This is a genomic window from Rhizobacter sp. Root1221, from assembly GCF_001425785.1.
In the GTDB taxonomy this organism is placed as follows: domain Bacteria; phylum Pseudomonadota; class Gammaproteobacteria; order Burkholderiales; family Burkholderiaceae_C; genus Rhizobacter.
In genome coordinates this window covers 1-56473 of sequence record NZ_LMDI01000028.1, presented here as the reverse complement: position 1 = coordinate 56473, position 56473 = coordinate 1, and the positions used below count along the sequence as shown (strand labels likewise).

At 68.6% G+C, this 56473-nt stretch carries 54 protein-coding genes (1 of these 54 cut by a window edge); 21 read left to right on the top strand and 33 right to left on the bottom strand.

All coding sequences use genetic code 11. The features are described 5' to 3' along the window. From coxB to ASC87_RS19570, 3 genes are all read right to left on the bottom strand, one after another. Positions 1-562 carry the 5' portion of a cytochrome c oxidase subunit II gene (gene coxB / locus ASC87_RS19580; protein ID WP_082568778.1) on the bottom strand. It extends 617 nt beyond the left edge of the window, so only the first 562 of its 1179 coding nucleotides appear in the window; its start codon is at positions 560-562; the stop codon falls past the left edge of the window. A gap of 23 nt (positions 563-585) precedes the next feature. Then, positions 586-1182: a DUF2244 domain-containing protein gene (locus ASC87_RS19575; RefSeq protein WP_235582219.1), complete on the bottom strand. Its 597-nt coding sequence runs from the start codon at positions 1180-1182 to the stop codon at positions 586-588. Between the two features lie 104 nt (positions 1183-1286). Then, positions 1287-2192, bottom strand: a complete 906-nt coding sequence (locus tag ASC87_RS19570) for a trans-aconitate 2-methyltransferase (RefSeq protein WP_235582218.1) — start codon at positions 2190-2192, stop codon at positions 1287-1289. A 32-nt stretch (positions 2193-2224) separates the two neighbouring features. Here ASC87_RS19570 and ASC87_RS19565 point away from each other — a divergent pair, with 32 nt between their 5' ends. Then, positions 2225-2908, top strand: coding sequence for a ComF family protein (locus tag ASC87_RS19565; protein ID WP_056665998.1), 684 nt, complete (start codon positions 2225-2227; stop codon positions 2906-2908). A 29-nt stretch (positions 2909-2937) separates the two neighbouring features. After that, on the top strand, positions 2938-3408 hold the full coding sequence (gene trmL / locus ASC87_RS19560) for a tRNA (uridine(34)/cytosine(34)/5-carboxymethylaminomethyluridine(34)-2'-O)-methyltransferase TrmL (RefSeq protein WP_056665995.1): 471 nt from the start codon (positions 2938-2940) through the stop codon (positions 3406-3408). 18 nt (positions 3409-3426) lie between these two features. Here trmL and ASC87_RS19555 read toward each other — a convergent pair whose 3' ends face one another. The 5 genes from ASC87_RS19555 to ASC87_RS19535 all read right to left on the bottom strand — a co-directional run bounded on the left by ASC87_RS19555 (position 3427) and on the right by ASC87_RS19535 (position 6645). Then, the gene (locus tag ASC87_RS19555) at positions 3427-4398 is read right to left on the bottom strand and encodes a tripartite tricarboxylate transporter substrate binding protein (RefSeq protein ID WP_056665992.1); all 972 of its coding nucleotides are present in this window, start codon (positions 4396-4398) and stop codon (positions 3427-3429) included. Continuing rightward, positions 4395-5381, bottom strand: coding sequence for an NAD(P)H-dependent glycerol-3-phosphate dehydrogenase (locus ASC87_RS19550; RefSeq protein ID WP_056665989.1), 987 nt, complete (start codon positions 5379-5381; stop codon positions 4395-4397). The genes ASC87_RS19555 and ASC87_RS19550 overlap by 4 nt, the downstream gene beginning before the upstream one ends. Before the next feature lie 7 nt (positions 5382-5388). Continuing rightward, positions 5389-5844, bottom strand: a complete 456-nt coding sequence (secB, locus tag ASC87_RS19545; protein WP_056665986.1) for a protein-export chaperone SecB — start codon at positions 5842-5844, stop codon at positions 5389-5391. A 112-nt stretch (positions 5845-5956) separates the two neighbouring features. After that, entirely contained in the window at positions 5957-6214 is a 258-nt protein-coding gene (grxC, locus tag ASC87_RS19540; protein WP_056665982.1) for a glutaredoxin 3, read from the bottom strand. A 20-nt stretch (positions 6215-6234) separates the two neighbouring features. Further along, positions 6235-6645 carry a rhodanese-like domain-containing protein gene (locus ASC87_RS19535; protein ID WP_056665980.1) on the bottom strand — a complete coding sequence of 137 codons (411 nt, stop codon included), beginning with the start codon at positions 6643-6645 and terminating at the stop codon, positions 6235-6237. Between the two features lie 75 nt (positions 6646-6720). Between ASC87_RS19535 and gpmA the strand changes: the two genes are divergently transcribed. After that, on the top strand, positions 6721-7467 hold the full coding sequence (gpmA, locus tag ASC87_RS19530; protein WP_056665976.1) for a 2,3-diphosphoglycerate-dependent phosphoglycerate mutase: 747 nt from the start codon (positions 6721-6723) through the stop codon (positions 7465-7467). Between the two features lie 52 nt (positions 7468-7519). On the opposite strand, the gene ASC87_RS19525 is transcribed toward gpmA, so the two are convergent. The 15 genes from ASC87_RS19525 to ASC87_RS19460 all read right to left on the bottom strand — a co-directional run bounded on the left by ASC87_RS19525 (position 7520) and on the right by ASC87_RS19460 (position 22507). Continuing rightward, positions 7520-9910, bottom strand: a complete 2391-nt coding sequence (locus tag ASC87_RS19525) for a TonB-dependent siderophore receptor (RefSeq protein WP_056665973.1) — start codon at positions 9908-9910, stop codon at positions 7520-7522. 110 nt (positions 9911-10020) lie between these two features. Further along, positions 10021-10881: a FecR family protein gene (locus tag ASC87_RS19520; RefSeq protein ID WP_200954426.1), complete on the bottom strand. Its 861-nt coding sequence runs from the start codon at positions 10879-10881 to the stop codon at positions 10021-10023. Further along, complete coding sequence (locus ASC87_RS19515) at positions 10881-11405, bottom strand: RNA polymerase sigma factor (protein WP_056665970.1); 525 nt, start codon at positions 11403-11405, stop codon at positions 10881-10883. Before ASC87_RS19515 ends, ASC87_RS19520 begins: the two co-directional genes overlap by 1 nt. A gap of 829 nt (positions 11406-12234) precedes the next feature. Then, positions 12235-12447 carry a hypothetical protein gene (locus ASC87_RS32000; RefSeq protein ID WP_157604146.1) on the bottom strand — a complete coding sequence of 71 codons (213 nt, stop codon included), beginning with the start codon at positions 12445-12447 and terminating at the stop codon, positions 12235-12237. Between the two features lie 377 nt (positions 12448-12824). Beyond that, positions 12825-13298 carry a hypothetical protein gene (locus ASC87_RS19510; protein WP_056665967.1) on the bottom strand — a complete coding sequence of 158 codons (474 nt, stop codon included), beginning with the start codon at positions 13296-13298 and terminating at the stop codon, positions 12825-12827. A 106-nt stretch (positions 13299-13404) separates the two neighbouring features. Next, on the bottom strand, positions 13405-14403 hold the full coding sequence (locus tag ASC87_RS19505) for an AraC family transcriptional regulator (RefSeq protein ID WP_235582221.1): 999 nt from the start codon (positions 14401-14403) through the stop codon (positions 13405-13407). Positions 14404-14473: 70 nt separating this feature from the next. Then, entirely contained in the window at positions 14474-15532 is a 1059-nt protein-coding gene (locus ASC87_RS19500) for a lipase secretion chaperone (protein WP_056665962.1), read from the bottom strand. Between the two features lie 33 nt (positions 15533-15565). Further along, positions 15566-16483 (bottom strand): triacylglycerol lipase, encoded by a 918-nt coding sequence (locus tag ASC87_RS19495; RefSeq protein ID WP_056665959.1) that lies wholly within the window; start codon positions 16481-16483, stop codon positions 15566-15568. Positions 16484-16687: 204 nt separating this feature from the next. Further along, positions 16688-17551, bottom strand: coding sequence for an amino acid ABC transporter substrate-binding protein (locus ASC87_RS19490; RefSeq protein WP_235582217.1), 864 nt, complete (start codon positions 17549-17551; stop codon positions 16688-16690). A gap of 431 nt (positions 17552-17982) precedes the next feature. After that, a complete protein-coding gene (locus ASC87_RS19485) occupies positions 17983-18744 on the bottom strand; it encodes a 1-acyl-sn-glycerol-3-phosphate acyltransferase (RefSeq protein WP_235582216.1) in 762 nt (253 codons plus the stop codon). Then, on the bottom strand, positions 18741-20036 hold the full coding sequence (locus ASC87_RS19480; protein WP_056665956.1) for a dihydroorotase: 1296 nt from the start codon (positions 20034-20036) through the stop codon (positions 18741-18743). The genes ASC87_RS19485 and ASC87_RS19480 overlap by 4 nt, the downstream gene beginning before the upstream one ends. An 11-nt stretch (positions 20037-20047) precedes the next feature. Then, positions 20048-21010, bottom strand: a complete 963-nt coding sequence (locus tag ASC87_RS19475; RefSeq protein ID WP_056665953.1) for an aspartate carbamoyltransferase catalytic subunit — start codon at positions 21008-21010, stop codon at positions 20048-20050. 5 nt (positions 21011-21015) lie between these two features. Beyond that, complete coding sequence (pyrR, locus tag ASC87_RS19470; RefSeq protein ID WP_056665950.1) at positions 21016-21516, bottom strand: bifunctional pyr operon transcriptional regulator/uracil phosphoribosyltransferase PyrR; 501 nt, start codon at positions 21514-21516, stop codon at positions 21016-21018. Further along, positions 21513-21929: a Holliday junction resolvase RuvX gene (gene ruvX / locus ASC87_RS19465; RefSeq protein WP_056665947.1), complete on the bottom strand. Its 417-nt coding sequence runs from the start codon at positions 21927-21929 to the stop codon at positions 21513-21515. Before ruvX ends, pyrR begins: the two co-directional genes overlap by 4 nt. After that, positions 21926-22507 (bottom strand): YqgE/AlgH family protein, encoded by a 582-nt coding sequence (locus ASC87_RS19460; RefSeq protein ID WP_056665944.1) that lies wholly within the window; start codon positions 22505-22507, stop codon positions 21926-21928. Before ASC87_RS19460 ends, ruvX begins: the two co-directional genes overlap by 4 nt. Positions 22508-22562: 55 nt before the next feature. Between ASC87_RS19460 and ASC87_RS19455 the strand changes: the two genes are divergently transcribed. Next, positions 22563-24017, top strand: a complete 1455-nt coding sequence (locus ASC87_RS19455) for a deoxyribodipyrimidine photo-lyase (protein WP_056665940.1) — start codon at positions 22563-22565, stop codon at positions 24015-24017. A 510-nt stretch (positions 24018-24527) separates the two neighbouring features. On the opposite strand, the gene ASC87_RS19450 is transcribed toward ASC87_RS19455, so the two are convergent. The 7 genes from ASC87_RS19450 to ASC87_RS19420 form a co-directional block, all read right to left on the bottom strand. Then, positions 24528-25571, bottom strand: a complete 1044-nt coding sequence (locus ASC87_RS19450) for a GGDEF domain-containing protein (protein ID WP_056665938.1) — start codon at positions 25569-25571, stop codon at positions 24528-24530. 36 nt (positions 25572-25607) lie between these two features. Next, positions 25608-32087, bottom strand: coding sequence for an Hpt domain-containing protein (locus tag ASC87_RS19445; RefSeq protein ID WP_056665935.1), 6480 nt, complete (start codon positions 32085-32087; stop codon positions 25608-25610). Between the two features lie 85 nt (positions 32088-32172). Further along, entirely contained in the window at positions 32173-34467 is a 2295-nt protein-coding gene (locus ASC87_RS19440) for a methyl-accepting chemotaxis protein (RefSeq protein WP_056665932.1), read from the bottom strand. A gap of 66 nt (positions 34468-34533) precedes the next feature. Next, a complete protein-coding gene (locus ASC87_RS19435; protein ID WP_056665929.1) occupies positions 34534-35052 on the bottom strand; it encodes a chemotaxis protein CheW in 519 nt (172 codons plus the stop codon). 47 nt (positions 35053-35099) lie between these two features. Next, a complete protein-coding gene (locus ASC87_RS19430; protein ID WP_056665926.1) occupies positions 35100-35465 on the bottom strand; it encodes a response regulator transcription factor in 366 nt (121 codons plus the stop codon). 77 nt (positions 35466-35542) lie between these two features. Next, positions 35543-35932 (bottom strand): PleD family two-component system response regulator, encoded by a 390-nt coding sequence (locus tag ASC87_RS19425; protein ID WP_056665923.1) that lies wholly within the window; start codon positions 35930-35932, stop codon positions 35543-35545. Between the two features lie 75 nt (positions 35933-36007). Then, positions 36008-36172 (bottom strand): rubredoxin, encoded by a 165-nt coding sequence (locus tag ASC87_RS19420; protein ID WP_082568773.1) that lies wholly within the window; start codon positions 36170-36172, stop codon positions 36008-36010. Positions 36173-36354: 182 nt separating this feature from the next. Here ASC87_RS19420 and ASC87_RS19415 point away from each other — a divergent pair, with 182 nt between their 5' ends. From ASC87_RS19415 to mpl, 3 genes are read left to right on the top strand one after another with little or no spacing between them, the layout of a single operon-like run. Then, positions 36355-37296 carry a bifunctional hydroxymethylpyrimidine kinase/phosphomethylpyrimidine kinase gene (locus tag ASC87_RS19415; protein ID WP_056665918.1) on the top strand — a complete coding sequence of 314 codons (942 nt, stop codon included), beginning with the start codon at positions 36355-36357 and terminating at the stop codon, positions 37294-37296. Further along, positions 37286-38602, top strand: coding sequence for a glutamate-1-semialdehyde 2,1-aminomutase (gene hemL / locus ASC87_RS19410; RefSeq protein ID WP_056665915.1), 1317 nt, complete (start codon positions 37286-37288; stop codon positions 38600-38602). Before ASC87_RS19415 ends, hemL begins: the two co-directional genes overlap by 11 nt. A 52-nt stretch (positions 38603-38654) precedes the next feature. Further along, entirely contained in the window at positions 38655-40016 is a 1362-nt protein-coding gene (gene mpl / locus ASC87_RS19405) for a UDP-N-acetylmuramate:L-alanyl-gamma-D-glutamyl-meso-diaminopimelate ligase (RefSeq protein ID WP_056665912.1), read from the top strand. A 38-nt stretch (positions 40017-40054) separates the two neighbouring features. Here mpl and ASC87_RS19400 read toward each other — a convergent pair whose 3' ends face one another. Further along, a complete protein-coding gene (locus ASC87_RS19400) occupies positions 40055-42757 on the bottom strand; it encodes a zinc-dependent metalloprotease (protein WP_162255183.1) in 2703 nt (900 codons plus the stop codon). A gap of 87 nt (positions 42758-42844) precedes the next feature. Between ASC87_RS19400 and ASC87_RS19395 the strand changes: the two genes are divergently transcribed. The 13 genes from ASC87_RS19395 to ASC87_RS19335 all read left to right on the top strand — a co-directional run bounded on the left by ASC87_RS19395 (position 42845) and on the right by ASC87_RS19335 (position 54501). Further along, a complete protein-coding gene (locus ASC87_RS19395; protein WP_056665907.1) occupies positions 42845-43432 on the top strand; it encodes a YqiA/YcfP family alpha/beta fold hydrolase in 588 nt (195 codons plus the stop codon). Between the two features lie 35 nt (positions 43433-43467). Then, complete coding sequence (locus ASC87_RS19390) at positions 43468-45516, top strand: ribonuclease catalytic domain-containing protein (RefSeq protein ID WP_056665904.1); 2049 nt, start codon at positions 43468-43470, stop codon at positions 45514-45516. A 3-nt stretch (positions 45517-45519) separates the two neighbouring features. After that, positions 45520-46377, top strand: coding sequence for an energy transducer TonB (locus tag ASC87_RS19385; protein WP_082568772.1), 858 nt, complete (start codon positions 45520-45522; stop codon positions 46375-46377). Between the two features lie 22 nt (positions 46378-46399). Further along, a complete protein-coding gene (aroE, locus tag ASC87_RS19380) occupies positions 46400-47239 on the top strand; it encodes a shikimate dehydrogenase (RefSeq protein ID WP_056665902.1) in 840 nt (279 codons plus the stop codon). Beyond that, positions 47236-48006, top strand: coding sequence for a transglycosylase domain-containing protein (locus ASC87_RS19375; RefSeq protein WP_056665899.1), 771 nt, complete (start codon positions 47236-47238; stop codon positions 48004-48006). The genes aroE and ASC87_RS19375 overlap by 4 nt, the downstream gene beginning before the upstream one ends. A 23-nt stretch (positions 48007-48029) precedes the next feature. Then, positions 48030-48632, top strand: a complete 603-nt coding sequence (locus ASC87_RS19370) for a hypothetical protein (RefSeq protein ID WP_056665896.1) — start codon at positions 48030-48032, stop codon at positions 48630-48632. Further along, a complete protein-coding gene (locus ASC87_RS19365; protein ID WP_056665893.1) occupies positions 48629-49153 on the top strand; it encodes a TlpA disulfide reductase family protein in 525 nt (174 codons plus the stop codon). The genes ASC87_RS19370 and ASC87_RS19365 overlap by 4 nt, the downstream gene beginning before the upstream one ends. Before the next feature lie 114 nt (positions 49154-49267). Beyond that, positions 49268-49717 (top strand): type II 3-dehydroquinate dehydratase, encoded by a 450-nt coding sequence (aroQ, locus tag ASC87_RS19360; protein ID WP_056665889.1) that lies wholly within the window; start codon positions 49268-49270, stop codon positions 49715-49717. A gap of 78 nt (positions 49718-49795) precedes the next feature. Then, on the top strand, positions 49796-50251 hold the full coding sequence (accB, locus tag ASC87_RS19355; RefSeq protein ID WP_056665886.1) for an acetyl-CoA carboxylase biotin carboxyl carrier protein: 456 nt from the start codon (positions 49796-49798) through the stop codon (positions 50249-50251). An 8-nt stretch (positions 50252-50259) separates the two neighbouring features. Continuing rightward, on the top strand, positions 50260-51609 hold the full coding sequence (gene accC / locus ASC87_RS19350) for an acetyl-CoA carboxylase biotin carboxylase subunit (protein ID WP_056665883.1): 1350 nt from the start codon (positions 50260-50262) through the stop codon (positions 51607-51609). A gap of 8 nt (positions 51610-51617) precedes the next feature. After that, on the top strand, positions 51618-52523 hold the full coding sequence (gene prmA, locus ASC87_RS19345) for a 50S ribosomal protein L11 methyltransferase (RefSeq protein ID WP_056665880.1): 906 nt from the start codon (positions 51618-51620) through the stop codon (positions 52521-52523). A gap of 22 nt (positions 52524-52545) precedes the next feature. After that, positions 52546-53559: a zinc-ribbon and DUF3426 domain-containing protein gene (locus ASC87_RS19340; protein WP_056665877.1), complete on the top strand. Its 1014-nt coding sequence runs from the start codon at positions 52546-52548 to the stop codon at positions 53557-53559. Positions 53560-53610: 51 nt separating this feature from the next. Next, complete coding sequence (locus tag ASC87_RS19335; RefSeq protein ID WP_056665873.1) at positions 53611-54501, top strand: carbohydrate kinase family protein; 891 nt, start codon at positions 53611-53613, stop codon at positions 54499-54501. Between the two features lie 41 nt (positions 54502-54542). Here ASC87_RS19335 and ASC87_RS19330 read toward each other — a convergent pair whose 3' ends face one another. Further along, positions 54543-55430, bottom strand: a complete 888-nt coding sequence (locus tag ASC87_RS19330) for an EamA family transporter (RefSeq protein ID WP_056665870.1) — start codon at positions 55428-55430, stop codon at positions 54543-54545. Positions 55431-55502: 72 nt separating this feature from the next. Between ASC87_RS19330 and ASC87_RS19325 the strand changes: the two genes are divergently transcribed. After that, the gene (locus ASC87_RS19325) at positions 55503-56006 is read left to right on the top strand and encodes a MarR family winged helix-turn-helix transcriptional regulator (protein WP_056665867.1); all 504 of its coding nucleotides are present in this window, start codon (positions 55503-55505) and stop codon (positions 56004-56006) included. On the opposite strand, the gene ASC87_RS19320 is transcribed toward ASC87_RS19325, so the two are convergent. Further along, positions 56007-56333 (bottom strand): DUF167 domain-containing protein, encoded by a 327-nt coding sequence (locus ASC87_RS19320; protein ID WP_056665864.1) that lies wholly within the window; start codon positions 56331-56333, stop codon positions 56007-56009. Positions 56334-56473: the final 140 nt, after the last annotated feature.

The following is a 56473-nucleotide window of genomic DNA, read 5'->3' as shown; positions in this document are numbered from 1 at the left end:
GCAGGTAGTCGTCCACCGGGGCGGGCTTGCCGCTGTCGGAGGCTTCGCGCTGGGCGGTGTCGAGCGTGGAGATGAAGCCGAGGCCTTCGCCTTCACCCTTCAGGTAGTCGTAGCCCCACTTCCACTGGTAGCCGGTGGCCTTGATGGTGAGGTCGGCCGCGCTCGTGTCCTTCATGGCCACCACGACCTTGGTGGCCGGCAGGGCCATCGCGATCACGATGAAGAAGGGCACGATGGTCCAGATGATCTCGACCGTGGTGCTTTCGTGGAAGTTGGCCGACTTCGCACCCTTGGAACGGCGGTGCTTGAAGATCGAATAGAACATGACCCCGAACACCGCGAGGAAGATCGCCAGGCACGTGAACATCATGCCGTAGTGAAGCGTGCGCTGGTCCATGGCGATCTGCGTCACTGGCGGGTGCAGATCGATCTGGTTCACCGCGGGGCCGCCCTTGAGGTCGTTCACCGCCATGGCCGCGGTGCTGCCGAGCGTGACACACAGAGCCAGACAAAGCTGGCCGGCCTTGTGCCACACGGGCCGCAGTGAGTTCATCGTCTTCATCATGGTCGTTCTAGTTTCCAAATTCACATCGATGCCGGCTCTCGCGTGCCCTGGTGCCAGCGGCGCAACGCCAAGCGCAACTCCTCGGCCAGCTGGCGGCGCTGTTCGGGGGCCACGAACCGCCCCACCGCAATCCGCCGCCCCTGGCCCGACAACTCGATCAGGGACCGGTCGCCGTGTTCGGGTTCCACCCGGACCCACGCCGGCTGGAACTCGACCCGCTCCACGTGCGACCCACACGCACGCTCGACCGTCAAGCGATCCCCTCGCAACACAATGCATTCCCGGTCGGATGCGTGACGGGCCAGGGCCCACACGGTTCCGCCGACCAGCATCAATTCCAACCAGGCCAACGGCATCACCACCTGCGCGCCATGCGCCCAGAACGTGGATGCCACCGCCAACGACACAGCACACAGCACCGCGTAGAACGGCACCATCTGGCGGGCACTCCAGGCGAGCGGACCGGTGCCCGCGCGTTCGAGCACCCAGTCCACCGACCAACCCGCCTCGCCCAGCGACCGCACGCCGGACCGTTCTTCATACGTCTCGCGGCCGAAGCGGAAACCCGACCGGTCTCCCCCCGAAGGCCAAACGATGGACGATGTGGAAACGGTCATGAAGCTACTGCAGTCGGGGCCGTCGATCGCCCATGCGCGCACGCGCGCCGAACGGACCTGTGTCATTCAAGCCCGCCAGTTTACCGCAGGCGGACCATGGGCTTTCAAGATCCACTGTCACGCTTGCGTACCAGACTGCGCATTTCTTCGAGCGAAACCGTCGTTTCCGTGCTGGCTGGACGGCGTGGCAGCGCCTTGAATGCGTGCCCGTAGGCCACCTCGAAACGCAGGTGCAGGCGGCCGTCGTTTCCACGCAACCGTTCCAGCGCCGCGACGAGGCGGGCCCGCCAGCGCGGGGTGCGCAGGCCGCGGAAACGATCGGGCGAGGCGTTGCCGCCCAGGCCTCGCAGCTCGGCGAGCAGTTCATCAGGACCGGCCCAGCTCAGGTGCAGCGTTTCCTGGTCCATCACCGGGTCCGCGAACCCGGCAAACACGAGCATGTCGCCCAGGTCGTGCATGTCGATGAACTCGGCCATCGGCGGGGGCCAGCCGAGGTCGGCGTACAGGTCGCGCAACTCGCGCAGGGTGTCGGGTCCGAGGCACGAGAACATGACGAACCCGTCCACCGCCAGCGCACGGTGCCAGCGCGACAGCACGGCAGGAGGATCGGCCACGCCATGCAGCATCATGTTCGCCCAGATGAGTTGGGCGCCTTCGGGCGCGAGGTCGTCGGCCGCCACCACCTCGGGCACGGCACGCCGCCACGGCCACCAGCCGCCGCGGTGCGCCTGGCGGCTGCGTTCGCGCAGGGCCTCGGTGGGTTCCACGATGACACGGCGGGCGTCCGGATACGCCTTGGCCAGCAGCTCGCCACCCATGCCGGCGTAACCCCACCAGTCCACGAGCACCGAAGGTTTCAGGCGGATGATGTCGAGGCGCTCGGCCATGCGGCGGGCCACTTCGCCGTGCAGCCATGGGGGAGACCCGGCCGCCGCCAGGCGGTTCAGGACCATCAGCACCCGCCCGAGGTCGAGGGGTCTTATCGCAGGGGAACTCGGGGGTGCACTCATCGGGCCGTCAGTATATTGACCGGGTGCCCTTCATGCGCTGCCTCGCCCGAATACCCAGCCTGTGCGCCATCTGCCGCGGCTGGGGCTCCACGCGCGTGTGCCTGCCCTGCATGCAACGCTTCGCGCCAGGCGAGCCGCGCTGCAGCCGCTGTGCGCTGCGGGTGCCCGCCGGCACGGCCACGTGCGGCCGCTGCCTGGTGTCGCCCCCGCCGTTCCAGCACGCAGTGGCCGCAGTCGACTACGGCTTCCCATGGGACCGCCTGGTGCTGGGCTTCAAGTTCCATGGCGCACTCGACCTCGCCGGCACACTGGCCGGCGGCCTGCGCGACGCCGTGGCCCGCGCCCGCCACCCGCCGCCCGACCTGCTGCTGCCGGTGCCGCTCAGCCCGGCCCGCCTGCGCGAGCGCGGGTTCAACCAGGCCTGGGAGCTGGCCCGCCGCCTGGGGCCCGCGGCCGACCCCACGCTGCTGCTGCGCGTGAAACACACCCCGCACCAGATCGCCCTGCCCGAAGCCCGGCGTGCCACCAATGTGCGCGGTGCGTTTGCCATCGAGCCTCGGCGGCGCGCGGCCGTGGCCGGCCGGCACGTGGCCGTGGTCGACGACGTGATGACCACCGGCGCCACCGCCCACGAGATCACCAAGGTGCTGCAGGCGGCGGGTGCCGCCTCGGTCCAGGTGTGGGTGGTGGCACGCACGCCGCGCCCGTCCGGTTGACACACGCGGGCGCGGGCACAATCCGCCCCATGTTCAACATCGTCCTAGTCCACCCGGAGATCCCGCCCAACACGGGGAACGTGATCCGCCTGGCTGCCAACACCGGTTGCGCGCTGCACCTGATCGAGCCGCTCGGTTTTTCGATGGACGACCGGCTGCTGCGCCGCGCGGGCCTCGATTACCACGAGTACGCGCCGGTGCAACGCCACGCCTCCTGGGCCGCGTTCCTCGCGCAGGCGCGCCCGGCCCCCGACCGCCTGTTCGCGTTCACCACGCGCGGCAGCCGGTCCATCGCCCACACCACGTGGTTGCCGGGCGACTGGTTCGTGTTCGGCTCGGAAACCGCGGGCCTGCCGGCCGACCTGCGCGACACCTTCCCCGAAACCCAGCGCGTGCGCCTGCCCATGCGCGCGGGGCAGCGCAGCCTGAACCTCAGCAATGCGGTGGCGGTGACGGTGTTCGACGCCTGGCGCCAGAACGGCTACGCCGGCGGCGGCTGACCCTGCGGCCCGGGGCTGCTACTCGGGCTGGACGCCCGCGGCCCGGATCACCTTCGCCCAGCGGTCGCGTTCGGTGACGATGAGCCCCTTGAGCGCGTCGGGCGTGGTGCCCGCGGCGGTGAAGTACTGCGCCAGCAGCTTCGTGCGGAAGTCGTTGCCCTTGATGATGCGGATCAGCTCGCGCGACATGCGATCGATCACGGGTGCCGGCGTGCCCGCCGGGGCCAGCACGGCCTGCCACGAGATGGCTTCGAAACCGGGATGCCCCAACTCGGTCAGCGCCGGCAGGTCGGGCAGCGAGGCCACGCGGCCGAGGCTCGTGACCCCGAGCGCCCGCAGCTTGCCGGCACGCACCTGCGCCATCGCGAGGCCCGGCACCATGAACCCGGCCTGCACCTGTCCGCCGAGGATGGCGTTGACCACCTGCGGGAAACCGGCATACGGCACGTGCACGAGGTCGATGCCGGTGCGCGTGCGGAACCATTCCATCGCGAGGTGCGACGCACTGCCGTTGCCGACACTGCCGTAGTTCCACGCGCCATGGTTCTGCTTGGCCAGGCGCACGAAGTCGGCCAGGTTGTCGACGCCGAGGTGCGGGTCGACGACCAGCACGTTGGGCGACGTGGCCACGAGGCACACGGGCGCCAGGTCGCGCACCGGGTCGTACGGCAGGCGCTTCGACAGCAGCGGCGCCGTGACGAGCGGCCCCTGGATGGTGAAGAGCCAGGTGTTGCCGTCGGGTGGGGATTTCGCGGCCACCGCGGTGCCGAGGTTGCCGCCGGCGCCGGGCTTGTTGTCCACCACCACCGGCTGGCCGAGCGCTGGCGCGAGGGACTCGGCCAGCAGCCGCGCGACGATGTCGGGCGAACTGCCCGCCGGGAACGGCACGATCAGCCGCAGCGGCTGCGAAGGCCACGCCGCGGCACGGGCGAACCAAGGCGAGGCCGCGAGCCCCGCGGCGATGATCAGGTCACGTCGTTGCATGTTCATGCTTCTCGCTGCGCCTCACGGCCCATCAGTGCCCGGATGGCCTGTTGTGGCGTGAGCCGCGCCTCCAGCACGTCGACGACGGCCTCGGTGATGGGCACCGTGACCTGGCATTCGCGGGCGCGTTTCAGCACCGTGGACGCACAGGCCACCCCTTCGGCCACGTGGCCGAGTTCCTGCAGGATCTGCGACAGCGGCAGCCCCTGCGCGAGCAGCAGCCCCACCTTGCGGTTGCGCGACAGGTCGCCGGTGGCGGTGAGCACCAGGTCGCCAAGGCCGCTCAACCCCATGAAGGTTTCAGCCCGGGCGCCCAGCGCGAGGCCGAGCCGGGTGATCTCGGCCAGCCCGCGCGTGATGAGCGCGGCGCGGGCGTTCAGCCCCAGCTGCATGCCGTCGGCAATGCCCGTGGCGATGGCCAGCACGTTTTTCACCGCCCCACCCACCTCGACGCCCACCGGGTCGTTCGACGCGTACACACGGAGGCGTTCGCTGTGCAACACGTCGATGGCGAGTTGCGTGAGGGAGTCGTCCGCGCTGGCTGCCACGAGGGCTGCCGGCTGGCCGCGGGCCACCTCGAGCGCAAAGCTCGGGCCCGAGACGATGCCGACGCGGGCGAGATCGGGCCGCACCGCCTGCGCCACCTCGTGGCCGAGGCGGCCGGTGCCTTCCTGGAAGCCCTTGCACAACCACAACACGCCCAGGCAGTCGGCCGGCAAGCGTTCGAGCGTGCCTTGCAGGCCGGCCATGGGGGTGCCGACGATGATCAGGCCGTCGCGTGCGTGGGCCACGGCGGCGTCGAAATCGGCCGTGACCTGCAGCGGTTCAGGCAAGGCGATGCCTGGCAGGTAGCGGCTGTTCTCGCGTGCCGCACCGATGGCCGCGGCCTGCGCGGCATCACGGGCCCACAGCACCGTGGCGTGGCGCGAGGCCACGCTCACGGCGAGGGCAGTGCCCCAGGCCCCTGCCCCGAGAACCGAAACGTTCATTGGCCGATCAGTTTGCGCCGTTGGGCGTTGCACCCTGCTGTTGCTGCTGGGCTTCGTACATGGCCTGGAAGTTCACTTCCGACAGGATCACCGGCGGGAAGCCAGCGCGCGTGCAGACGTCCGACACGACAGCGCGCAGGTACGGGTACACGATCTGCGGGCAGGCGATGCCGATGATGGGCTGCAGCTGGTCTTGCGGGATGTTGCGGATCTCGAAGATGCCGGCTTGCTTGGCTTCGACCAGGAACAGCGTCTTGTCGCCGACGGTGGTGGTCACGGTGGCGGTGACGGTCACCTCGTACATGCCTTCACCGACCGGTTCCGCGCCCAGGCCGAGGTTGATGTCCACGCTGGGCTGGGCCTGCTCGAGGAAGATCAGCGGCGAGTTGGGTTGCTCGAGGGACAGGTCCTTCAGGTACAGGCGCTGGATCTGGAACACGGGGGTCTGGTCGTTGTCTGCCATGGTCGTCTCTCAATCACAAGAAAAAGCCCGCAACCGGAGGCTGCGGGCTGTGCGGGTGGCCGCGATTATCCACGAGGCCCGATGACCGTCACGGGGAGTGACCCCAACACGGTCAGGCGTTCAGCAGGGGCAGCAGGCCGCCTTGCTGGTCGAGTGCGACGAGGTCGTCGCAACCGCCCACGTGAGTGTCGCCGATGAAGATCTGGGGCACGGTGCGCCGGCCGGTGATTTCCATCATCGTGGCGCGCTGGGATGGGTCCAGGTCGATGCGGACTTCATCGATGGCCTCGACCCCGCGCGCCTTCAGCAGGCTCTTGGCACGAATGCAGAAGGGGCAAACCTGCGTCGTGTACATCTTCACCGCTTGCATGGCTTCTCGTGGTCTCCGGGTCAGGCCGATTTTTCGACTGGCAGGTTGGCTTCACGCCAGGCGGCCAGGCCGCCGGTGAGCGTGCGTGCGTTTTCGTAACCGAGTTTGCGCAGCATAACGACGGCACGCGAGGCCTGCGCACCGCGGTTGCACACCACCACAATGGGCAAGGCCTTGTTTTTCGGCAGCGCCGTGCTCGACTCGATCGTGGCAAGCGGGATGTTTTTCGCATTGGCCACGTGGCCGGCGGCGTACTCGGTGGCATCGCGCACGTCCACCAGCACCGCCTTCTCGCGGTTGATCAGCAGGACGGCCTCCGCGGTGGAGACACCACCGGCCGGCGCACCGCGGCGCAGCGTGGGCCAGGCGAGCAAACCGCCCGACACCAGGGCCACGGCGAACAGGTACCACGTATCGAGAAAGAATTTCACTGGAAGGCCCACGGGTTGGAGATCAAACGCGAATTATAGAATTCGCCTTCCTCCGTCCAACCGATGACCCCTGCCATGTACAAACTCGTGCTCATTCGCCACGGCGAATCGACCTGGAACCTCGAAAACCGCTTCACCGGCTGGACCGACGTGGAACTCACCCCCACCGGCGTCGAGCAGGCGAAGGAAGCCGGGCGGCTGCTGAAGGCCGAGGGCTACGAGTTCGACGTGGCCTACACGTCGGTGCTCAAGCGCGCCATCTGGACGCTGTGGCACACGCTGGACCAGATGGACCGCACCTGGCTGCCCGTCGTGCACAGCTGGCGCCTCAACGAGCGCCACTACGGTGGCCTGCAGGGCCTCAACAAGGCCGAGACGGCGAAGCAGTATGGCGACGAGCAGGTGCTCGTCTGGCGCCGCAGCTACGACACCCCGCCGCCGTCCCTCGACGCCAACGACCCGCGCGGCCAGCGCCAGGACGTGCGCTACGCCAAGCTGAACCCGAATGACGTGCCCCTCACCGAATGCCTGAAGGACACCGTGGAGCGCGTGCTGCCGGTGTGGAACGACAGCATCGCCCCGGCCATCAAGGCCGGCAAGCGCATCGTGATCGCCGCCCACGGCAACAGCATCCGCGCGCTGGTGAAGTACCTCGACAACATCGCCGACGACGCGATCGTGGGCGTGAACATCCCGAACGGCATCCCGCTCGTCTACGAACTCGACGCCGACCTGAAGCCCATCAAGAGCTACTACCTGGGTGACGAGGAAGCGGCCAAGGCGGCCGCGGCCGCGGTGGCGAACCAGGGCAAGAAGGGCTGACCGGCCCCGCCCGCGGGCCCCTGGCCTTGGCGCCAGGGGGCCGCGCCTCACCTCACCACTGGTAGTCGAGCGTAGCGCTCACGCGGCGGGCATCGCCGTAGTAGCAGTAGCCCAGGCTCGCACACGACGCCACGTAGGTCTTGTCGGCCACGTTCTTCACGTTGAAGCGCAGGTTGGCGCCGCGCCAGTCGCGCCCGAACAGCGCGAGGTCGATGCGCACGGCCAGGTCGGCCAGCGTGTATGCGGGCACCTTGAGCGTGTTGTCGTTGTCCGCCCAGCTCGACCCCACGTGGCGCACGCCGGCGCCCACCGACACCCCGGCGAGCACGGTGTAGTCGGTCCACACCGAGGCCATCTGGCGAGGCACCTGGTACGGGGTCTTTCCCTGCTGCCCGTCCGCCGCGCGCACGTACTCGGCGTCGGTGAGCGTGTAGCTGCCCAGCAGCGCGAGGTTGCGGCCCAGCTGCAGGCGCGCCTCGGCCTCGAGGCCGCGCGAGCGCACCTTGCCCACCGGCTCGTAATTCGGCGTGCCCAGCACGCGGGTGGCCACGTGGTCCTGCACGAGGTCGTACAGGGCCACCGAGGCCATGCCGTACCCTCCCGCCGGCTCGTACTTCAGGCCCACCTCCACCTGGCGGCTTTCCGTGGGCTCGAGCACCTGGCCCGCCGTGTCGGTGAATCCGCTCGGGTTGAACGACTCGCTGTAGCTCGCATACGGCGCAAACCCGCTGTCGAACAGGTACACCGCGCCCGCCCGCGCGCTGAACTTGTTGCCGCTCCAGCGCAGGTAGTCGTCGGTGGCGCCGTATTTCAGGCTGTCCGTGCGGGACCAGTCCTGCCGTCCGCCCACCGTGAAGCGCCAGCGGTCCCAGGCGACCTGGTCCTGCGCGTACAGGCCGGTCTGCACCAACCGGCGGTCCACCTGCGCGGTGTAGAGGCTGCCCACGACCGGGTTGCCGTACACCGGCGCCAGCACGTCGATCGGCGTGGCGCTGCCCGAGTACCACGCCCCGGTCACGTTGCGGTGCTGGTAGTCCACGCCGGCCAGCAACGTGTGGCGCGCGGCGCCGGTCGAGAATTCGCGCTGGGCCTGGTTGTCGACGGTCCAGCCGCGGAGCGATTCGTCCGCGCCCGACACATACCGGTTCAGCGTGGTGGGCCCGGCCCATCCGTACGCGTATACCTGCTCGAGGTGCACCGACGATTCAAGGTAGCGGAAGTTCTGGCGCACCGTCCACTGGTTGTCGAAGGTGTGCTCGAACTGGTAGCCCACCATGCGCTGCTTGCGCTTGAAGGCGTTGTAGTCGGGATCGCCCTCGAAGAAGCTGCGTGGCACACGCTGGCCCGTGCGCGCCGTGGTCACCGTGACCTCGGCGGGCAGGCCGCCGTGGTAGCCGCCCTCGGGGTCATTCTGCCAGTAGGCCTGCAGCAGCAGGCGGGTCCGGCCGTCGGGTTCGTACTGCAACGACGGCGCGACGGCATAACGCGATTCCCTCACGTGGTCCACCAGGGTCTCGCCATCGCGGCCCATGCCGGTCAGCCGGTACGACCATGCGCCCCCCGCCTCCGCCACCGGGCCGGCGACGTCGAACCCTGCCTGCCGGCGCTGCTGGCTGCCGAGCGTGACCTCGACCTGGCGGTACGGCTCGGGGGTGGGCCGCTTGCTCGTCATGGCCACCAGGCCGCCTGGGGCGTTCCGCCCGAACAGCACCGACGACGGTCCGCGGTACACATCGATGCGTTCGACGAGGTACGGCTCCACCTGCATCGAGCTGTAGCTGCCCCCGTCGCTGAGGATCTTCAGCCCGTCCAGCACGGTGTTGTCGGTGCTGGTCTCGATGAAGCCGCGCAGCGGCACATAGTCGTACCGGTTGGTGGCGCCCACCTGGCCCGTGAACACGCCCGGCGCGTATTCCAGGGCCTCGGTCAGGCTCGCCGGGCGCTGGTCGTCGATCTGCTGCCGCGTCACGACGGACACGCTTTGCGGCACCTCGATGATGGGGGTGTCGGTCTTCGTCACGGAGGCGGTGCGCCGGGCGAAGTAACCGGCGACCGAGCTGGTCGCCGTCTCGGCCAGATGGGACGCGGTGACGGTCACCTTCGGCAGGGCCGCGCTGTCGGCCGGCGGCGAACCCGCCGGCCCCACCGTGTACCCACCACCGCCAAGCGGCCGCGCCACCAGGCCGGAGCCGGCCAGCAGGCGGTCGAGCGCCTGCTGCACGGTGAGCGTGCCGGTCAGCGCCTGGCCGTTGCGGGTTTCCGCCAGGTCGGTGGAAAACACGATGCGCACGCCGGACTGGCGGGCCAGGGCCCCGAGCGCCTTGTCAAGCGGCTGGGCGGCGATGTCGATGGCGACGGGGGTGGCCGACTGCGCGCAGGCGGCAGTGGCCACCAGCACGGCGGTGGCGACCTGGCCCAGGCGGGCGGTGAGTGAATGGGGCACGGTGACTTCTCTCCTGCAAGGGGCGCACTCGGGGCGGCGCCGGGTTCACACCCCGGACGGCGGGGCTCCTGCAGGGTTGGCGAATGGCAACGGCAAAAGGTGACGTCGCCCTACGATTTTTTTTCGGCCGCGGCCACGTGCACCGTGCCATCGGCCATGCGGCGCACCACCACGGGCAACACCTGCGGCAGCGCGTCGATCAGGGCCTCCAGCCCGGCAACGTCGTAGGCGCCGGACAAGCGCAGCTGCCCCGCACGCGGGTCGTCCAGCACCACCGGCGCCCGCCGGTAGCGGGCGATCTCGGACAGCACGGCCGCCAGCGGCGTGCCGTCGAACACGAGGCGTCCCTCGCGCCAGGCGCCGGCATCGGCCACGTCGACGGCGCGCAGCGGGTGCGGCGGCCCCGCATCGACGGCCCGCACGGCCTGCCCGGCGGCGAGCACGCGCGACCGCGGGCCGGGCTCGAGAACCTCCACCGCCCCATCGAGCACCGTCACGTCGGCGCCCCCGTCATGGCGCCGGACGGTGAAGGCCGTGCCGATGTCGCGCACCGACACCTCACCCGCCCGCACGACAAACGGCCGCCACCCGTGGGCAACCTGGAACGACACCTCGCCCGCCGCCAGCACGAACTGGCGTGAACGCACGCGGTGCTCGATGTGGAGCGTGCTGCCGGTGTTCAGCACCAGCACGCTGCCATCGGCGAGGGCCTGCCGACGCTGTTCACCCACCGCCGTGCGGATGTCCTCCGTGCGCCATACCGGGTCGACCCCCACGACACCGAGCAGCAGCGCCACCACGAGCGCTACGGCGGCGGCCGGCCGCTTGGCGCGGCGGCGTTCCGTCAGCGCGCGGGCCTCGGCCAGCACGTCCTCGCGCGACGGGAACCGCTGGCGCAGCCCCTCCTCGAAGGGCACCAGCGGATCTGCCGGCCGCGGACCGCGCCGCGACGCCCGGCCGTCCGTGCTCATCAGCGGGCGCCCCGGGCCGGCGCCCAATCGAGCGCGATGCGGTCCAGCGCACGGTTCACATGGTGCGTGACCATGCTGCGAGACACCCCGATGGCCTCGGCGATCTCTTCGTGCCGCATGCCGTGGATGCGGTGCAGCAGGAAACACTGGCGTGCGCGGGGCGGCAGGCCCTCGACGATCACCACGAGGGCATCCAGCTGCTGCTTGAAATCGAGTGCCTGGGCGCCATCGAGCGTGTGGGTGGCGATGTCGGGCGTGTCACCCACCGACACCATCACCTCGGCCCGCAGGTCATCCGCGCGCAGCCGGTCGATGGCCCGGTGGGTGGAGACACGCCTAAGGAACGCCAGCGGCGTGTGGATGGGGTCCGCGGGTGGCCGTTCCATCAGTTCTACGCACACGTCGTGCACCACGTCGCGCGCGAAACCCCGGTCCCGGAACCGGCGGCGCACATGCTCGACCAGTTGGTCGTAGTGCGCGGCCAATGCGGCAACGAGGACGGGCGACAAGGCGGTGGACTGCACGGGGGACACCGGCGTGGTTGGTAATGAGAATTATTCTCATACTATCACGCGCCACAGGCTGGTCGGGGTGGGCCACCGGATCGAACGACGACCCACCCAGTCAAGCACGTTGGCGCCATAGGGCAGGGCCCGGCCCGTGCCCCGTTCGGATCGTGCTGGTGTGGTCGGTGCTGCGCTTGCGGGATCCGCAGGTGCGGTATGGCCGCTACGGTGCCGCCACGCAGTTGCTGTTTTCCACGTGGATGGGTTGGGCGCAGGCGCCAGTGTTGTGGTTGGTTATGGTGCCGGAAGTGGCTTGGGGGTGGCGCAACTGTCCCCGGTGGCAGAACGAAGCGCTACCAGACGCCCCTCAGAACGGTTGGCGTCGATGCACATGCCCCTGATCGGTCGAAAACAGCGGAGCGCGGTCCATTCCAGAGCTGGCATCCAAGGCTGTTGGCCTCTCACGATTGCGGGGGCTCCTCCACCGCCCCTTCTTCAGGCGGGAGACTGAAACAGACGCCACAGGCGCCACAGCGTTTAGGAAGAAGAGCCACCGCAGACGCGTACTGTGGCCCCAACTCCGACTCCGTATCAGCGGCATCGACGTGCGGGACTTTCCCACAAACCGGACAACGAAACCTTGAGATGACCCATATCAAATATGAACATATCACAAATACGTTGATTATCCCCACGTACATCAACCACTTAGAAGGGAAAAAATGAGCAACTATCGCCATTCCAATGATGTACCCAAGAGTCAACAACACCCCGCGCAACAGGCGATGACGAGCCTTCCGAAATCGCCAGAATTGTTCAGGGGTCAGGTAATCAACCGTCAAGGCATTCAATTTTTGTAGGAAATATTGATAAGGTCGATTTTAACGGCGGCACCAACCGGCGCAGGAGGCACTGCCTTGAATTCAAGCGGCTTCAATTCGCCAAACCCTTGGTTGTTGGGTGTACCTGTGGGAGCGCCGGGCAAGCGACTCCGCATGCCCCCACGAGCTTCAGTCGCCACGCTACCACCAAACGCTGAAAATTCCGCACTTGCCTTCATGCCAACCGCGTAGGTCCCCGAGCCTTGCCCGCCCAGCTGTCCGATCACCTTCAACGGCACAGCGACGGTAGGCCCCACTTCCCTCAATGGCACCAATCGCAGCCCCCCATGACACCCCATCCCAGCCCAACGCCCAGTTCTGCTTCACTAAGGTCATACTGACTCTCAATAACATTGAATCTCAACACCCCCTCAAAACTCCCTCCTAGGCCAGAATAAGCAGCAAAACCACCTTTCACCTCATTATCCTGAGCAACTACAGTGGCAACCGCATTTGAAATATTTTTGACCGGCCCAACATAACCCGCCGCAATATCATCCGGAACTGAAGAATCCCCTCCCCAAAATGGTGGGGGGGCGCGAGCGGCCGCGACGCACTAGGGCGCGAACGGCCGGCCGAACAGAACGGGCCACAGCCCCAGCGTCAGATGCGTTCGCAACTCGAACGCCACCTCGATGTCCTGGGCCGGTGGCTTGCCGGCCAACGCCAGGTGCAGGCGCCACTCGCCACCGCGCCAGGTGCCGGCGTCGAGGCGGCGGCCCTCGGGGTCCGGGTCCACGAGGTAGACCTGGCTGGTGGCCTGGTTGGACCAGCCGGTGTGGTACCTGTTCCGCTCGGCGCGCAGCGGGTAGCGGGTGCCACGGAGCTCGGCCCACGACCGCGCGGTGTCGATCACCGGCTGGCGCGCCTCCACAGGTTGCGGTAGCCGCACGGTGACGTGCAGCATGTCGGGCTGCGGCGCGATGTGCACGCCGTCGCGTGGTTCCTTCCAGGTCAGGCCTTGGGCGGTGCACCCGCCCAGCAGTGCCAGCACCACCAACCCCACCCCACCGAAATACCCCGCACCCATGCGCTTTCCTGCTTGTTCCATCCCGCACTCTAGGCGGGCGCGCCATGCCGGACAAGCCGCCCTTCCGGGTGACTTTCATCCTCGGGAAAACGGCGTCTGACGCAGGTCAGCAGCGGGCCTGCTGCTTGCGCCACTGACCAGGCGACAGCCCCGTCCAGCGCTTGAACGCGTGCTGGAACGCCGACTGGTTCGCGAACCCCAGCGCCAGCGCGATCTCGGTGAGGTTGAGGTGCGGTTCGGCGAGGTACTGCTTGGCCTTGCGGTCGCGCACGCCGTCGAGCAGCGCGCGGAAGGTGAGCCCGCGCTCCTCCAGCCGCACTTGCAGCGTGCGCGGGGCCATGTCCAGGTCGGCGGCCAGGGCGTCGAGGGTCAGCGAACCACTGCCCAGGCGCTCGCGCAGACGGCGCCGCAGCACCACGAGCAGGCCCGCCGCATCGCCCTCGAGGCGCTCCATCTCCACCGCCGCCTGCGCACACAGCACCCCGTTGGCGCGGGGGTCATGCAGGCACACCCGCAGCGCCAGGTAGTGGGCCGGGCCCTGCATCGCGGTGACGGGCTGATCGAAGCGCACACACCCACCGAAACAGCGCTCGTAGGCCGCGGCGTCGGGCGGTGGCGGGCCTTCGAAGCTGGCGTCGAACCGCAGCGCCGCCTGCCCGGTCAACCAGCGCACACGCCACGCCCAGGCGCCCATCAGCATGCGCGCGAGCGCGGGCGACTGCACGCCGGCAGCCGCGGGCAGCAGGCGCAGTTCGAACCGGTGTTCGTCCTGGCTGGCCTGCACTTCGTAGACCGTGGTGAGCAACCGCTGGAAACGCACCAGCAGGTTGCCCACCTCCGAGATGGACGGGCTGGTCATGAGCGCAAAACCGAGCACCCCGGCGTCCCATGTCTGCGCGCACTCGGCGGCCTTCATCGGCAGGTCGGGGTCCCGGAGGTGGGCCTGGGCCGCGTCGATCACGGCGTGGAAATCGTGGAGAGGAAACGTGGTGCCGGTGTCGGCCTGTTCAACGCGCTGCAGCAGTTCGGCCGGGTACAGGCCGGCCGGGTTCACACCCTGCTGCCGCAGGTAGGCCAGCACGGCGCGGCTGTAGCCGATGTGCACGTTCAAGCGGGACGCGGACGAGCGTTCGGCAGGCGTGGGCAACCGCCACGCAGTCTGCCGCGCGGCTCGTTCAGCCGGGCGTCGGTTGGCGGGAAGCAGGAGATGCGTCACGGGCGCCGGATTCCTGGATGCGTTCGATCGTCTCGATGCGAAGCCGCTCGGTGGCCGAGAACGCCTCGCTGCGTAGTGCGTCGACCTTCTGGCGCCGCGTGCTGTCGGCGAGGGTGACGTCGCCGACGATCAACGCGCGCTGCTGCAGGTACACCGCCACGCGACTATTCCACGCCTCGGTCTGGCGGTCCAGCGTTTCCAGGCGTTGCGCAGCGTCCGCGCCCACGAGGGTTTCGCGCAATTGACGCAGCTCCTGCGGGGTGCCTGCGCGTTGCCGCCAGTCCGCGGTCAGCGTGTCGAGTGTGCCCACCACCTCCACCACGTCGCCCTGGCGGCGTTGGGCCTCGGGCAACGCGTCGCGTAAGGCCGCCACACGCCGGGCCTTCTCCTGCGGGCTCAGCGCCGGGTCGTTCAGGATCGCGAGCTTGTCGAGGCTGTAGCGGTCGTAGGCGTCCTCGTCGCCGAAAAAGGCCTGCACCACGTCGGGGCTGAAGCGGCGTGCACGGGCCGCCCGCAACGTGTCGACCCGCGCCTGCATGTCGGCCAGCGTGGTGGCCGGGGTGTGGCGCAGTGCGGCGTCGAGTTCGTCCTTGTAGGCAATGTAGGTGTCGAGCAGTGCCAAGGCCTGGGCGGCGGCGCGGGCACCGAGGTGCGCCTCGATGTAGGCCTTCAGGCGCGCGCGCTGCCGGGCCGGTGTTTCTTCGCCGGTGCCCGACAGGAAGTAGTCGAACACGCTGCGCACCCCACGGGTGACCTTCAGGTTGCCCTGCGCATCCTGCTCGAGTTCACCGCTCACGCCGGTGCCACGCAGCGACGCGGGCAGTTGCTCCAGCCCGGAGTGGAACACCACGCCGAGGTCACCTGCGGCAGCCGGCACAGCCGACGGCCCGGTGATCTGGCCACGGGATGGCTCACCCGGCGCCGCCGCAAGCACGACGGGCTCCCGCTGTGCCGAAGGCCACCCCACCACCGCGGCGGCCACGGCCGCCACCGCGAGCGCAAGCCCTGCGGCCCGCATCCCCCCAGGCACCTGCATGGCGGCCGCCCGGGTTTACAGGCCGGCCAGCTTCAGCCGGTTGGCGTGCTGCCGGTACAGGGCCACCGGGTCGACACGCCCCGTCACGCCGAAGAAGTGGTTGATGGTGTCGAGGTGGTTCAGCGCGTAGTCGCTGCGGATCACCTGGCCCAGGTGGCTGTCGCACTGGCCCACGAGGCCGTCATTCGGCGCACCCTTGAAGGCGAGCGCCGTGGCCGCCATGAAGTAGTCGCTGACGTCGAAGCCGCTCGTGATGAGGCCGGTGCCGCTCCACGAGTAGTAGCGCACGCCGTTGACCACGGCCGCGCCCTGGCCGCAACGCGTGGTGGGCACGCCTGCGGGGAAGTTGCGGTTGAAGTTCGCGGCGCCCGTGGTGGTGAGCGACGTCAGCACCGCGTTGCCGCTGGCCGGCAGGCCGGGGTTGCCCGAGAACAGGTCGATCAGCTTGCCGACGGCCGACACAACACCGTCGAGCAATGCGTTGCTGACGGAGCCTGCTGGCGCGACACCCGCGATCAGGTCGGCCACCGGCGACCCACCGGTGGTGCCGCTGACCGAGGTGACCGACGCCACCTGGTTCGGGATCACCGCGGCCGCGTACCGCACCGACTGGTTGCCCTGGCTGTGGCCGATCAGGTTCACCTTCGAGGCGCCGGTGATGGCGAGAATGGTCTGCACCTGCTGCACCAGCTGTTCGCCGCGCACCTCGGACGAGTTCACGGCCGACACCTTGGTGGTGTAGACCTTGGCCCCGTTCGACTGCAGGTCGCGGGTGATGCCGTACCAGTAGTCGATGCCGGCCGCCGTGTCCCAGCCCAGCAGGCCGTGGGCGAGCACGATGGGGTGCTGCGTGGCCGAGTAGGTGCCGGCATGGGCCGGCAGGGTCAGGCTGACGAAGGCGGCGGCGAGGAAACCGGCAAGGCGCTGTGTCATGGGGGTATCTCCTGGGTTTTTTGATGATGCCCCCAGGGATGGTTGCCATGAGGGAGGCCGATGGTGTCATCGCCTCCCCGGGCCCGTCTTGTCCAGACACGCGGATGTTGTGCTCGGACGCGTAGCCCTAGGGCAAATCCCGAGCCGCCGCGCGGCAGCCCGGGATGGCCGCCATGCCCCACAACAAGAGACCGCGCTCGATGCCTAGAACGGCACCTCAGCGGTCGGGTACCGCCAGAAATCCTTGAGCAAGTAGTTCATGGGGAGGTTCATCGACACGTTTTTCGGCGGGATCGGCCGCATGAACCACTTTTCGTAGAGCACATGCGCTTCGCGCGACGTGATCAGGCGTTTCATCTCCTCGTCCACGATCGCCTTGAACTCGGGGTCGTCCTTCGGAAGCATGATCGCGAGGGGTTCGATGGTCAGGAATTTCCCGACCACCTTGAGCGCTCCCGGGTCGCGCCGGCTGGCGATCAGCCCGTACAGGAGCACGTCGTCCATGACGAATCCGTCTGCGGTGCCACTCTCGACCATCTCCACCGCGGTGGCGTGATCGGACGCCTGCACGATGTTGATGCGCATGAGGCGTTCTTCGTTCGCTTTCTCGATCACCTTCAGCGGGGTGGTGCCTTGTGTCGAGACGAGCTTCTTGCCACCGAAGTCCGCGAGGGTGTCGGCGGTGCGGTCGGCGCGCACCATGATGCGCGCACCCGCGATGTAGTGCGGGACGGTGAAGGCCACTTTCGCGCGCCGTTCGGCGTTGTTCGTGGTGGAACCGCACTCCATGTCCGCCTTGCCCTCGGCCACCATCTGGACCCGATTGGAGGGGGTGACGGCCAGGTACTGCGGCACCAGGGCCGGGATGCCGGCCTTCTTGCGCACGGCCTCGACCACCTTCAGGCAGAGCTCCAAGGCATAGCCCACGGGCTGCTTGTCGGGCAATACGTAGGAAAACGGCACGGAGGACTCACGATGGGCCAGCGTGATGCTGCCCGTTCGCTTGATCCTGTCGAGGGTCGTGCCCCCGAACGCACCGGAGGCCGCCAACCAAAGTGCGGTCGGCACCGCCACACATGAAAACAAACGCTTTTTCAAGATGACCCTTTCGAACTCGAAACGCCCGGTCGGCCGGACCTCGAGCGATCGAGGGCCACGGCGCCAGGTCCTGACCTGCGGAACCGGCCTTCGGACAGAACGAGTTGTCGGGTGACACCCTGCCCGCTGAGCTGTGTTGTGCTCCCATGCAAGTGTCGCGCCGAAAGGGCTGGCCAAGGCAGGGAAAATCGCCCGCAGGCCCACCCACGTCCATTGCGTCACGGATCGCCCCGGTACCGCGACCGCCCGTCGCGTCCAAGGGAGGCTCTCGCGAGGCGTCTGGGAGACGTTCCGCGGCGGCCGGGGCCATCGCGAACGGCCGGAAGGCCTGGCGCATCCGCGCTGGTGCACCCGCCGGCTCGCGCTGCACCATCCACGCCCTCGCTGGCGCAGGTGGGTGGTCAGGTGCCCGGCGGCAGGCCCAACGCGGCAGCGATCTCGGCCCGCACGCGGTCGCTGATGGCACGCCGGTCGAGGCCCACGGTGGCCAGCGCAGGCAGGCGCTGCACACGCACCTGCAAGTCACGGGCACGCACGATCATCCACAGCGACTGCACGAGGTTCGTGTCGCCGATGTAAGCCGCGGCGGGGCTGACCGCCGACACCGCGTCGGAGAACCGCAGCGCGATGGGTTGCACCGGCACGTGGGTGGCCACGGCAGCCTGCAGCAGGTTGGCGTGGAACGGCAGCAGGCCCTCGCCGCCACTGGTGGTGCCTTCGGGGAACATGGCGATCACGTCGCCATGCTGCAGCGCTTCGGCCACCTGGTGCACCACGCGCATCGCGTCGCGCTTGCGCTCACGTTCGATGAACAGCGTGCCCCCGCAGGCCACCATCCAGCCGATCAGCGGCCAGCCGCGGATGTCGGCCTTCGACACGAACCGGGCGGGCTGCGCCGCGTCGATGGCGAGGATGTCGAGCCACGACACGTGGTTGGCCACCAGCAGCACCGGCCCCGGGTGGGCGGCACCTTCGGTCACGAGGCGCAAGCCCATCGCGGCCAGCATGTGCCTGCAGTACACCCCGACGTGCCACATGCGCTGCGCCGGCCCGATGAACGGAAACACGATGGCGCACGTGAGCAGGCCGCGCACCACCATCGCGATGCAGCAGCCGAGGCGCCACAGGGCGCGCAGCAGCCCCACCTGGGCGGGGACGGTCACTTCGCCTCGAACGCGACGTGCCCCGCCACGAGGGTGGTGTGCACGCGGCCAGGCAGTTCGAACCCGGCGAATGGCGAGTGTTTGCCCTGGCTGCGGAACGCGCGGGGCTCGACGGTCCAGCGGGCGGCGGGATCGAAGAGGCACAGGTCGGCCATGCCACCTTCCACCAGGCGGCCGGCGCTCGACGACAACGAACCGAGTGCGTCGCCCAGCACCCGCACCGGCGCGCAGGTGACGGTGGCGAGCGCCTTCGTGAGGCCCGCGCCGCTGTCTTCGCCCCATTTGAGCGCGAGGCTCAGCAGCAGCTCCAGGCCGGTGGCGCCGGGCTCGGCTTCGGCAAACGGCAGGTTCTTCGCGTCTTCGTCCACCGGGGTGTGGTCGCTCACCAGGGCATCGATGGTGCCGTCGGCCAGCGCGGCACGGATGGCGTCGCGGTCGCGCTGCTGGCGCAGCGGCGGTGTGAGGCGCATGGCGGCGTTGAAGTAGCCGATGTCCATGTCGGTCAGGTGCAGGTGGTTCACGCTGACGTCACACGTGACCGGCAGGCCTTCGGCCTTGGCGCGGCGCACGAGCTCGATGCCCGCCCCACTGCTGAGGCGGCACAGGTGCACGCGTGCCCCGGTGACCCGCATCAATTCGAAGATGGTGTGCAGCGCGATGGTCTCGGCCACCACCGGCACCCCCGACAGGCCCAGGCGCGTGGCGAGCGCGCCGCTGGCCGCCACGCCCTTGCCGAGGTGGGCGTCCTGCGGGCGCAGCCACACGGTGTAGCCGAACGTGGAGGCGTATTGCAGCGCACGCTGCAGCACCAGCGTGTCGGCCAGCGGGGCCTCGGCCTGGGAGAAGCCCACGCAACCGGCCTCGGTGAGTTCGGCCATCTCGGTGAGCACCTCACCGGCGAGGCCGCGCGTGAGCGTGCCGAGCGGGTACAGGTGCGCCTGGTTCAGGTTGCGGGCGCGGAATTTGAGCATCTCGACCAGGCCTGGCTCGTCGAGCGGCGGGTCGGTGTCGGGCGGGCAGACGAGGCTCGTCACGCCGCCGGCCACCGCGGCGGCCATCTCGGACTCGAGCATGCCTTCGTGCTCGTGGCCCGGCTCGCGCAGGCGCGCCGCGAGGTCCACGAGGCCCGGCCCCACCACGAGGCCCGTGGCGTCAATGGTGCGGTTGGGATGGAAGTCGGGGTTCACGGCACCGAGGGTCACCACCCGGCCGGCGGCGATGGCCACGTCGCCCGGCGCGTCTCGGCCGGTGGCGGGGTCGACGAGGCGGCCGTTCTTGATCAGGATCTTCATGGTCGTGTCACTCAGGCGTTGTTGCCGGCGATGGTGGACATCACCGCCATGCGCACCGCGATGCCGAAGGTGACCTGCGGCAGGATCACGCTCTGGTGGCCGTCGGCCACGGCCGAGTCGATCTCGACGCCCCGGTTGATGGGGCCGGGGTGCATCACGATGCAATCGGGCTTGGCCAGCGCGAGCTTCTCGGGCGTGAGGCCGTAGTTCTTGAAGAACTCCCCCGCGCTCGGCAGCATGGCGCCGCTCATGCGTTCGTTCTGCAGGCGCAGCATGATGATCACGTCGGCGCCACGGATGCCTTCGGCCATGTCGTGGCACACGCGCACGCCCATCTCCTTCAGGTCACCCGGCACCAGCGTCTTCGGGCCCACGGCACGGATCTCGGGTACCCCGAGCGTGGTGAGCGCATGGATGTCCGACCGGGCCACGCGCGAGTGCACGATGTCGCCCACGATGGCCACCGTGAGGTTCGTGAAGTCCTGCTTGTAGTGCCGGATGGTGTACATGTCGAGCAGCCCCTGCGTGGGATGCGCGTGGCGGCCGTCGCCGGCGTTGACCACGTGCACGTGCGGGGCGCAGTGCTTGGCGATCAGGTACGGCGCGCCGCTTTCGCTGTGGCGCACCACGAACATGTCGGCGTGCATGGCGGACAGGTTCGCGATGGTGTCGAGCAGGCTCTCGCCCTTCGCGGCCGAGGAGCGCGCGATGTCGAGGTTCACCACGTCGGCGCTCAGCCGCTTGGCCGCGATCTCGAACGTGGTGCGCGTGCGTGTGCTGTTCTCGAAGAACAGGTTGAAGACGCTTTTTCCCCGCAGCAGCGGCACCTTCTTGACCTCGCGGTCGTTCACGCTGAGGAAGGTGCCGGCGGTGTCGAGGATCTGGTGGATCACCGCGCGCGGCAGCCCCTCGATGGAGAGCAGGTGGATCAGCTCACCGTTCGAGTTCAGTTGCGGATTGCGTTGTTGCAACATCGTGATCAGTCGCCTTCCTTGATGTCGAAGCTGAAGCGGCCGGCGTCGCCGCGCGCGAGGCGCAGGCGGTCGTCGGGGGCCAGCGCGATGCGGGCGGCGGCGAAGGCCGCCTCGATGGGCAGCTCGCGGCCGCCGCGGTCGACCAGCACCGCGAGCGTGACGCTCGCCGGGCGGCCGAAGTCGAAGAGTTCGTTGATGACGGCGCGGGTGGTGCGGCCGGTATACAGCACGTCGTCGATCAGCAGGATGTGGCGCTCGTCCACCGAGAACGGCAGCCGGGTGGGGTCGGCGCTGCTCATGCCGCGCTGGGAGAAGTCGTCGCGGTGCAGGGCGCTCGAGATGACGCCGTGTTCGCCCTCCAGCCCGAGGTCACGTTGCAGGCGTTCGGCGAGCCAGGCGCCCCCGGACCACACGCCCACGAGGGCGGAGCCGGGCCGCACGAGGGGGCGCACCCCGGCCAGCAGTTGGGTGTACAGCGCTTCGGCGTCGAGTTGGTTCACGGTCATGGCGTGTCTCGCAGAAATTGCTCCAGGATGATCGCGGCGGACGCCGCGTCCACGTCGGACGCGCCCATCGCATGCGCCTCGGTGGTGGTGTAACGCTCGTCCACCTCATGCACCGGCAGCCCGAAGCGGCCGTGCAGCTGGCGGCCGAACCGCCGGGCCCGGGCGGTATTGTCGTGCGGCTGGCCGTCGGGGTGCACCGGCACGCCGATCACGAGCGCCGCCGGCTGCCATTCGGCGACCAGGGCGGCGATGGCCTGGAAGCGGGCGTCGCCCTCGGCCGCGATGGTGCGAAGCGGGGACGCACTGCGCGTCAGGGTGTTGCCGCTGGCCACACCCACCCGCTTGGTGCCGAAATCGAAGGCCAGGAACGAACGGTGCGCGATCGCTGGTGCCGGAGACCCGGAACCGCTCATGCGTGCCCCGCCTCCTGGCTCAGCATGCGCGGGTCGATGCCGAGCAGCGAGAGAGCCTTGTCGTAGCGCTGCTCCACCGGGGTCTCGAAGATGATGGCGGGCTCGGCGTCGACGTTGAGCCAGCCGTTGCGGCCGAGCTCTTCTTCGAGCTGGCCGGCGCTCCAGCCGCTGTAGCCGAGGGTCACGAGGATGCGCTTCGGGCCGGCGCCGTTGGACAGCGCCTCCAGCACGTCCTTGCTGGTGGTCATCTCGAGGCCGCCGGGGATCTGCAGCGACGAGTTGTAGTGGCCACCCTCGCCGTCACCGCCGTCAAGCCGGTCGTGCAGCACGAAGCCGCGTTCGGTCTGCACCGGGCCGCCGAAGTAGACGGGCGCTTCCGCCAGGTCCTCACGGTCGAGGGTGAGTTCCACCTTCTCGAACAGGTTCTTCAGCTTGATGTCGATCGGCTTGTTGATGACCAACCCCAGCGCGCCCTTTTCCGTGTGTTCACACAGGTAAATGACCGCGCCGGCGAAGGTTTCGTCCAGCATCCCGGGCATGGCGATGAGGAACTGGTTGGTCAGGTTGATGGCGGACATGGCGTGATTTTATGCCTCCCGCGCCGGCGGCTGCCCAGTGGCGCAAACTCCGCCCATGGAAAAGGCACTCCCTTCGGCCCTGGTCTGGTTCCGGCGCGACCTGCGGGCCGGCGACAACGCCGCGCTGTTCCATGCGCTGAAGGCCGCGCGCAAGGTCTGGTGCGTGTTCATCCTGGACCGCGATATCCTCGACCCGCTGCCCCGGGCCGACCGCCGCGTGGAGTTCATCGTCGACAGCCTGCACGCGCTCGACGCCCAGTTGCGGGCCCTGAACCCGCACGCACGGCTGATCGTGCGCCATGCCCGCGCCACCAGTGCCCTTCCCCGGCTGGCCGACGAGCTGCACGTGCAGGCGGTGTACGCCAACCACGACGACGAGCCGGCGGCCATCGCCCGCGACCACCGCGTGCGGGGTGAACTGGCCGAACGGGGCATTGCGCTGCACACCAGCAAGGACCACGTGGTGTTCGAACGCAACGAGGTGCTGACCGCCACCGGCCAGGCCTACACCGTCTTCACGCCGTACAAGAACGCGTGGCTGAAGAAGCTGGAACCGTTTTACCTGAAGGCCTACCCGATCACCCCGTACGCGGATGCGTTGGCTCCCCTGCCCGAAAGTGTGCCGGCACGCCTGCCCGGGCTCGCGGAGATCGGCTTCGACACCACCAACCTGCACGAACTGGCGCTCGGCGCCGGTGCTGAGGGTGCCCAGGCGCTGCTGCGCGACTTCCTGCCGCGGATGGCCCGGTACGGCGAGACGCGCGACTTCCCCGCCGTGAAAGGCCCGAGCTACCTGTCGATGCACCTGCGGTTCGGCACGGTGTCCATCCGCCAGTTGGCGCACGAGGCCCACGCCCAGCGCCATGCCGGCGCGCAAACGTGGTTGTCCGAACTGGTGTGGCGCGATTTCTACCACCAGGTGCTGTACCACCACCCGCAGGTGGTGGACGCCGCGTTCAAGCCGGCTTACGACGCCATCAAGTGGGAACACGGCAAACACGCCGACACGCTGTTTGCCGCGTGGTGCCACGGCCGCACCGGCTACCCGCTGGTGGACGCCGCGATGGCCCAGATCAACCAGACCGGCTACATGCACAACCGCCTGCGCATGGTGGTGGCGAGCTTCCTCGTGAAAGACCTGGGACTCGACTGGCGCCGGGGTGAACGCTACTTCGCCGAAAAGCTCAACGACTTCGACCTGGCCGCCAACAACGGCGGCTGGCAATGGGCCGCATCCACCGGCTGCGACGCCCAGCCCTGGTTCCGCATCTTCAACCCGGTGACCCAGAGCGAGCGGTTCGACCCCGACGGCAAGTTCATCCGCCGCTACCTGCCCGAACTCGCCGCACTCTCCAACAAGGCCATCCACGCCCCCTGGCTCGCCAGCCCCCTGGAACTGGCCGAAGGCAATGTGGTGCTCGGGCAGACGTACCCGAACCCCATCGTGATGCACGACGAGGCTCGCGAGAAGACCATGGCGCGGTATGCGGTGGTGAAGGCTTGGGACTGATCCCCCGTACCCCCATTGGCGAACACCGGCACCTTTGTATTCGCTGCGAGCTGTTGTTTTTCTCTGGCGAGGCCGCGCCGGGTCTCGGCCCGGCAGCCGAGTCCCTTCTTTTTCTGGTGAAAAAGAAGGAACCAAGAAAACACCTCAACGCCAGCTTCCCAGACCTTTGCTCGGGCGCTTCGAGTCGCCAATCCCCCGCGCGACCACTGTCTCCAGCGGCACCGTTACCTATCCCGCGCATCAAGGGTGCCGGCCCGCTTCGCCTCGCTGCGCATCGGCTGGTTCTGTGGTCACCCCGACGAAAGCCGGGGCCCGCCGGCCCAGTGGGTCCCGGCTTCCGCCGGAACGACAAGCATCGGGCGAGCCAGCGAAGCGAGCAAAGCCCCGCAGCGCGTGCGCCAGGGGAGCCAAGCGCAGCGAGCGACAGATCAAGCTACCACCGAGCCCGGGTCCCCCGGGCGACCGTGGGCTCCCCCTTGGGGGGACCGGCGCGAAGCGACGTCGGGGGCACTAGAACAATTCCACGTCGCCGATCTTTGAGCCGTCCTCGAGAAGGCCCTTGGCCACCAGCTCCGCATGGCTCTGCACCTGGTCGCGGCCATGGGCCTTGGCGAAGTACACCGCCTTGTCGGCCCGCTCGAACGCGGCGCTCGGGGTGTCACCAGGCTTGACCTCGGTGAACCCGATGCTGATGGTGATGCCGCCCACCTGCGGGAACGGGTAGGCTTTCGTGTTGCCACGCATGCGCTCCAGGGCCATGCACGCGTCTTCGGCGGTGGCGCAGCGCATCAGCACGACGAACTCCTCGCCACCGAAACGGTACAGGCGGTCGTGGAAGCGGAAGCTGCTGCGCATCAGGCGCGACAGCAGCAGCAGCACCTCATCACCGATCAGGTGGCCGTAGTTGTCGTTGACAGTCTTGAAGTGATCGATGTCGATCACGCCGAGCCAGTGGCGGTGCTTGGACGCCACATGGCGGCGGCCGTCAAACGCCGTGACCTCGGCCATGGCCGGGATCACGGGTGGTGCGTTGGTGGCCTTCAGGAAGCTTTCGTCGAAGGTCTTGCGGTTCAGCAAGCCGGTGAGCGTGTCGCGTTCGCTGTAGTCGAGCAGGCCCTGGAAATTGCGATAGATGCGCAGGATGCTGCCCACCATGCGCACGTCCTCGTCCTTCAACGGGTGACGGCTTTCCACCTCCATCACCCCCACGACTTCGCGGTCGGTGCGCACGGGGAAGATGCTGCGGCTCAGGTTGCCGGGCAGGGTGACCACGCTGGTCTCCCCGGCCATGGCCTGCATGCGCGCCGGGAACTGGTCGAGGCGGGGCAGCAGGTCGGTGTCGGCCCAGGCAGGGTCGGCCGTGGCCACCGCGTCACTCTCACCCAGGCGGGCCCGGGTGATCCAGCGTTCCTGTCCCCGCTCGCCCACCACCCGGTAGATGGCCACCGAGGTGGGGCGAAGCAGGTCGCGCAGTGCGTTGACCAGTGTGACGTCGAGGATGTCCCGGTCTCGAAAACCGGTCATCTCCGCCAGGTGGTCGACCAGTTGCGACATGAGGTACAGCGTGTCCCGAAGGAACGGTTGAATGGGTCAGGCAGGCGCCGCCGCGGTGGTGGTGGTGTACCGTGCGATCAATGCCAGCAAGTCTTCCTCGGAATACGGTTTGCCGAGGTAGTGGTCTACACCGAGTTGGGCCGCGTAATCCCGGTGCTTTTGCGCGATGCGCGACGTGATCATGATGATCGGCAAGTCGCTCAGGCGCGCATCGCCCCGGATGTTGCGGGCCAGGTCGAATCCGTCCATGCGTGGCATCTCGATGTCGCTGAGCACCACGTGCGGCCGGTCTTCGGCGAGGCGTTCAAGGGCTTCGATGCCGTCCTTCGCCAGCACGACACGGAAACCTTCCCGGGTCAGCAGGCGCTGCGTGACACGCCGCACCGTGAGCGAATCGTCCACCACCAGCACCATGGGCGCTGCCGACTTGGCCGGTTCGCTGGCGGCCGGCCTGGCCACCTGCAGTTCCGGCGACACGCGTGCGGACTGCGTCGCGGCACGGGCGGTATCGCCATACAGCGTGGCCAGCGCCACCGGGTTGTAGATCAGTGCCACCGACCCCGACGCCAACAGCGTCATGCCGGCCAGGCCCGGCAGGCGCGACAGTTGCGGCCCCAGGTTCTTCACGACCACTTCCTGCGTGCCCAGCACTTCGTCGACGTGGAGCGCGATGCGTTGTTGCGCACTTCGCACCACCACGACCGGCCGCGTGCGGCCCGTCTCCAAGCTGACCGGCGCCTGCTGGAGCAGCGCACCGAACCAGAAGAACAGCATGGAGCGGTCGGCGAGCGTGTAGCTGCCGGCCTGGTAGGCCTGCTCGATTTCTGGCGTGGACAGGCGGCGCACGATCTCGATGAGCGTGGCTGGCACGGCCACGACGCTGTCGCCGCAACGAAGCATCACGACCTGCGTCACCGCGGTGGTGAGCGGCAGCACGAGCGTGAAGCCGGTGCCCTGCCCTGCCGCCGTAGCGGTTTCGATGCGGCCACCCATGGCGTTCACTTCGGACCGGACCACGTCCATGCCCACGCCGCGGCCGGCCAGTTCGGTCACCGTCTCGGCGGTGGAGAAACCCGGCATGAAGATCAGGTTGGCCAGTTCGCCGTCGCTGTGTTCGCTGCCCGGGGCAATGAGGCCCATCTTCTCGGCCTTGGCACGGATGCGCTGCAGGTTCAGGCCGGCGCCGTCGTCACGGAACTCGACGCCCACTTCGTTGCCTTCCTGGCGCAGCACCACGACGATGCTGCCGGCGGCGTCCTTGCCCGCCGCGGTGCGCACCTCGGGGGCCTCGATACCGTGGGTCACGCAGTTGCGCAACAGGTGTTCGAAGGCCGGCGTCATCCGGTCGAGCACGCCGCGGTCGATTTCGATGGAGCCACCGATGATGTCGAGCCGCACCTGCTTGCCGGTTTCCTTGGCAGCCTGGCGCACGACCCGGTACAGGCGGTCGGACTGGCTTTCGAATTCGACCATCCGGGTACGGAGCAGGTCGTCCTGCAGGTCGCGGGTCAGGCGGGCCTGGGCAGCGAGTTCGTCTTCCGTGGTTTCCAGCGTGCGTTGCAGCGTGCGCTGCACCGTGGCCACGTCGTTCACCGACTCGGCCATCATGCGGGTGAGTTCCTGGAAGCGCGTGAAACGGTCGGACTCGAGCGGATCGAACGTTTCGTGCGCGGCCTTGGCGGCCTCCTGGCGCGAGATCATCTGCGTCTCGGCCTGGAATTCGATGTCGCGCAGCTGCTGGCGCAGGCGTTCCAGGTTGTCCGTCAGATCGCCGAGCGACCCGCGGATGTTGCCCACTTCGGCCTCGATCCGCGACCGGGTGATGCTGACCTCACCGGCCTGGTTCACCATGCGTTCGAGCAGCGGACCGCGCACACGCACGGCCGCGTTGGCAGCAGCCATGGGCTGGTGCGTGGTCGCGTCCGCGTCGGGGGTGCTTTGGGCAAAGCGCGACCAGTCGATCTCGGTGGACGACGCCGCGGCCGGTGCCGGTGCAGGCACGGGTGCCTCGACCGGCAGGTCGGCCGGCAGGGCGTAGTTGAGCACCGACGACGGTTCGATCACCGGCAGCGCCGGGATGTCTTCCAGCGCCAGGGCCGGTGCGACAGGCGCGGCCTCCACAGGCGCCACTGGTGCGACCGGAGCCAACGGGTCGAACGTCTCCACCGCTTCGGCATACGCCTCGGCGTCACGCGACTTCAGTGCGTCGAAGTTGGCGGTCAGGGCGTCGGCACGCGACTCGAGGCGCTCCACTTCCGCCGCAGAGGCGTGTTCGGCCTGCAGCAGGTGTTCGATGGCCGTTTCGAGGCGGTGCGCCAGCTCACCCAGGCGCATGGCACCCGCCAGGCGGGCACCGCCCTTGAGCGTGTGCAACGTGCGCATGCACGACGCGGCGTGGGCGTTGTTCTCGGGCTGGCGAGTCCAGTCGCGCAGCGCGGAAGACAGCTGCGGCAGCAGTTCTTCCGCTTCTTCCTCGAAGATCGGGAACAACTCGGCGTCGACCGCGTCGACGGCGTCGATGTCCTGGTCGTCTTCATCGGACGAGTCGGCACGGAACGGCGCGGAAGACGCCACCGGGGCACCCACCGGCAGCGGCGTGAACGCCTTGAACTCGGCCTGGCCCAGTTCGCCCGGTTCGGGCAAGGCACCGAACGAGGATTCGCGCGCCTCGGCGGTGGGCACGGGAGCGACCGGGGCCTGTGCCACGACCGGTTCCGGCGTGGGTGCCGGCACCTCGGGTTCGGGCTCGGGTGCCGATTCGGCGACGGCGTCGAGCGCGCCCGGGCGGGTGTCCATCACCGGCATGTCCGGGGCCGGCGGGGCCTCGTCGAGCAGCTCGGGTTCGGCAACGGCCAGCGGCAGGTCGTCTTCCACCGGCTGGCGGGCGTCCACCGCGGCATTCACTTCCTCGAGGCGACGGGCCGACGACAGCTCATGTTCGGCCAGGCGTGCCAGCAGTTCGGGCGCCGGGGCCTTCAGGAAACCGGCTGCGAACTGGTGCAACAACCGGCGAACTTCCTCGGCCGCGTCGACGAACAGGCGACCTTCTTCCGGCGTGCCCTGGCCAATGGCCTGCGAGCGCATCAGCGCGTGTTCCAGCGTGCGGGCGAGCTGCGACAGGTCGGCGAAACCGACCGTGGCCGAGCTGCCGGCCAGCGAATGCGCCTGCGCAATGGGCACCTCGCCCACGGGGCGGTGCAGTTCCATCGCCCATTCGGCCACTTCCGTGGTGAGCTTGCGCGAGAGCTCGTCGGCTTCGTTCAGGTAGATGTTGAACAGCGGGATGCTGATGCGCAGCGGACCGACGATGCGGACCTGGTCGTCGTCGTTGAACGGCGCCGGTTCTTCGGCGATCTCGGCCACCTCGGCGACGTCGGGCAGCACCGGTTCGTCGAACGAGAGATCGAGCGTCTCGGGAATGGCCGGCACCTCGGGTGCACGGGCGGTCTCGATGGCGCCGACCGCTTCCAGGGCCTGCGCCGGTGCCACCGGCTGGACCGGTTCGATGAGCGTGGGCAGTTCGGCCGTGGCCGAGGGGACGGGCGCCTGGACGTCGGCGAAGAAGCTGTCGTCGAGGTCGAGCTCGATCATCTCGACGGACTCGGCCGTGGGCAGCGCGTCGCCATCACCGGCCATGAGCGGGTCGAGGTGAGGCAGCACGGCCTCTTCCGCCGGCAGGCCGGCGGTGAGGTCGACGGCGGGCAGGTCCAGCGCATCGGCCGTGGGCACGGCGGCGGTGGCCGGCACGGCCTGTTCGTCGAAGGCACCCAGGTCGAGGTCGAAGGTGAGTTCGGGCAGGGCCGGGGAATCCGGCAGTTCGGCGTGCAGCTCGGCAACAGGCGCCACAACAGGTTCCGGCGTGGAAACCTGAGCCGGCGCCTCGGCCACGGGCGACTCGAACGCGAGGGTCATCAGCGGCACGTTGGCCGCTTCGGCCGGCGGCGCCGAGATGCTGCTCACCGCTTCACCGCGGCTGAACGCTTCAGCGGCCTGCACCAGCGGCGCGGCACGGTAACCGGCGGCCGCCTGGTTGGCGATGGCCTCGATCCAGTCGGCGAGGTAGTCCAGCGCCTTGTGGGAGAAGTCGAGCAACGCGGGCGAGGCCGGATCCTGGCCGGCGAGCCACGTGTTGTACAGCTGTTCGCAAGCCCACGAGGCGTCGCCGAATTCCTTCAGCCCCACCATGCGCGAGCTGCCCTTGAAGGTGTGGAACGCGCGGCGAACGGCGGTGAGCTGTTCGACGTCGGACGGCGACGCGGTCAGCTGGGCCAGCGAATCGCGGGCTTCGCCCACCTTCTCGCGCGCTTCCTCGAGGAAGATCTCGCGCATCTCGGGGTCGTCGGCCAGGTCGGCGCCCGCCGCGGGCGCGGGCGCGGGCGCCGGCACCGGCGCCGGCGCGGCAACGGGTGCCATCACCGGTGCCACCACGGGCGTGGGCAACGGGAGCGGGTCGAGGCCCACGGCGTCGCCGGCGGTGATGACGAATTCGTTGAGGGCTTCGGAAAGCTGCTCGCGCGCCTCGGTCACTTCGGCCAGGCCATGGGCATGTTCGATCTTGTGCTGGGCTTCCTCGATGGTGGCCACGAGGCCGGATTGGTCGGCGGCCTCGGCTTCGTGCTGCAGGCGTTCCAGGTCGCTCGACAGTTCGTCGAGCGGCTTGCGCTCGCTCACCGCGGCTTCGGCCAGGGCCTGGGCGTGTTCGATGACACGCGTCTCGACCGCGGGTGCCTTCGGCACCGCGAGATTCGTGGCGCTGCGCGCGGCAGCGCTGCGGCCCATCAGCGGGCTCAGCATGCCGGAGGCGGCATCGAACACGAACAGCGACTTGGCGACGTGCGGCTGCGCACCGAGCATGTCGATCAGGAAACCGAGGGCACCGAGGTTGCCGGCCAGGCGATCGAACGTGCCGGACTGGATGGACTGCTGCGGGTCGGCATCGCCGCTGATCAGGCCTTCGACGTCACCCCGCATGCGGATCAGCGCCTGCGTGGCCTGCTCCATGCCCAGCACGGACATCACGCCACGCATGGACGACAGCTGGCCCGGCACCGGCACGAGCGGCGCGCGGTCGTCGGGTTTGCGGAAGAAGGTGTCGATGTGCTTTTCGATCTCGGCAAGCGACGACCGCAGTTCCTGCACGACGCTGCCCATGGTCTGGCGGTCGGAAACACGGCGGTAGAGCTCTTCCATCCACGCCTCGAGCGGGTCGGGCGTCTGGCCCGCACGCACGTTGGCGATGCGCTGCGCGAGGCGGCGCACGCGCTGGGCCTGCTCGGGGTGGTCGAAATCGGTGTCTTCGAGCGACGACTCGAGGTACAGCACGCTCGTGGCCACTTCCATCGCGAGCGGGGTCGGCGGTGCGGCGCCGCTTTGTTGCGTGGCCACGATGGCCTGCTGCAGCTGGTCGGCGAGCACCTCGCCGCTCGGGTAGAGGCGGCGCAGCGAATCGCCCACGAGCGAGAACTGCTCGGACAGCCCACCGAGGCGGTGCATTTCACCACCGGCCACGCCGGACCAGGCATCCTTCGCGCTCGAGACGCGCTTTTTCGCCTGGGCGATCCAGGCGGGGTCGAAGCGGCCGAGGCGGCTCACTTCGTAGTCGACCGGCACGTAGTCGGTCAGTTCGTATGCATCACGGGCCAGCGTCACACGCAACGCGGTGCGGCCGTCGGTGGGCAAGGCGCACTGGGCGCAGAAGAACAGCAGGTCTTGTGCGAGGCGCTCGGACACTTCCGTTTCACCGCGCTCGAAGATGCGCAGCTGGGCGAGCAGGCGCGACGTCACGCGCTTGCCGAACACGTCGGCGTGGAGCAGGCCCATGGCCTGGCCCTGGAAAAATCCGGCCGCGAGTTTCCACAGCGTGGCCGCAGCCAGGTCGCCGGCACCGGCACCCAGGCCGGCACACAAGTCGCTCATGCGGGAGGCGGCGGTGGTCTGCTGGCCGCGCATCAGCAGCAGCATCTGCTGCTCCATCTCCGTGCGGGCGGCAGCATCGGCGGGACGCGGGGTGACCCCCGGCTCGCTCGGCACTTCACGCCAGCGCCAGTCGTAGCTCCATAGGTCGGCCGGGTGAACCCGGTCGGCTCCCGCGACGGCCTGCACATCGCGGTAACGCGGGAACAGCGCGAGCGCCGACATCGGCTTGCCCGCGAGCAGGCGCTGCAGGTAGTCGAGCAGCGCGAACGAGGTCTGCTCGATGACGTCGACATCGGCCGACGTCATTTTCTGGGGTTTCAGCACGAAGCGCTTGACCGCCGCTTCGCTGGCACGAAGCACGCTCGCGACGGCCGGCAGGCCCACGAGTTCGAGCGCGCCCACCCCTTGGTGGATCTGCTGGTGCGCGGTGCGCAACACGGCCGGGTCGACGGCGTCGACGTCGGAGCCGCTCACGGCCTCGGCATCCTTGACGAACCGGCGCAGGGCCTTGTGGGCAGCTTCCAGGGAGCGGCGCAGTTCTTCCTGCACCCACGCCAAGGCGCTCAGGTCGTCGGTGGTTTCGCTTTGGTTGTCGCTCATCGTGGCCTGCGTGCTGGGGCGTTCGATCCGGTGACGGGTGGCGTCGGGTCTGGGCCGCGGCCAGGGGCCGCGGCGTCATGACCGGTCAGTCGATCTTGAATCGGGCGACCGATTGCTTCAGTTCTTCGGCGGTACGGGACAGTTCTCGCACCATCTGGGCGGTGGACCGGGTACCTTCACCGGTCTGTTCCGTCACGGCAAAAATGTGCTGGATGTTGGCCGCCACCACGTTCGCCGATTCGGCTTCGCGGAGCGCCTGGTGGGAAATCTGTCCGATCAGGTCAGCAAGCTGGCGCGACACGCGGTCGATGTCACCCAGTGCGCTACCGGCCGCGTCAGACAGCCGGGTACCTTCGACCACCCCTTGCGTGGACCGTTCCATGGCGCCCACCGCATCCTGCGTGTCGGTCTGAATGGTCTTCACCAGGGCCGCGATCTGCCGCGTGGCGTCGCCGGAGCGTTCTGCGAGCCGCTGCACTTCTTCCGCAACCACCGAGAAGCCTCGGCCTGCTTCACCAGCCGAAGCGGCCTGGATGGCGGCGTTCAGTGCCAGCACGTTGGTCTGTTCGGTAATGTCCGAGATCAGCTCGGTGATTTCACCAATCTCCTGCGACGACTCACCCAGCCGCTTGATGCGCTTGGAGGTTTCCTGGATGTGGTCGCGGATGGAGTTCATACCGCCGATGGTGTTCTGCACCGCGGTCAGACCGGATTCGGCGGCCTGCAGCGATTGGCGGGCCACCTGGGCGGTCTGCTGGGCTTGTGCGGACACGTCGTTGATTCGGTTCGCCATCTGGAGCACCGACTCGCCGGTTTCGCGAATTTCGCGCAGCTGTTCGTCGGAGGCGGCGAGCAGTTCGGTCGAGGTGGCTTCCACCTGCTGCGTGGTTTCGGTCACCCGGCCTACCGTGCCTTGCACCTGCGACACCAGCGTGCGAAGTTCTTCCACGGTGTAGTTCACCGAGTCGGCGATGGCGCCCGTGATGTCTTCCGTCACCGTGGCCTGTTGGGTCAAGTCACCTTCAGCAACCGTCTGCAGTTCGTTCATCAAACGCAAAATGGCGGCCTGGTTGGCGTCGTTGACGCGCTTGGCTTCCTGTTCCTGGCGTTCGGCTTCGAGTCGTTGCGTTTCGGCAAGTGCCGCACGTTGGCGCTGGTCGCGCAGCGAGAGGGACACCAGGCCGTAGCCGCCGGCGCCAAGCACCAGGGCCGACAGGACCAGGAGCAGCAGCGAGACCGTGCTGAAGCCGGTGGCATCGCCAAGGCCCGCCTGGACCTTCTCGAGGCCGATTCGCAGCGGTTCGCTGTCCTTGATGATGGCGGCCTGCGCTTCACGGGCCGACACCAGGCCCTGCAGGTTGCCCAGAATGGAGCCGGCCTGGACGCGGGTCTCTTCGTACAGGGCGAGCAGCGCGGTCAGGCGTTCCTTGGTCTGCGGTTCCTTCGTGCCGGGCAGGCGGAGTTCCTGGTTGCCGGCCAGCAGGCCGTCGGCGATTTCCTTGAAGGAGTTCAAGTCCTTGCCGAGCAGGAACACGGCTTCCGGGCTCACGCCTTCCATGGTCAGGAATTCGTTGGCGGACTTGCCGATGCGCTGGGTCAGCATCACGAGCTGGCCCACGGCGGAGATTTCAGCGGACGAGGCGTCTTGCTGCAGCTTCAGCGACGACACCGTTTCGGCGATTTCCAGCAAGTCGGACGACTGGCGGTTGATGGCGCGGAGCGCCTGACCCACCTGCGTCAGGATCTGTTGCTGGCCCAGCACGGTCTTCGCGTTCTTTTCAGCGGCGTCGACCAGCGGCAGCAGCGGCGCCAGTTCGGTCTGCACCGAGCCCGGGGCGGCATTCAGGTCGCCGTCGCCGGTGGAGAGACCGCGCACGTTGTGCGCCAGCACTTCCGTACTTTCCTTCACTTCCGGGAAGGCGGCCGCGCTGCCGATCAGGGCCTGCGACACCGACTTCGCCAGCCGCTGCGACTGCATCAGCGCCTGACCGGAGGCACCCACCTGGGCGGCACCCTTGGTGGCCGAGTAGATGGCGGCACCGGCGGTGACCAGCAGGCCGGCGAGGCCCGCGAGCACCATGCCGACGAGCAGGCGCTGCTGCGTGCCGACGGGCCGGTCGCCGATGAGCGGCAGACCCGAGCCCGAGCCCGACTGGCCATCGGAGGGCGGCATGCGCGTGTCGGCGAAATCGGCGAGCTCCGACGGAGCCGCCTCGGTGATGATCGAGGAGTCCATGTGGGCCGTGGGCGCGTTGGCACGCGGGTCGGCCGCTGCAGGCATGGTTTCGTCATGGGCGGGCACGTCGAGCGCGATCACGTCGTTGAGTGGCAGGTCGGCGCCATCCTTGCCCTTGCCTTTGATTTTGTCCAGGAAGCTCATAAGTTCCTCGTTCCGTCTTATCTCGGTACCACTAACACAGTCGGATGGTCTGCGCGCTCTTGGCGCTCAGCCCGCGATTCTCAGAAATGCCGCTTCGTTGGCCAGCACGGCGAGGTTCAACTCGCGCCACAGCCGGTTGCCTTCGTCGCGGTAATGGCCGCCCACGAAGGCGGGCCGGGCCTCGCCGTCGTCGGCCTGCAACGTGAGCTGCTCGGCGCTGCGCAGGCCGGCGAGCCGGTCCACCAGCACCGCCGAATTGATGTTCAGCGTGGTGTTGAACGCCACGAACCAGGATTGGTCCCGGCCGGCGTCATTGCCACGGATGCCGAGGAAACCCGCCAGGTCGACCACCCCGTGCAGCCGCCCCCGCAGGTTGGCTACACCGAGGAACCACCGGTTCGTGTACGGCACCGGCACGGTGGGCCCGAACGGAAAGATTTCACCGGCTTCCTGCAGCGGAAACAGAAAACCGTGGCCACCGCTTTCGACGGCGAGCCACGATTTGCCACGCTCTTGCGTTCGAGCTGCCCGCAGCCGATCGGCCAGGCGGGTCTGCAGCTCGCGCAATGCTTCCTTATTGGCCATTCACACCTGCCTCTGGAACGAGAAGGGAGACATTCTCCGGGACCGGATCAGTCGAAGGCCTTGATCTTGGCCATCAATTCGTCGGCATCGACGGGCTTGACGATGTAGTCGCGCGCACCCTGGCGCATGCCCCACACGCGGTCGGTTTCCTGATTCTTGCTCGTGCACATGATCACGGGGACGTCGGTGAACCGGGCGTCGCGCGTGATGGCGCGGGTGAGCTGGAAGCCGTTCTGGCCAGGCATGACCACGTCCATCAGGATGAGGTCGGGCTTTTCCTCGGCGAGGCGGCGCATGGCGTCCTCGCCGTCTTCGGCGGTGCGCACGGAAAAACCGCGCTTGGTCAGCAGGTCGGACAGGAAGTGCAGTTCCGTCTTCGAATCGTCTACCAACAGGATCTTCTTGATCGGCATATCGTTCTCCATCTGGTGGTGTGATCGGATCACACCCTCGTGCGCGGCGGGCCGCTCGGCCCCGCCCTCGTGTTTCGTCAGGCCTTCACGCGGTACTGTTCGACCGCCTGAAGCAACTGGTCTTTCGTGAAGGGCTTGGTCAGGTACGCCTCGGCGCCCACCATGCGGCCACGGGCCTTGTCGAACAGCCCGTCCTTCGAGGACAGCATGATCACCGGCACACCCGCGAACGTCGGGTTGCGCTTGATGATCGCGCAAGTCTGGTACCCATCCAACCGCGGCATCAGGATGTCGCAGAAGATCAGGTCGGGATGCAGGTCATTGACCTTGGCGAGCGCGTCAAACCCATCCTCGGCCAGCAGGACGTTGTACCCACCCTGCTTCAGAAAGATGTCGGCGCTGCGCCGAATGGTGTTGCTGTCATCAATGACCAGCACCTTGATGCCTGCTGCGGCTTCATTGCTCACCGGATAATCTCCTCAGTGCCCGCCAGGGCAAGTCAGCCTTTTCGGGCCCGGTCCTCGCAGGGATCCGGGCACGGCTCAGATTTGCACCATTTCGAAGTCTTCCTTGCGCGCGCCACATTCCGGGCAGGTCCAGTTCATCGGAACCTTGTCCCATGGCGTACCGGGCGCAATGTCGTGTTCGGGGTCACCCGTGGCTTCGTCATAGATCCAGCCACAGATCAGGCACATCCAAGTCCGCATCGTGCTCGCGTCTTTACTCACGTTATTCTTTACCAAGCTCACTACAATGATGAAAGATTGTAGCCACGCAAAATGCCAAAAATGCGATGGTTTTTAGGTACATACGCCACTTTCCTCACATTTATCTAGAAGTTCCCGGCGAACCCGGTCACTCCTTCGCTCCCATCTGACGGATGCCCCTCATGACCGTTGACGCTACCTCACCCGATCCCACCATCGACCCTTCACAAGAAGGGGTGGGCCCGGCCTGCGTGATGACCTTCAATGCCACCGACCCGAGTGGTGCGGGTGGCCTGGCCGGCGACATCGCCACCATCGCCGCCATGGGTGCGCACGCGCTGCCCGTGGTGACCTCCATCGTGCTGCGCGACACCGCCGAGGTGTTCGACCACAGCACCATCGACGCCGACGTGGTGGTCGAGCAGGCCCGCAGCATCCTCGAGGATGTCACGATCGCCGCCTGGAAGGTGGGCTTCCTGGGCTCCGCCGAGGGTGTCAGCGCGGTCGCCGAAGTGCTGTCCGACTACCCGGACGTGCCGCTTGTCGCCTACATGCCCAACCTCTCGTGGGTCGAGGAAGACGAGCAACAGGCCTACCTCGACGCGTTCCGGGAACTCGTGCTGCCGCAGGCCGAGGTGCTGGTGGGCAGCCACCAGACGCTCACCGACTTCCTGCTCCCCGAGTGGAGCAACGAGCGGCCGGCGTCCCCGCGTGAGCTGGCCGTGGCCGCCGCCGAACATGGCACCCGCTTCGTGCTGGTGACGAGCGTGCCGCTGCCCGACCAGTTCCTCGACAACGTGCTCGCGTCGCCGCAGGGCGCCATCACCGGCGAGAAGTTCGAGCGCTTCGAGGTCAGCTTCGTGGGCGCGGGCGACACCCTGTCGGCCTCGCTGGCCGCGCTGCTCGCGTCGGGCGCCGAACTGCACGCGGCCGTGGGTGAGTCGCTCGCGTTCCTCGACCAGTCGCTCGACGCCGGCTTCCGCCCCGGCATGGGCAACGTGATCCCCGACCGCTTCTTCTGGGCCCTGCCCCCGGGCGAGGAAGAGGAAGACGGCGGCCCCGCCCTCGAGGCCACGCAGGCTGACGACGACAACCTGCCCAAGGATCCGCGGCATGTCCATTGAACCCCGGGCCCAAGCCACCAACGAGGCCCTGTTCGAACGTGCGCGCAAGGTGATCCCCGGCGGGGTCAATTCGCCGGTCCGCGCCTTCCGTGCGGTGGGCGGCACGCCGCGTTTCATCGCCAGCGCCCACGGCGCCTACATGACCGATGCCGAGGGCCGGCGTTACATCGACTACATCGGCTCGTGGGGTCCCATGATCCTCGGCCACGGGCACCCCGCCGTCGTCGAGGCGGTGCAGAAGGCCGTGCTCGAGGGTTTCTCGTACGGCGCCCCCACCGAACGCGAGATCGAACTCGCCGAGGAAATCCTCAAGCTCGTGCCCACGATGGACCAGGTGCGCCTGGTCAGCTCCGGCACCGAGGCGGCCATGAGCGCCCTGCGGCTGGCCCGCGGCGCCACCGGCCGCCCGAAGATCGTCAAGTTCGAAGGCTGCTACCACGGCCACGCCGACTCGCTGCTCGTGAAGGCGGGCTCGGGCCTCGCCACGTTCGGGCATCCCACCAGCGCGGGCGTCCCCCCCGAGGTGGTACAGCACACGCTGGTGCTCGAGTACAACCACATCGGCCAGCTCGAGGAAGCGTTCGCACGCGACGGCGCCCAGATCGCCTGTGTCGTGATCGAGCCCATCGCGGGCAACATGAATTTCGTGCGCGCGAGCGTGCCGTTCATGAAACGCCTGCGCGAGCTGTGCTCGCAACACGGCGCGCTGCTGGTGTTCGACGAGGTCATGACCGGCTTCCGCGTGGGCCTCGGCAGCGCCCAGGGCCTCTATGCCAAGGCGCTGCCCGGCTTCGAGCCCGACATCAGCGTGTTCGGCAAGGTGATCGGCGGCGGCATGCCGCTCGCCGCCTTCGGCGCACGCCGGGCCATCATGGAACAGCTGGCCCCGCTCGGGCCGGTGTACCAGGCCGGCACGCTGTCGGGCAACCCGGTGGCCACCGCCTGCGGCCTGGCCACGCTGAAGGAAATCCAGAAGCCCGGCTTTTTCGAGAGCCTGTCTGCCCGCACCCGCACGCTGCTCGACGGCCTGCTTGGCGCCGCGCGCGACGCCGGCGTGCCGATGGTGGGCGACTGCGAAGGCGGCATGTTCGGCTTCTTCTTCACGAAGGCCGGCGAAGGCCTGCCGCAGAACTACCCCACCGTGATGGCCACCGACAAGGAACGGTTCAACCAGTTCTTCCACGGCCTGCTCAACCAGGGCGTGTACCTGGCCCCGGCGTTGTACGAGGCCGGGTTCGTCAGCGCCGCGCACACCGCCCGGGACATCGACGACACCGTGGCCGCGGCCCGGAACGTGCTTCGCTAGGCGCGCCGTCGAACCCTTCGCGCCGCCTCCGTGCGGCGCCCAAAGATCCACCATGCACATTCACATCCTCGGCATCTGCGGCACCTTCATGGGCGGCCTCGCCGCACTCGCCCGCGAAGCAGGCCACCGCGTCACCGGCTGCGATGCCGGCGTCTACCCGCCCATGAGCGATCAGCTCCGCGCGCTCGACATCGACCTGATCGAGGGCTTCGGCGCCGACCAGGTGAAGCTCGCGCCCGACCTGTTCGTGATCGGCAACGTGGTGTCGCGCGGCAACCCGCTGATGGAAGCCATCCTCGACGCCAACCTGGCCTACACCAGCGGCCCGCAGTGGCTGGCCGACAACGTGCTGCGGGGCCGGCACGTGCTGGCCGTGGCCGGCACCCACGGCAAGACCACCACCACGTCCATGCTCGCGTGGATCCTCGACCAGGCCGGCCTCGACAACGGCTTCCTGGTGGGCGGTGTGCCCCAGAACTTCGGCGTGTCGGCCCGCCTCGGCAGCGGCAGCCCGTTTGTCATCGAGGCCGACGAGTACGACACCGCCTTCTTCGACAAACGCAGCAAGTTCGTCCACTACCGGCCGCGCACGGCCATCCTGAACAACCTCGAGTTCGACCACGCCGACATCTTCCCGGACCTGACCGCCATCGAGACCCAGTTCCACCACCTCGTGCGCACCGTTCCCGCGTCGGGCCGCCTCGTGGTCAATGCCCGCGAAGAGCCGCTGCAGCGTGTGTTAGAGCGTGGCAGCTGGAGCGAGGTGGTGCGGTTCGGCGTGCGCAAGGAAACGCCCGGCGCGCTGCGCGCCCGCGGTGAACCCCACGCGTTCGACGTGTTGCGCGGCAGCATGAAGGTGGCCCGCGTCGAGTGGGCGCTGCTCGGCGAACACAACCAGCTCAATGCGCTGGCGGCCATCGCCGCGGCCGAACACGTCGGCGTCGATCCCGAAGTTTCGGCCAAGGCGCTCGCCACGTTCCAGAACGTGCGCCGCCGCCTGGAGCTGAGCGGCGAGGCCGGTGGCGTGAAGGTCTACGACGACTTCGCCCACCACCCCACGGCCATCCGCACCACCGTCAACGGACTGCGCCGCAAGGTGGGCGGCCAGGCCCGCATCCTCGCCGTGTTCGAACCCCGCTCCAACACGATGAAACTGGGCACCATGAAGGCCCAGCTGCCGTGGGCCCTCGAAGAGGCCGACCAGTCGTTCTGCCACCAGGGCAACCTGGACTGGGACGCCCGCGAAGCCCTGTCACCCATGGGTGACAAGGCCGTCGTGGCCGACACCATCGACACGCTGGTCGAGGCCGTGCGCAAGGTGGCACGGCCGGGCGACAGCGTGCTGTGCATGAGCAACGGCGGTTTCGGTGGCATCCACGCGAAGCTGCTCGCCGCCCTGGCCGGCCAGGGGTAACTCACCAGGCGGGCTGGCGGCCGAGGCCGCCCCCGGGTTCAGCTGCGCAGCATCGTGGCGCGCAGCGCCTCGTCCAGCTGCGACAGGCAGCTCTGCAGGTGCGCGCGGCTTTCCACCGACCGGCCCGGCACGCCCGCGGCATGGCGCAACTGGCCCTGCAGACGCACCGCGTGGTAACGCACGAGGCTCAGCGCGTCGGCCGACAACCCGCCCGGACCACGCAGCAGCATCCCCTGCACACGCCGCAGGTGCTCTCGCTGCAGGTTGCGGCGCAGGCGGTCGATCTCCTGGCCGTTGCGCAGTTCGCTCCACACCGCGTCCTGCACCGTCCCGTAGACCTCGGCCAGCGTGAGGGCACCGCGGCGTTTCTCGGGCGGCAGGTACAGCGGCAGGTCGAGCAGCCGCGTGGCCACGCCCGGGCTCATCAGCCGGTCGAGCGCCGTGGTCTGCACGGCCAGCACGGCCGCGGGAATGCTGACCGGTCCGCGCTCCGACTCGTTGTAGTCGGGTGCCAAGCGTGCCAGGAACTGCGGCTCGAAGCGGAAGCTGTCGGTGCTGAAGAAGCCCTGCGTGAGGAAACGCAGCGCGTCGCGCTGCTTGGCCGGGTCGACCGGCACGAACGTGGGCCGTGCGCCCGGCGCCCCGGCCACGTCGCGGGTGGTGTGCATGCCACCCACGTACTTGCCCACCATCGACGCCGTGCCCGGCAGCGAAGCGAACCCGTTGATCAGCGCCCGGCGGTCGCGCACCGGGTCGTCGCCCGGTTGCGGCACCCGGGCCTGCACGCGCGCCCACAATTCGCGCGAGAGTTCGAGACGGCGCCGGTGGTACGCGAGCGGGTCGTCGCCCAGGTCGCCGCGGTTCACCAGCGGGTCCACGCTGTCTTCGCCGGCCTCGTAGTCGTCCGAGTACGCCAGCAGCGGATCGGTGCTGCGTGCGGCGATCTTCGCCAGCTCGGCGGCCTCCTCGGCCGGCGCCAGCGGCTTGTACGCATACTCGATGGCCCAGTAGTCGTAGGGCCCGAGCGTGGTGTTGTTCAGGGTGGTGGGGCGTTCGCCGGCCAGCGGCATGTTGAACGGGTTGTAGTCCATCACCGAACCGGACAGCGCATGGGTGGCGGTGAACCCGGCGTCTCGCAACTGCTCGCGAGAGATCACGGTGGACCCCTTGAAGTTGTGCTTGAGGCCGAGCGTGTGCCCCACCTCGTGCATGATCGTGTCCTTCACGACCGCCTGCACCACGGCCTCCGCCGCGGGGCCACCCACCGGCAGGTCACCGCGGGCCTCCAGCAGGTCCAGCGAGAAATCCATCTCGCGCAGCGCCTCGAACCCCACCTCGCACGCGGCCTCGGCACCGCCGTGGCGGTGCATGCCGGGCAGCGCCTGCGGCCGGCCCAGGTCTTCCGTGGCGATGCGCCGGGCATGGCGCGCGAACGCATCGCTCATCGCGATGTCGGCATCGAAGATCTCGCCGGTGCGCGGGTCGGCCTGGTGCGGGCCCACGGCCACTCCCACGTCGCGCCCGGTGAACCAGCGGATCGACGCGTGGCGGCTGTCCAGGGTGTCCCAGTCGTCGGTGTCGGCCTGCTGGCGCACCACGATGGCGTCCTTGAAGCCGATCTTCTCGAACGCCTTGTTCCACTCCAGCACCCCCGCCTGCACCGACGCCCGGAAGCTCAGCGGGATGTTCTTGTCCAACCAGAACACGATGGGCTGCTTCGGCGGCGACAGCGGCGCCGCGGGGTCCTGCTTCTCGAGCCGCCAGCGGGCGATGTGGTGCCGGCGCGGGTTGAACGTGGTGTCGCTGCTGTAGTCGGCCACCACGTGGGTGAAGTGGCCGAGGCGCGGGTCGGCGAGGCGCGGCCGCATGGGCTCGTCGGGCAGCTTCGTGAAGCTGTAGACCAGGCCCACGAACAGGCTGCGTGCGTCGGGCAGCGTGGCGGGCGGGGGCAACACCACCGCGGGCGGCGTGAGCGGCGGCGCCGGGTAGCGCGCCATGCCGAAGTGGAGCCGGGCGCCGATGGTGGCGAGGTCGTCGGTGGCTCGCGACTTCTCGAAGAACGAATTGCCACGGTCGAGCGCGAACGGCAACCGGTACACCGTCTCGATGGACGTGCCGTAACCCGGCAGGTCGGTGAGCAGGAAGCCGCCGTCGATGAGCACCGACTTGCGGGTGGGGTGCGGGGCGCTGACGATGGCAGTGGATGCGAGCAGGCTGTTCGAGAACGACTGCGACACCACCTCGCGCATCTGCGGCTGGGTGGCGGCGAAGTCGGTGTTCAACGCCACGAGCTGCATCTGCGTGGGGCTCGTGCGGCGGAAGTTGACGAGCCACCAGGCGCCCATCTGCCCGGCGTACAGCCAACGCTCCCCCACCGACTGCGACACGTTGGCCGACAGCAGGAACGGCTGGTCGAGCTGGTCGACCGGCACCTCGATCCACAGCTTGTCGTCCTTGCGCCACAGCGACAGGAACCCGGCTTGGCGCGTGGCGCCCTTGACCACGTCGTCGAACGGGCGCGGGGCGGCGGCGTCGGGGCGGGAAGCCGCGGCGGCTGGCGCGGAGGCGGCGGCGGCAAAGCGAGGCGCCACGGCCGGCGACGTGCCGGGCGCGGGCACGGCCGGCGCCTGCGCGCCGCCGGTTGGCGCGGTGGTGGCGCAGCCGGCCAGCGCGATCAGCGCGGCGGCCAACGCTGCGGGCAAGTGCAATGGCAAGGGGAGACGGGAGACAGCTGGGTTCACGGGGGCGATCCTGGATCCACGGAGAGGCGGTTTTCCGCGCAGTGTAGAGGCCGGAAACGCGTCGAAGTTCACCTAGACTTGGCGGCAATGACCACTCACCTGTTGTATCTGCACGGTTTCCGCTCGTCGCCCGAGTCCGCCAAGGCGAAGCAGATGGCCGCGTGGATGAAGCTGCATGCCCCGCGGGTCACCTGGTGGTGCCCGCAGCTGCCGCCGTCGCCGGCCGAGGCCCTGGCGCTGCTGGACCAAGGCGTGGCCGGCTGGCCCCGCCACAACATGGCCGTGGTGGGCAGTTCGCTGGGCGGGTTCTACGCCACCGTGCTGGGCGAACGCCTGGGCTGCCCCGCCGTGCTGCTGAACCCGGCAGTCGACCCTGCCCGCGACCTGGCCCGCCACATTGGCGAAACCACCCAGTGGCACAGCGACGCCCCCTTTTTCTTCCGCCCGGAGTTCGTCGATGAACTGCGGGACATGACCCCGGGTGAACTCGCCCGCCCGTCGCGCTACTTCGCCGTCATCGCCACCGGCGACGAAGTGCTCGACTGGCACGAGATGAGCCAACGCTACCGTGGCGCGCACCTGCGCATCGTCGAGGGCAGCGACCACGGCCTCACCGACTTCGAGCAGCACCTCCCCCACGTGCTGCACTTCCTTGACCTCGCGCCGCTGCCCTGACGGAAGGGCTCCGGCGTTCAGGCGACAATCCCCTCATGTATGCACTGTTCGATGACGCCGGCAAGTTCCTCGCCGGCCGCGTGATGTCCGAGACCGACACCTCCGCCCAGGTGGAGCTCGACTCCGGCAAACGCGTGAAGGTGAAGGCAGCCAACCTGCTGCTCAAATTCGAGAAACCCGCTCCGGCCGAGCTGATGGCGGAGGGCCAGCGCCTGGCCGCCGAGATCGACCTCGACCTGGCGTGGGAATTCGCGCCCGAGGAAGAATTCGGCTTCGCCGACCTGGCCCGCGACTACTTCGATGCCGCCGCCGGCCCGGCCCAGCAGGCCGCCGCGCTGTTCCGCCTGTTCGAGGCGCCGCATTACTTCCGGCGCGCCGGCAAGGGCCAGTTCAAGAAGGCCCCGGAAGACATCGTGAAGGCGGCGCTGCTGGGCATCGAGCGCAAGAAACAGCTCGCCGCCCAGATCGACGCCTGGGCCGACGAACTCATTGCCGGCCAATGCCCGCCCCCGGTGCGCGAGCAGCTCTACAAGATCCTGTTCAAGCCCGACAAGAACGCGTCCGAGTACAAGGCCGTGGTGGAAGCGTCGCGCCGCGCCCAGCGCGCACCGCTCGACCTGCTCACCACCGCCGGCGCCATCGACTCCCCGTACCAGTTCCACTGGCGCCGGTTCCTGTTCGAGAACTTCCCGAGGGGCACCGGCTTCCCCGCGCTCCAGGCGCCTGCCATCAAGGACACCCTGCCACTCGCGCCGGTGCAGGCGTTTTCCATCGACGATTCGGCCACCACCGAGATCGACGACGCGCTGTCGGTGCAGGGCCTCGGCAGCGGCACCGTCGTGTTCGGCGTGCACATCGCCGCCCCGGGCCTGGCCTTCGCACCCGACACCCCGCTCGACAAGCTGGCCCGCGACCGCCTGTCCACCGTCTACATGCCGGGCTACAAGCTGACCATGCTGCCCGACGACGTGGTGCAGACCTACACGCTGATGGAGGGCCGCAACTGCCCGGCCGTGTCGCTGTACGTCACGTTCGACGAGGCCACGCTGCAGGTCAAGGCCACCGAGACGAAGCTCGAGCAGGTGCCCATCGCGGCGAACCTGCGCCACGACACGCTCGACCAGGTCATCACCGAAGCCACCCTCACCGGCGCCGCGCCGGCCACCTACGGGTTCGCCGCCGACCTGGCGTTTGCCTTCCGCCTGGCCAACCACCTGAAGGCCGGCCGCGAAGTGGTGCGGGGCAAGCCCGAGAACTTCAACCGCCCTGACTACAACTTCCGCCTCGACGGCAACGCCGGGGCCGAACCCCAGGGCCACGAAACGGTGGCCATCAGCACCCGCACCCGGGGCTCGCCGCTCGACCTGATCGTGGCCGAGGCCATGATCCTCGCCAACAGCACCTGGGGCGGCTGGCTGAACGACCTGGGCGTGCCCGGCATCTACCGCAGCCAGGCCAGCATGGCGCCGGGCGTGAAGGTGCGCATGGGCACCAAGGCCGCGCCCCATGCCGGCATGGGCGTGGCGCAATACACCTGGGCCACGTCGCCGCTGCGCCGCTACGTCGACCTGGTCAACCAGTGGCAGATCATCGCGTGTGCGCGCCACGGCCGCACCGCGCTGCTGGCTGCACCATTCAAGCCGAAGGATGCCGCGCTCTTTTCCATCATCTCCGGCTTCGACGAGGCCTACACCGCGTACAACGGTTTCCAGAACGGCATCGAACGCTACTGGACCCTGAAGTACCTGGCCCAGAACGACCTCCACGAAATCGACGCCGCCGTCATGAAGGACGGCCTGGTGCGCGCCGACACCCTCCCGCTCGTGTTCAAGGCCATCGGCGCCGAACGGTTGCCGCGTGGCGCCCGGGTGCGCGTGCGGGTCACCGGCACCGACCTGCTCACGCTCGACGTGCAGGCGAGCGTGGTGTCCCGCCTCGACGACCCCGGCACCACCGCCGACGACGCTGTGGTGGACGAGGCCGACCTCGAGGACGTGGCGGCCGGCCCACTCACGCTGGCCATCGATGTCCAAGGCGACAATGCCGAGGAGTCTCCCGCGGCGGCGTCCGCATCCAGTGCATAAAACATGCTGAAAAAACTCTCGGCCCTGCAGGTGGCGATCGGCATCTCGGTGGCCGTGCACGCAGTGCTGCTCACCGTGCGCATCGTCGATCCCGAAGGGTTCAACCGGTTCTTCGAGGACACCCCGCTGGAGGTGATCCTCGTCAACGCCCGCTCGAGCGACGCCCCCACGAAGGCCCAGGCCATCGCGCAGGCCAACCTGGCCGGCGGCGGCGATTTCGCGGTGGGCCGGGCCACGTCGCCGCTGCCGTCGGAGGCGCTCACCGAACTGGGCGACGCCCACCAGGACAGCCACAAGGCCATCGACGAGCTGATGGAAGCGCAGCAGCAGCTGCTCGCCCAGCTGCGCCGGGACCTCGCGTCCATGCCCCCGCCCGACCCGAAGCGCGACCGCGGTGACCCGAAGGAACGCGCGAAGGAAGAACTGCGCCGCCAGCGGCTGCAGATGCTGGCCGAGATCGAAAAGCGCATCAACGAGGAAAACGCCCGGCCGAAGAAGCGGTTCATCAGCCCTGCCACGCGCGAGGAGGTGTACGCGCTCTACTACGACCAGCTGCGCCGCAAGATCGAGGAACGGGGCACCCGCAACTTCCCCGAACAGAACGGCCGCCGCCTGTACGGCGACCTGACGATGATGATCACGGTCGACTACCGGGGGCGGGTGGTGGAGACCGAGGTGGTGCGGCCATCCAAGTCCGCGTTGCTCGACAAGCGGGCGCTGGCCATCGTCCAGGCCGCCGCCCCGTTCGGCGACTTCACGCAGGCCATGCGCCGCGGCGCCGACCAGCTCGTGATCACCTCGCGTTTCCGCTTCAGCCGTGAAGACGGCCTGGAAACCACCCTCAGCGCCCCGAAGCAGTAACGCCTTTTCCCCGCTCGACACCATGCACCGCTACGTCATCGCCGGCAACCCGGTGGCACACAGCCAGTCGCCGTTCATCCAGGCGCGTTTTGCCGAACAGACGGGCCAGTCCCTCACGTACGACCGGCTGCTCTGCCCGCTCGACGCGTTCGCCGCCACGCTGCAGGCATTCGCCGAAGGCGGCGGCGCCGGTTGCAACGTCACCGTCCCCTTCAAATTCGAGGCCTTCGCGCTGGCCCCCCGGGCGAGCGAACGCGCCACGCTGGCCCAGGCAGCCAACGTGCTCCGGTTCGATGCCGGCGGCTGGTACGCCGACAACACCGACGGCATCGGCCTGGTGCGCGACATCGAACGCAACGCCGGCGTGCCGCTGGCCGGCACCCGGGTGCTGGTGATCGGCGCCGGTGGCGCCTCGGCCGGCGCGCTCGGCCCGCTGCTGAAGGCCCGGCCGGCCGAGCTGGTGGTGGCCAATCGCACCGTCGACAAGGCCCAGGTGCTGGTCGACCGGCACGCTGCCGTGGCCGCCGCCAGCGGCACCCGCCTGCTGGCGCGTGGCCTGGCCCACTGCGGCGAGGCGTTCGACGTGGTCATCAACGCCACGGCCACCAGCATGCAGGGCGCCGCCATCCCGGTGGCGCCCCACGTGCTTCGCCCGGGCAGCCTCGCCCTCGACATGATGTACGGCCCGGCCGCGCGCGGTTTCCTCGACTGGGCGGCCGCCGTTGGCGCCACCGGCCGGGATGGCCTGGGCATGCTGGTGGAACAGGCTGGCGAGGCCTTCCAGGTCTGGCGCGGTGTGGTGCCTGACACCGCGCCGGTGCTCACCGAGCTGAGGAACCGGCTGGCCGGGACGGCGAAGTGAAAGCCGTCGCGCGGCTCGTCGTGCTGCTGGTGGTGTCGCTGCTGGCGCTCGAGGTGTTTTTTGCCGCGCGCATCGGCACGATGGCGGTCATCGACCCGCAGTCCACCACCTTCCAGCGCTCCGAAGCCTGGCGGCTGCTCACCGAACGGGGCGAGGTGCCTTGGCGGCAGCAATGGGTGGACGGCGACCGCATCTCCCACCACCTGAAGCGGGCCGTCATCGCGTCGGAGGACGCCGGCTTCACCGAACACAGCGGCGTCGACTGGGATGCACTCGAGAAGGCGTGGGAGAAAAACCAGCGCGCCGAGGCCCGTGCCGACAAACTCAACCTGAAGCAGGAACAGCGCCGGGCCACCCGGCCTTCGCAGCAGCAGACGACCCCGAAACGGGCCGAACCCAAGGTGATCGGCGGCTCCACCATCACCCAGCAGCTCGCGAAAAACCTGTTCCTCACCGGCGAACGCAACCTCGCCCGCAAGGGCCAGGAAATCGTCGTCACGTTCATGCTCGAAGCGCTGCTGTCGAAGGAACGCATCCTCGACATCTACCTGAACAACGTCGAATGGGGCGAAGGGGTGTTCGGGGCCGAAGCCGCCGCGATGCACTACTTCCGCATCCCCGCCGCCTCGCTGGGCACCTACCAGGCCGCCCGGCTCGCGGTGATGCTGCCGGCGCCGAAGCGGTTCGAAAAGCGGCCGGCCTCGGGCTACGTGTTGTCTCGCGCATCGGTGATCCAGGCCCGCATGGGGGCGGTCGACCTGCCCTGAGCGGCCGTCACCTAAAATGTGGCATGGCATCGTCCCTGACCGCCGAACTGGCAAGTGCCGCCGCGCGGCTGATTGTTGAAGAAGGCATGGAGTACGGCCCGGCCAAGCGCCGCGCGGCCCGCGTGCTGGGCCGCGGCTCGGTGCGCTCCGCCGAACTCCCCGACAACGACACCGTCGAACAGGAGGTTCGGGCCTACCTCGCCCTGTTCTGCGCCGATACCCAGCCCGCCGAGTTGCGCGCGTTGCGCGACGTGGCGGCCACCTGGATGGAGCGGTTGCAGGCCTTCCGCCCCCACCTCACCGGTGCCGTCTGGCGCGGCACGGCCACCCGGCTCAACAGCGTGCACCTCCAATTGTTCTGCGACGACGCCAAGGAAGCCGAGATCGAATTGCTGAACCGCCGTGTCGATTTCGACGTGGGCAGCATCGATGGCCCCCGGCACCGCCCCATCGACGTGCTGAGTTTCATCACCCCGAGCGAGGCGCTTGGCGAGCCGGTGACCCTGCACCTGAGCATCCTCGACTTCGACGACCTGCGCGGTGCACTGAAGGCCGACACGCGGGGCCGCACGGAACGCGGTGACCTGCCGGCGCTGCGCCGGCTGCTGGCCGAGGAGCCGGCATGAACCGCCGCCACCTGATCATGGCCGGGGCTGCGGCGGCCGCCGCGGCGGCCGGGGGTGGCCTGTCCTGGTGGGAGCGGCGGCAGGCGCCGGCCGCCGTGCCCGAGCAACCGCTGTGGTCCCTGCAGTTCGACGCCCCCGCGGGCGGGGCCGTGCAGGTGGCCACGTTCCGCGGCAAGCCGCTGCTGTTGAACTTCTGGGCCACCTGGTGTGCCCCGTGCGTGAAAGAAATGCCGATGCTCGACGCGTTCCACCGCCAGCACCAGGCGGCCGGGTGGCAGGTGCTGGGCCTGGCGGTCGACGGCCCCACGCCGGTGAGAGAATTCCTGGCCGGCCGCCAGATCGGGTTCCCGATCGGACTTGCGGGGCTGGAGGGTGTCGAACTGTCGCGATCGTTGGGCAACAAGGACGGTGGACTGCCGTTCACCGTGGTGTTCGACCGCAGCGGTCAGCCGGTGACCCGCAAGCTCGGCGCACTCAACGAGGCCGACCTCGCCCAGTGGGTCGCCGCCCTGGGCCCGTGACCCTGGGCTGGACAAGAATTTGCAGAAATTTCGGCCTACTGGACCCAAACCGCGTAAAGTTCAGCCTTCGCTAAACTCCCAGGGGTGCCCAACAGCCCCGGCGCAACAGCATCCATGGCAATCCTTGTCCTTCACGGCCCCAACCTGAACCTGCTTGGCACCCGCGAGCCCACGGTGTATGGGTCGGTGACTTTGGAGCAGATCAACGCCGAACTGCTGAAGTTGGGCGCGGAAGCCGATGTGGACGTTCAAACCTTTCAGAGCAACCATGAAGGTGCCCTGGTAGACCGTGTGCAGGCTGCGCGGACCGACGGTACCACGTTCATCGTGATCAACCCGGCCGCCTTCACCCACACCAGCGTGGCCCTGCGCGATGCCCTCGCCGGCGTGGCCATCCCGTTCGTCGAAGTGCACCTGTCGAACGTGCACAAGCGCGAACCGTTTCGCCACCATTCCTATTTCTCGGACCTGGCCGACGGCATCATCGTCGGCCTCGGCCCCAAAGGCTATCGCCTGGCACTGACCCACGCCATCGAGCGTGAACGGTCGGCCCGCGCAGCCTGACCCGCATCCCCACCCCAAGAAGCCGTGCGGCACCTGGTGCCGCCACAGCCTGAACGAAGACAAGCCGTTGGAGAACACATGGACCTGCGCAAACTGAAGACCCTGATCGACCTCGTGTCGGAGTCGAACATCTCGGAACTCGAGATCACCGAAGCGGACGGCAAGGTCCGCATCGTGAAGTCGGACCCGAACGCGGTTGTCATGACGGCAGCGCCGGTGCTGCAGCAGGCCGCCCCGGCACCCGCCGCACCGGCCGCAGCGGCAGCCGCCCCGGTGGCCGCTGCCCCGGTCGAGCCGGTGGGCCACACGGTCAAGTCACCGATGGTCGGCACGTACTACGGCGCGGCCAGCCCGGGCGCCAAGGCGTTCGTGGAAGTGGGCACCGTGGTCAAGGAAGGCCAGGCGATCTGCATCATCGAGGCCATGAAGATCATGAACGAGATCGAAGCCGACAAATCGGGCACGGTCACGAAGATCCTGTGCGAGAACGGCCAGGCCGTCGAGTTCGGACAGCCGCTCTTCATCATCGAGTAAGGCGCGGCATGTTCAAGAAGATCCTGATCGCCAACCGGGGCGAGATTGCCCTGCGCATCCAGCGGGCCTGCCGCGAGATGGGCGTCAAGTCGGTCGTCGTGTATTCCGAAGCCGACCGCGACGCCAAGTACGTGAAGCTCGCCGACGAGGCCGTGTGCATCGGCCCGGCCGCCTCCGCGCAAAGCTACCTCAACATGCCGGCCATCATCTCGACGGCCGAAGTGACCGACGCCGAGGCCATCCACCCCGGCTACGGCTTCCTCTCGGAAAACGCCGACTTCGCTGAACGTGTCGAACAGAGCGGCTTCACGTTCATCGGCCCCACCCCCGAATCCATCCGCCTGATGGGTGACAAGGTCTCGGCCAAGCAGGCCATGATCAAGTCGGGCGTGCCGTGCGTGCCCGGCTCGGAAGGCGCGCTGCCCGACGACCCGAAGGAGATCATCCGCCAGGGCCGCGCCGTCGGCTACCCGGTGATCATCAAGGCCGCTGGCGGCGGCGGTGGCCGCGGCATGCGTGTCGTGCACACCGAAGCCGCGCTGCTCCATGCCGTGCAGACCACCCGTTCCGAGGCCGGTGCAGCGTTCGGCAATCCTGCGGTGTACATGGAGAAGTTCCTCGAGAACCCGCGCCACATCGAGATCCAGGTGATGGCCGACCAGCACAAGAACGCCGTCTGGCTGGGCGAGCGCGACTGCTCCATGCAGCGCCGCCACCAGAAGATCATCGAGGAGGCGCCGGCGCCGGGCATCCCGCGCCGCGTGATCGAGAAGATCGGTGACCGCTGTGCGGCCGCCTGCAAGCGCATCGGCTACCGGGGCGCCGGCACGTTCGAATTCCTGTACGAGAACGGCGAGTTCTACTTCATCGAGATGAACACCCGCGTGCAGGTGGAACACCCGGTGACGGAACTGGTGACCGGCATCGACATCGTGCAGATGCAGATCCGTGTGGCGGCCGGCGAGAAGCTGCCGTTCGCACAACGCCAGATCCAGATGCACGGCCACGCCATCGAGTGCCGCATCAACGCGGAAGACCCGTACAAGTTCACACCGTCCCCCGGCCGCATCACCGCCTGGCATGCGCCGGGCGGCCCCGGCGTGCGGGTGGACTCGCACGCGTACACCAACTACTTCGTGCCGCCGAACTACGACTCGATGATCGGCAAGATCATCACGCACGGCGACACACGCGACCAGGCCGTGGCCCGCATGCGCATCGCGCTGTCGGAAACGGTGGTCGAGGGCATCCTCACGAACATCCCGCTGCACCGCGAGTTGATGGTCGATGCCAAGTTCGTCGAAGGTGGCACCAGCATCCATTACCTGGAAGGCTGGATGAGCCAGCACAAGCGTTGAGCGCCCCGATGATCGAACTGCTGCTGCTCGTGCCGGAGGACCTCGTCGAACCGGTGTCCGACGCGCTGATGGACGAGCTCGACGCCCTGTCCGTCTCCGTGGAGGACGCCGACGCCGGCAGCGATGCCGAGCGTGCGCTGTTCGGCGAACCCGGCATGCCCCCGCCCAGCGCGGGCTGGCAGCGTTCGGTTGTCACGGCCCTCTTCGCCGACGAAGACAAGGCCACCGAGGCCGCCACCTTGCTGCTCGCGCAGGAGTGGGTGGCCGAGCAGGTGCACGTGCAGGCCATGCGGCCGGTGGTCGAACAGGACTGGGTGCGTGTCACGCAGTCGCAGTTCGCGCCGGTGGATGTGACGCCGTCGTTCTGGATCGTGCCCACATGGCACGAACCGCCCGCGGCAGCCAAGACGGTCATCCGCCTCGACCCGGGGCTCGCGTTCGGCACCGGCACGCACCCCACCACCCGCATGTGCCTGCGCTGGATCGCCAACCAGGCGCCCGCGTGGTCGGGGTCGTGGTCGCGCGTGCTCGACTACGGCTGCGGCTCGGGCATCCTCGCCATCGGTGCGGCGCTGCACGGCGCCCGCGAGATCGACGCGGTGGACATCGACATGGCCGCGGTGGAATCCACCCGCGCCAACGCGGCGGCCAATGGCGTGACACTGAACGCCGCGCTGCCCGACGGGGCATCGGGCGCCTATCCGCTCGTGCTGGCCAACATCCTGGCCACGCCGCTGAAGTTGCTGGCGCCGCTGCTGTGCGGGCACGTGGCCCCGGGTGGCCACCTGGTGCTCGCGGGCATCCTGGAACGCCAGGCCGACGAACTGAAGGAAGCCTACGCGCCGTGGTGCGCGCTCGAGGTCACCGACAGCGAAGACGGCTGGATCCTGATGACGGCCGCCCTGAAACCGTGACGGCTCGTGGCATGATTTCGCGATGAGCCTGGCCACCCGTTGCACCGCCTGCGGCACCGTATTCCGAGTCGTCCAAGACCAGCTCAAGGTCTCCGAGGGCTGGGTGCGCTGTGGCCGGTGTGACCAGGTTTTCAACGCCATCGAAGGGCTGTTCGATCTCGAACGCGACGCCCCGCCCGACTGGAACCCGCCGCCCTCCCCGCCCCAGCCGCCCGCCGCGGCCATCACCGCCCACTACCAGGCACCGGTCGAGGCGCCCGCGGACGACGACGACGTCTTCCACCTGAGCGACGAAGACCGCATCCACTCGCGCTTCTTCCAGCCCGAGCAGGAAGACGTGGACCAGACGCCCGCCCAGACGGTAGCCGAACGCGACCGCGTCGATTTCGCCGACGCCCAGTTCAACATGTCGATGCTGGCCGAGGTCGAGGGCGACAACCCGTCCACCGAACGGCCGCCGGTCGAAGCGCCAGAGCCCATCAGGAAGCACAGCGCCGCGAAGGCCGCCAAGGCGGCCAAGCGGCCGCCCGAGTTCCTGCGCGAGGCCAAGCGCAAGGCGCGCTGGCGCAGCCCGCAGGTGCGGATCGGCCTGTCGATGCTCGTGCTGCTGCTGGCCGGCTCGCTCGTGGGCCAGGCGGCCATGCATTTCCGCGACGTCGTTGCCGCCCGCTGGCCCCAGACCCGCCCGTGGCTCGTGGCCGCCTGCGAGCCGCTCGCCTGCACGGTGGGGTTGCCCCACCGCATCGACGAGTTGTCGGTCGAGAGCAGTGCGCTGTCACCCGCGGGCGGTGGCGCCTCGTACCGGTTGTCGGTGGTGTTGCGCAACCGGGGGTCGTTGCCGCTGGCGCTACCATCCGTCGACCTGTCGCTCACCGATCCCGATGGACAGCTGGTGTCGCGCCGGGCGCTGTCGCCGGCCGATTTCCGCGCCGACCCGGCCCGCATCGCTGCCGGCTCCGAAACCACGCTCCAGTTGCTGCTCGACGCCGACGGACCGCGCATCAGCGGCTACACCGTCGAGATCTTCTACCCCTGAAAACCCAACCGGCGCGGCGGCTTGCACCGCGCCTCCGAAGGAGACACCACCATGTCAGCCCTGATCTGCGGATCGCTCGCGTACGACACGATCACCACCTTCCCGGGCCGTTTCGCCCAGCAGATCCTGCCCGAGCAGCTGCACATCCTCAACGTGTCGTTCCTCGTGCCCACGCTGCGCCGCGAGTACGGCGGCTGCGCCGGCAACATCGCGTACACGCTGGGCAAGCTGGGCGGCGACCCGCTCGTGCTCGCGGCCGTGGGCCCCGACGCGCAGGACTACCTGGCCCGCTTCAAGTCGTGGGGCGCCAGCACCGACTTCATCCGCGTGGACGCCGACAGCTACACGGCCCAGGCGATCATCATCACCGACACCGACAACAACCAGATCACCGCGTTCCACCCCGGTGCGATGCAGCAGGCCCACTTGACGGCCGTGCCCACGGACCGCGATGTGCGCGTGGCCATCATCGCCCCCGACGGCCGCGACGCGATGCTGCAGCACGCCGCCCAATTGGCGGACGCCAGGATCCCCTTCGTCTTCGACCCGGGCCAGGGCCTGCCCATGTTCAACGGCGACGAACTGAACGCGTTCATCAAGCAGGCCACGTGGGTCACCGTGAACGACTACGAAGGCAAGATGCTGTGCGACCGCACCGGCCACACGCTCGAATCGCTCTCGCGTTCGCACCTCAAGGGTGTGATCGTCACGCTCGGTGGCCAGGGCTGCGAGCTGTGGGAGCAAGGCGTGCGCACGCACATCCCCGGCGTGAAGGCCGCCGAGGTGGTGGACCCCACCGGCTGCGGCGATGCCTTCCGTGGCGCACTGCTGTACGGCCTGGAACGCGGCTGGCCGCTCGCCAAGTGCATCGAACTCGGCAACCGCATCGGTGCCGCGAAGATCGCCCACCGGGGTGGCCAGAACCACCCGGTGTCGCTCTGAGCGCTTCGGTCACGCCAACGCGCTGACTTCGCCGTGTCGCTTCACCCTCCGGGTCGGACGACGCGGCGGCTGCTGTCCCATTGCACGGCCAGCACACTGCCCAACACCACCACCAGGCCAGCGAGCGCGGTGCCCGTGATGGATTGCCCGAGCCAGGCCCAGCCGAGCACCACCGCCATCAGCGGGCTCAGCAGGCCGAGCGACGAGACGGCCACCGGTGCCAGCCGTGCGATGCCGCGGAACCACAGCACGTAGGCGAGTAACGCACCTGCCAACGACAGGTAGGCATAACCGGTCACCTGCGCCACGTTCAGCACCGGCAGCGGCGGATCGAACGCCGCGGCGACCGGGGCCAGCATCAACCCGCCCAACAGCAGTTGCCAGCCGGTGAACGGCAGCACCGGCAGGCCTGACCGCCAGCGCCGGCTGAGGTAGGTGCCGGTGGCCATCGACGTGGCGCCCGCGAGCGCGGCGGCAACGCCCCAGCCATCCCACCGCGTGGCCGGCGACAGCAGCAACGCGGCCATGCCGAGCACCCCCACCACACCGGCTGCCCATGTGAAGAGGCCGGGTTGCCGGCGTTCAATGCCCCAGGCGAGCAGCATCACCAGCAGCGGCTGGATCGCCCCGAGCACCGCCGCCAGCCCACCGGGCAGCCGGTACGCGGCCACGAACAACAGGGCCTGGAACGCCCCGATGTTCAACGCCGACAACACTGCGAGGCGCCCCCATTCACCCCGTGCGGGCCACTGCCGGCCGTACAGCAGGAGCAACAGGCCCGCGGGCAGCACCCGCAGCAGTGCCGCGGTGAAGGGGCGGTCCGGCGGCAGCAGTTCGGTGGTCACGAGGTAGGTGGAGCCCCAGATCGCGGGCGCCAGTGCGGTGAGTGCGGTATCGGACCAGGTCGGCTGGATGGAAGCGGTCGGCATGATTTATCTCGGCATCAAGATAAAATCATTCTGAAGGCGATTTATCTCGACGTCAAGACAACTGGAGTTCACATGACCAAGGCTCGTCCGCTGGATGCCGTCGATCGCATCCTCGCGCAATGGCACCAGGAGCGCCCCGACCTCGACGTGTCACCCATGGGCCCCATCGGCCGCCTCAAGCGGTGTACCGCACTGATCCAGCGGCGCCTCGACGAGACCTTCGCGGAACACGGGCTCACGAGCTGGGAGTTCGACGTGCTGGCCACGCTGCGCCGCAGCGGCGCCCCGCACTGCCTCGCGCCCACGGCTCTCTTTGCCGCGTTGATGGTGACGTCGGGCACGATGACCAACCGCCTGCAGCGCCTGGAGGCCAGTGGCTGGGTGGAGAGGCTTGCGAACCCGAACGACGCCCGCAGCATGCTCGTCCAACTGACCAAGACCGGCCTCGCGCTGATCGACCGCGCCGTCCAGGCCCACGTCGACAACGAGCACCGAGTGCTCGAGGGCCTGAGCCCGGCCGATCTGCGCGCGCTGGACCAGCAACTCGCCCGGTTGCTTGCCGTGCTGGAGGCCTGATCAGGAAGAAGTGGAATCGCCCAGCAGCGAGGCGAGCCAGGCACCCACCCGCTCGGGCGGTGCGTCGATGACAAGCTGCTTGCGCTTCGACGTGTCGCCACGCGCCAGCACCACCGCCCCGCGCGCGACACCGAGTTCTGTGGCCACCCAGCGCAGCAGCGCATCATTCGCCGCCCCGTCGACTGGTGGCGCCGCCAGGCGAACGCGCAGCGCCCCATCGTGCAACCCCATGCACGCCGTGCGCTTCGCGTTTGGCGCGACCAGCACGTCGAGGAGCGAGGATCCGCCACGCGTTGCGTGGAGGCAGGGCAACGAAGGAATGCTCATGAGTAGAGGATGAGCGGCGCGCATGACACCGATGGGTCCCGGCCTTCGCCAATGGGATGGACGCCCCACCCCTAACGGCATCGATGTGCCAAAGTGGAAGTGTCTAAGCAACCACTGACGAAAGCGAGGCGTCCACCATG

Excerpts from the sequence above, each read along its gene's own strand:
- ASC87_RS19575 (WP_235582219.1), bottom strand. The coding sequence starts at position 1,182 with ATGACCGTTTCCACATCGTCCATCGTTTGGCCTTCGGGGGGAGACCGG.
- ASC87_RS19570 (WP_235582218.1), bottom strand. The coding sequence starts at position 2,192 with ATGAGTGCACCCCCGAGTTCCCCTGCGATAAGACCCCTCGACCTCGGG.
- ASC87_RS19565 (WP_056665998.1), top strand. The coding sequence starts at position 2,225 with ATGCGCTGCCTCGCCCGAATACCCAGCCTGTGCGCCATCTGCCGCGGC.
- trmL (WP_056665995.1), top strand. The coding sequence starts at position 2,938 with ATGTTCAACATCGTCCTAGTCCACCCGGAGATCCCGCCCAACACGGGG.
- ASC87_RS19555 (WP_056665992.1), bottom strand. The coding sequence starts at position 4,398 with ATGAACATGCAACGACGTGACCTGATCATCGCCGCGGGGCTCGCGGCC.
- ASC87_RS19550 (WP_056665989.1), bottom strand. The coding sequence starts at position 5,381 with ATGAACGTTTCGGTTCTCGGGGCAGGGGCCTGGGGCACTGCCCTCGCC.
- secB (WP_056665986.1), bottom strand. The coding sequence starts at position 5,844 with ATGGCAGACAACGACCAGACCCCCGTGTTCCAGATCCAGCGCCTGTAC.
- grxC (WP_056665982.1), bottom strand. The coding sequence starts at position 6,214 with ATGCAAGCGGTGAAGATGTACACGACGCAGGTTTGCCCCTTCTGCATT.
- gpmA (WP_056665976.1), top strand. The coding sequence starts at position 6,721 with ATGTACAAACTCGTGCTCATTCGCCACGGCGAATCGACCTGGAACCTC.
- ASC87_RS19520 (WP_200954426.1), bottom strand. The coding sequence starts at position 10,881 with ATGAGCACGGACGGCCGGGCGTCGCGGCGCGGTCCGCGGCCGGCAGAT.
- ASC87_RS32000 (WP_157604146.1), bottom strand. The coding sequence starts at position 12,447 with ATGAAGGCAAGTGCGGAATTTTCAGCGTTTGGTGGTAGCGTGGCGACT.
- ASC87_RS19510 (WP_056665967.1), bottom strand. The coding sequence starts at position 13,298 with ATGGGTGCGGGGTATTTCGGTGGGGTGGGGTTGGTGGTGCTGGCACTG.
- ASC87_RS19500 (WP_056665962.1), bottom strand. The coding sequence starts at position 15,532 with ATGCGGGCCGCAGGGCTTGCGCTCGCGGTGGCGGCCGTGGCCGCCGCG.
- ASC87_RS19495 (WP_056665959.1), bottom strand. The coding sequence starts at position 16,483 with ATGACACAGCGCCTTGCCGGTTTCCTCGCCGCCGCCTTCGTCAGCCTG.
- ASC87_RS19480 (WP_056665956.1), bottom strand. The coding sequence starts at position 20,036 with ATGAAGATCCTGATCAAGAACGGCCGCCTCGTCGACCCCGCCACCGGC.
- ASC87_RS19475 (WP_056665953.1), bottom strand. The coding sequence starts at position 21,010 with ATGTTGCAACAACGCAATCCGCAACTGAACTCGAACGGTGAGCTGATC.
- pyrR (WP_056665950.1), bottom strand. The coding sequence starts at position 21,516 with ATGACCGTGAACCAACTCGACGCCGAAGCGCTGTACACCCAACTGCTG.
- ruvX (WP_056665947.1), bottom strand. The coding sequence starts at position 21,929 with ATGAGCGGTTCCGGGTCTCCGGCACCAGCGATCGCGCACCGTTCGTTC.
- ASC87_RS19460 (WP_056665944.1), bottom strand. The coding sequence starts at position 22,507 with ATGTCCGCCATCAACCTGACCAACCAGTTCCTCATCGCCATGCCCGGG.
- ASC87_RS19455 (WP_056665940.1), top strand. The coding sequence starts at position 22,563 with ATGGAAAAGGCACTCCCTTCGGCCCTGGTCTGGTTCCGGCGCGACCTG.
- ASC87_RS19450 (WP_056665938.1), bottom strand. The coding sequence starts at position 25,571 with ATGTCGCAACTGGTCGACCACCTGGCGGAGATGACCGGTTTTCGAGAC.
- ASC87_RS19445 (WP_056665935.1), bottom strand. The coding sequence starts at position 32,087 with ATGAGCGACAACCAAAGCGAAACCACCGACGACCTGAGCGCCTTGGCG.
- ASC87_RS19440 (WP_056665932.1), bottom strand. The coding sequence starts at position 34,467 with ATGAGCTTCCTGGACAAAATCAAAGGCAAGGGCAAGGATGGCGCCGAC.
- ASC87_RS19435 (WP_056665929.1), bottom strand. The coding sequence starts at position 35,052 with ATGGCCAATAAGGAAGCATTGCGCGAGCTGCAGACCCGCCTGGCCGAT.
- ASC87_RS19430 (WP_056665926.1), bottom strand. The coding sequence starts at position 35,465 with ATGCCGATCAAGAAGATCCTGTTGGTAGACGATTCGAAGACGGAACTG.
- ASC87_RS19420 (WP_082568773.1), bottom strand. The coding sequence starts at position 36,172 with ATGCGGACTTGGATGTGCCTGATCTGTGGCTGGATCTATGACGAAGCC.
- ASC87_RS19415 (WP_056665918.1), top strand. The coding sequence starts at position 36,355 with ATGACCGTTGACGCTACCTCACCCGATCCCACCATCGACCCTTCACAA.
- hemL (WP_056665915.1), top strand. The coding sequence starts at position 37,286 with ATGTCCATTGAACCCCGGGCCCAAGCCACCAACGAGGCCCTGTTCGAA.
- mpl (WP_056665912.1), top strand. The coding sequence starts at position 38,655 with ATGCACATTCACATCCTCGGCATCTGCGGCACCTTCATGGGCGGCCTC.
- ASC87_RS19395 (WP_056665907.1), top strand. The coding sequence starts at position 42,845 with ATGACCACTCACCTGTTGTATCTGCACGGTTTCCGCTCGTCGCCCGAG.
- ASC87_RS19390 (WP_056665904.1), top strand. The coding sequence starts at position 43,468 with ATGTATGCACTGTTCGATGACGCCGGCAAGTTCCTCGCCGGCCGCGTG.
- ASC87_RS19385 (WP_082568772.1), top strand. The coding sequence starts at position 45,520 with ATGCTGAAAAAACTCTCGGCCCTGCAGGTGGCGATCGGCATCTCGGTG.
- aroE (WP_056665902.1), top strand. The coding sequence starts at position 46,400 with ATGCACCGCTACGTCATCGCCGGCAACCCGGTGGCACACAGCCAGTCG.
- ASC87_RS19370 (WP_056665896.1), top strand. The coding sequence starts at position 48,030 with ATGGCATCGTCCCTGACCGCCGAACTGGCAAGTGCCGCCGCGCGGCTG.
- ASC87_RS19365 (WP_056665893.1), top strand. The coding sequence starts at position 48,629 with ATGAACCGCCGCCACCTGATCATGGCCGGGGCTGCGGCGGCCGCCGCG.
- aroQ (WP_056665889.1), top strand. The coding sequence starts at position 49,268 with ATGGCAATCCTTGTCCTTCACGGCCCCAACCTGAACCTGCTTGGCACC.
- accB (WP_056665886.1), top strand. The coding sequence starts at position 49,796 with ATGGACCTGCGCAAACTGAAGACCCTGATCGACCTCGTGTCGGAGTCG.
- accC (WP_056665883.1), top strand. The coding sequence starts at position 50,260 with ATGTTCAAGAAGATCCTGATCGCCAACCGGGGCGAGATTGCCCTGCGC.
- prmA (WP_056665880.1), top strand. The coding sequence starts at position 51,618 with ATGATCGAACTGCTGCTGCTCGTGCCGGAGGACCTCGTCGAACCGGTG.
- ASC87_RS19340 (WP_056665877.1), top strand. The coding sequence starts at position 52,546 with ATGAGCCTGGCCACCCGTTGCACCGCCTGCGGCACCGTATTCCGAGTC.
- ASC87_RS19335 (WP_056665873.1), top strand. The coding sequence starts at position 53,611 with ATGTCAGCCCTGATCTGCGGATCGCTCGCGTACGACACGATCACCACC.
- ASC87_RS19330 (WP_056665870.1), bottom strand. The coding sequence starts at position 55,430 with ATGCCGACCGCTTCCATCCAGCCGACCTGGTCCGATACCGCACTCACC.
- ASC87_RS19325 (WP_056665867.1), top strand. The coding sequence starts at position 55,503 with ATGACCAAGGCTCGTCCGCTGGATGCCGTCGATCGCATCCTCGCGCAA.
- ASC87_RS19320 (WP_056665864.1), bottom strand. The coding sequence starts at position 56,333 with ATGAGCATTCCTTCGTTGCCCTGCCTCCACGCAACGCGTGGCGGATCC.